The 57,671-nt window shown below is 66.5% G+C and carries 45 protein-coding genes and 1 pseudogene (2 of these 46 running past the window's edge); 20 read left to right on the top strand and 26 right to left on the bottom strand.

Features of this window, described 5'->3' with window-relative positions; genetic code table 11:
• A protein-coding gene (locus ADADO0_RS05180; RefSeq protein ID WP_511304035.1) for an FTR1 family iron permease crosses the window boundary here: on the bottom strand, window positions 1–557 show its 5' portion. 292 nt of this gene lie to the left of the window's left edge; only the first 557 of its 849 coding nucleotides appear in the window; its start codon is at window positions 555–557; its stop codon lies off the left edge, out of view.
• Window positions 558–1,150: 593 nt separating this feature from the next.
• On the opposite strand from ADADO0_RS05180, the gene ADADO0_RS05175 reads away from it, so the two are divergent.
• The 11 genes from ADADO0_RS05175 to ADADO0_RS05125 all read left to right on the top strand — a co-directional run bounded on the left by ADADO0_RS05175 (window position 1,151) and on the right by ADADO0_RS05125 (window position 13,891).
• Window positions 1,151–2,476, top strand: a complete 1,326-nt coding sequence (locus tag ADADO0_RS05175) for an imelysin family protein (protein WP_511304034.1) — start codon at window positions 1,151–1,153, stop codon at window positions 2,474–2,476.
• A 159-nt stretch (window positions 2,477–2,635) separates the two neighbouring features.
• Window positions 2,636–4,087 (top strand): multicopper oxidase family protein, encoded by a 1,452-nt coding sequence (locus tag ADADO0_RS05170; RefSeq protein WP_511304033.1) that lies wholly within the window; start codon window positions 2,636–2,638, stop codon window positions 4,085–4,087.
• On the top strand, window positions 4,084–5,301 hold the full coding sequence (locus tag ADADO0_RS05165) for a di-heme oxidoredictase family protein (protein WP_511304032.1): 1,218 nt from the start codon (window positions 4,084–4,086) through the stop codon (window positions 5,299–5,301). Before ADADO0_RS05170 ends, ADADO0_RS05165 begins: the two co-directional genes overlap by 4 nt.
• 21 nt (window positions 5,302–5,322) lie before the next feature.
• Complete coding sequence (locus ADADO0_RS05160; protein ID WP_511304031.1) at window positions 5,323–6,387, top strand: imelysin family protein; 1,065 nt, start codon at window positions 5,323–5,325, stop codon at window positions 6,385–6,387.
• 12 nt (window positions 6,388–6,399) lie between these two features.
• Complete coding sequence (locus ADADO0_RS05155; protein ID WP_511304030.1) at window positions 6,400–7,533, top strand: DUF1513 domain-containing protein; 1,134 nt, start codon at window positions 6,400–6,402, stop codon at window positions 7,531–7,533.
• A gap of 254 nt (window positions 7,534–7,787) precedes the next feature.
• Window positions 7,788–8,954, top strand: coding sequence for a branched-chain amino acid ABC transporter substrate-binding protein (locus tag ADADO0_RS05150; protein ID WP_511304029.1), 1,167 nt, complete (start codon window positions 7,788–7,790; stop codon window positions 8,952–8,954).
• Window positions 8,955–9,193: 239 nt separating this feature from the next.
• Window positions 9,194–10,117, top strand: coding sequence for a branched-chain amino acid ABC transporter permease (locus ADADO0_RS05145; protein WP_511304028.1), 924 nt, complete (start codon window positions 9,194–9,196; stop codon window positions 10,115–10,117).
• Between the two features lie 7 nt (window positions 10,118–10,124).
• Entirely contained in the window at window positions 10,125–11,315 is a 1,191-nt protein-coding gene (locus ADADO0_RS05140; protein ID WP_511304027.1) for a branched-chain amino acid ABC transporter permease, read from the top strand.
• A complete protein-coding gene (locus ADADO0_RS05135; RefSeq protein WP_511304026.1) occupies window positions 11,312–12,088 on the top strand; it encodes an ABC transporter ATP-binding protein in 777 nt (258 codons plus the stop codon). Before ADADO0_RS05140 ends, ADADO0_RS05135 begins: the two co-directional genes overlap by 4 nt.
• Window positions 12,085–12,813 carry an ABC transporter ATP-binding protein gene (locus tag ADADO0_RS05130; RefSeq protein ID WP_511304025.1) on the top strand — a complete coding sequence of 243 codons (729 nt, stop codon included), beginning with the start codon at window positions 12,085–12,087 and terminating at the stop codon, window positions 12,811–12,813. Before ADADO0_RS05135 ends, ADADO0_RS05130 begins: the two co-directional genes overlap by 4 nt.
• Window positions 12,814–12,835: 22 nt before the next feature.
• Window positions 12,836–13,891, top strand: a complete 1,056-nt coding sequence (locus ADADO0_RS05125) for a phenylacetaldoxime dehydratase family protein (RefSeq protein ID WP_511304024.1) — start codon at window positions 12,836–12,838, stop codon at window positions 13,889–13,891.
• 88 nt (window positions 13,892–13,979) lie between these two features.
• Here the strand turns inward: ADADO0_RS05125 and ADADO0_RS05120 are convergent, their stop codons facing one another.
• The 5 genes from ADADO0_RS05120 to moaA form a co-directional block, all read right to left on the bottom strand.
• Window positions 13,980–14,207 carry a cysteine rich repeat-containing protein gene (locus ADADO0_RS05120; RefSeq protein ID WP_511304023.1) on the bottom strand — a complete coding sequence of 76 codons (228 nt, stop codon included), beginning with the start codon at window positions 14,205–14,207 and terminating at the stop codon, window positions 13,980–13,982.
• 914 nt (window positions 14,208–15,121) lie between these two features.
• Window positions 15,122–16,192, bottom strand: a complete 1,071-nt coding sequence (locus ADADO0_RS05115) for a carbon-nitrogen hydrolase family protein (protein ID WP_511304022.1) — start codon at window positions 16,190–16,192, stop codon at window positions 15,122–15,124.
• 107 nt (window positions 16,193–16,299) lie between these two features.
• A complete protein-coding gene (locus ADADO0_RS05110; RefSeq protein WP_511304021.1) occupies window positions 16,300–17,193 on the bottom strand; it encodes a LysR family transcriptional regulator in 894 nt (297 codons plus the stop codon).
• 65 nt (window positions 17,194–17,258) lie between these two features.
• Window positions 17,259–17,615 (bottom strand): tRNA-binding protein, encoded by a 357-nt coding sequence (locus ADADO0_RS05105; RefSeq protein WP_511304020.1) that lies wholly within the window; start codon window positions 17,613–17,615, stop codon window positions 17,259–17,261.
• Window positions 17,612–18,664 carry a GTP 3',8-cyclase MoaA gene (moaA, locus tag ADADO0_RS05100; protein WP_511304019.1) on the bottom strand — a complete coding sequence of 351 codons (1,053 nt, stop codon included), beginning with the start codon at window positions 18,662–18,664 and terminating at the stop codon, window positions 17,612–17,614. The genes ADADO0_RS05105 and moaA overlap by 4 nt, the downstream gene beginning before the upstream one ends.
• Window positions 18,665–18,832: 168 nt before the next feature.
• Here moaA and ADADO0_RS05095 point away from each other — a divergent pair, with 168 nt between their 5' ends.
• A complete protein-coding gene (locus ADADO0_RS05095; protein WP_511304018.1) occupies window positions 18,833–19,201 on the top strand; it encodes a gamma-butyrobetaine hydroxylase family protein in 369 nt (122 codons plus the stop codon).
• On the opposite strand, the gene ADADO0_RS05090 is transcribed toward ADADO0_RS05095, so the two are convergent.
• The 9 genes from ADADO0_RS05090 to ADADO0_RS05050 form a co-directional block, all read right to left on the bottom strand.
• Entirely contained in the window at window positions 19,188–20,264 is a 1,077-nt protein-coding gene (locus ADADO0_RS05090) for an NAD(P)H-dependent flavin oxidoreductase (RefSeq protein WP_511304017.1), read from the bottom strand. The two genes, ADADO0_RS05095 and ADADO0_RS05090, sit on opposite strands and share 14 nt — an antisense overlap.
• Before the next feature lie 137 nt (window positions 20,265–20,401).
• Entirely contained in the window at window positions 20,402–23,080 is a 2,679-nt protein-coding gene (locus ADADO0_RS05085; RefSeq protein ID WP_511304016.1) for a nitrate reductase, read from the bottom strand.
• A gap of 210 nt (window positions 23,081–23,290) precedes the next feature.
• On the bottom strand, window positions 23,291–24,886 hold the full coding sequence (locus ADADO0_RS05080) for a sulfite reductase subunit alpha (RefSeq protein WP_511304015.1): 1,596 nt from the start codon (window positions 24,884–24,886) through the stop codon (window positions 23,291–23,293).
• Window positions 24,883–26,664, bottom strand: coding sequence for a NirA family protein (locus tag ADADO0_RS05075; protein ID WP_511304014.1), 1,782 nt, complete (start codon window positions 26,662–26,664; stop codon window positions 24,883–24,885). Before ADADO0_RS05075 ends, ADADO0_RS05080 begins: the two co-directional genes overlap by 4 nt.
• A 13-nt stretch (window positions 26,665–26,677) precedes the next feature.
• Complete coding sequence (locus ADADO0_RS05070; RefSeq protein WP_511304013.1) at window positions 26,678–27,883, bottom strand: NAD(P)/FAD-dependent oxidoreductase; 1,206 nt, start codon at window positions 27,881–27,883, stop codon at window positions 26,678–26,680.
• Window positions 27,884–28,102: 219 nt separating this feature from the next.
• Complete coding sequence (locus ADADO0_RS05065) at window positions 28,103–28,537, bottom strand: globin family protein (protein WP_511304012.1); 435 nt, start codon at window positions 28,535–28,537, stop codon at window positions 28,103–28,105.
• A 28-nt stretch (window positions 28,538–28,565) separates the two neighbouring features.
• Window positions 28,566–29,357 (bottom strand): ABC transporter ATP-binding protein, encoded by a 792-nt coding sequence (locus ADADO0_RS05060; RefSeq protein ID WP_511304011.1) that lies wholly within the window; start codon window positions 29,355–29,357, stop codon window positions 28,566–28,568.
• 10 nt (window positions 29,358–29,367) lie between these two features.
• Window positions 29,368–30,255, bottom strand: coding sequence for a nitrate ABC transporter permease (gene ntrB / locus ADADO0_RS05055; protein ID WP_511304010.1), 888 nt, complete (start codon window positions 30,253–30,255; stop codon window positions 29,368–29,370).
• A gap of 25 nt (window positions 30,256–30,280) precedes the next feature.
• A complete protein-coding gene (locus tag ADADO0_RS05050) occupies window positions 30,281–31,615 on the bottom strand; it encodes a CmpA/NrtA family ABC transporter substrate-binding protein (protein ID WP_511304009.1) in 1,335 nt (444 codons plus the stop codon).
• A 396-nt stretch (window positions 31,616–32,011) separates the two neighbouring features.
• Here ADADO0_RS05050 and ADADO0_RS05045 point away from each other — a divergent pair, with 396 nt between their 5' ends.
• Window positions 32,012–33,826, top strand: a complete 1,815-nt coding sequence (locus ADADO0_RS05045) for an amidohydrolase (RefSeq protein ID WP_511304008.1) — start codon at window positions 32,012–32,014, stop codon at window positions 33,824–33,826.
• 298 nt (window positions 33,827–34,124) lie between these two features.
• Here the strand turns inward: ADADO0_RS05045 and ADADO0_RS05040 are convergent, their stop codons facing one another.
• Window positions 34,125–36,527: a thiamine pyrophosphate-binding protein gene (locus ADADO0_RS05040; protein ID WP_511304007.1), complete on the bottom strand. Its 2,403-nt coding sequence runs from the start codon at window positions 36,525–36,527 to the stop codon at window positions 34,125–34,127.
• A 139-nt stretch (window positions 36,528–36,666) separates the two neighbouring features.
• On the opposite strand from ADADO0_RS05040, the gene ADADO0_RS05035 reads away from it, so the two are divergent.
• A complete protein-coding gene (locus ADADO0_RS05035) occupies window positions 36,667–37,128 on the top strand; it encodes an Lrp/AsnC family transcriptional regulator (protein ID WP_511304006.1) in 462 nt (153 codons plus the stop codon).
• A gap of 59 nt (window positions 37,129–37,187) precedes the next feature.
• Window positions 37,188–37,982 carry a DUF72 domain-containing protein gene (locus ADADO0_RS05030; RefSeq protein WP_511304005.1) on the top strand — a complete coding sequence of 265 codons (795 nt, stop codon included), beginning with the start codon at window positions 37,188–37,190 and terminating at the stop codon, window positions 37,980–37,982.
• Between the two features lie 3 nt (window positions 37,983–37,985).
• On the opposite strand, the gene ADADO0_RS05025 is transcribed toward ADADO0_RS05030, so the two are convergent.
• Window positions 37,986–38,501, bottom strand: coding sequence for an ion channel (locus ADADO0_RS05025; RefSeq protein ID WP_511304004.1), 516 nt, complete (start codon window positions 38,499–38,501; stop codon window positions 37,986–37,988).
• A gap of 135 nt (window positions 38,502–38,636) precedes the next feature.
• On the opposite strand from ADADO0_RS05025, the gene ADADO0_RS05020 reads away from it, so the two are divergent.
• Both ADADO0_RS05020 and typA read left to right on the top strand, forming a co-directional pair.
• On the top strand, window positions 38,637–38,885 hold the full coding sequence (locus ADADO0_RS05020) for a hypothetical protein (protein WP_511304003.1): 249 nt from the start codon (window positions 38,637–38,639) through the stop codon (window positions 38,883–38,885).
• A 120-nt stretch (window positions 38,886–39,005) separates the two neighbouring features.
• On the top strand, window positions 39,006–40,832 hold the full coding sequence (typA, locus tag ADADO0_RS05015; RefSeq protein WP_511304002.1) for a translational GTPase TypA: 1,827 nt from the start codon (window positions 39,006–39,008) through the stop codon (window positions 40,830–40,832).
• Window positions 40,833–41,119: 287 nt separating this feature from the next.
• Here typA and paaK read toward each other — a convergent pair whose 3' ends face one another.
• From paaK to ADADO0_RS04995, 4 genes are all read right to left on the bottom strand, one after another.
• Complete coding sequence (gene paaK, locus ADADO0_RS05010; RefSeq protein WP_511304001.1) at window positions 41,120–42,448, bottom strand: phenylacetate--CoA ligase PaaK; 1,329 nt, start codon at window positions 42,446–42,448, stop codon at window positions 41,120–41,122.
• A gap of 18 nt (window positions 42,449–42,466) precedes the next feature.
• Window positions 42,467–42,928, bottom strand: a complete 462-nt coding sequence (paaI, locus tag ADADO0_RS05005; RefSeq protein ID WP_511304000.1) for a hydroxyphenylacetyl-CoA thioesterase PaaI — start codon at window positions 42,926–42,928, stop codon at window positions 42,467–42,469.
• Window positions 42,925–43,713: a 2-(1,2-epoxy-1,2-dihydrophenyl)acetyl-CoA isomerase PaaG gene (gene paaG / locus ADADO0_RS05000; RefSeq protein WP_511303999.1), complete on the bottom strand. Its 789-nt coding sequence runs from the start codon at window positions 43,711–43,713 to the stop codon at window positions 42,925–42,927. The genes paaI and paaG overlap by 4 nt, the downstream gene beginning before the upstream one ends.
• An 82-nt stretch (window positions 43,714–43,795) precedes the next feature.
• Window positions 43,796–44,002 carry a hypothetical protein gene (locus ADADO0_RS04995; protein WP_511303998.1) on the bottom strand — a complete coding sequence of 69 codons (207 nt, stop codon included), beginning with the start codon at window positions 44,000–44,002 and terminating at the stop codon, window positions 43,796–43,798.
• Between ADADO0_RS04995 and pcaF the strand changes: the two genes are divergently transcribed.
• The 3 genes and pseudogenes from pcaF to paaZ all read left to right on the top strand — a co-directional run bounded on the left by pcaF (window position 44,001) and on the right by paaZ (window position 49,432).
• Window positions 44,001–45,209, top strand: a complete 1,209-nt coding sequence (gene pcaF / locus ADADO0_RS04990; protein WP_511303996.1) for a 3-oxoadipyl-CoA thiolase — start codon at window positions 44,001–44,003, stop codon at window positions 45,207–45,209. The genes ADADO0_RS04995 and pcaF overlap by 2 nt on opposite strands.
• Window position 45,210: 1 nt before the next feature.
• Window positions 45,211–47,304, top strand: coding sequence for an FAD-dependent oxidoreductase (locus ADADO0_RS04985; RefSeq protein WP_511303995.1), 2,094 nt, complete (start codon window positions 45,211–45,213; stop codon window positions 47,302–47,304).
• A gap of 84 nt (window positions 47,305–47,388) precedes the next feature.
• Window positions 47,389–49,432: pseudogene (gene paaZ, locus ADADO0_RS04980) on the top strand (phenylacetic acid degradation bifunctional protein PaaZ).
• 38 nt (window positions 49,433–49,470) lie between these two features.
• Here paaZ and ADADO0_RS04975 read toward each other — a convergent pair.
• From ADADO0_RS04975 to glgB, 5 genes are all read right to left on the bottom strand, one after another.
• A complete protein-coding gene (locus ADADO0_RS04975; RefSeq protein WP_511303994.1) occupies window positions 49,471–49,746 on the bottom strand; it encodes a hypothetical protein in 276 nt (91 codons plus the stop codon).
• A gap of 75 nt (window positions 49,747–49,821) precedes the next feature.
• The gene (treY, locus tag ADADO0_RS04970) at window positions 49,822–52,614 is read right to left on the bottom strand and encodes a malto-oligosyltrehalose synthase (protein ID WP_511303993.1); all 2,793 of its coding nucleotides are present in this window, start codon (window positions 52,612–52,614) and stop codon (window positions 49,822–49,824) included.
• A complete protein-coding gene (malQ, locus tag ADADO0_RS04965; protein ID WP_511303992.1) occupies window positions 52,611–54,686 on the bottom strand; it encodes a 4-alpha-glucanotransferase in 2,076 nt (691 codons plus the stop codon). The genes treY and malQ overlap by 4 nt, the downstream gene beginning before the upstream one ends.
• A gap of 39 nt (window positions 54,687–54,725) precedes the next feature.
• The gene (glgX, locus tag ADADO0_RS04960) at window positions 54,726–56,852 is read right to left on the bottom strand and encodes a glycogen debranching protein GlgX (protein WP_511303991.1); all 2,127 of its coding nucleotides are present in this window, start codon (window positions 56,850–56,852) and stop codon (window positions 54,726–54,728) included.
• Window positions 56,849–57,671: the end of a 1,4-alpha-glucan branching protein GlgB gene (gene glgB / locus ADADO0_RS04955; RefSeq protein WP_511303990.1), read on the bottom strand. 1,391 nt of this gene lie beyond the right edge of the window; the window shows 823 of its 2,214 coding nt (coding positions 1,392–2,214); the start codon falls outside the window, past its right edge — the gene reads right to left on this strand; its stop codon occupies window positions 56,849–56,851. The genes glgX and glgB overlap by 4 nt, the downstream gene beginning before the upstream one ends.

Raw genomic sequence — 57,671 nt, 5'->3', positions numbered from 1 at the left:
ATGAGAATGGTGGTGGTCTTGAACAGGTGCTTCACCGGGATCGCGACCAGGCCGCGATAGAGCACGAAGGAAACCGCGGCGCCGGCGAGGATGCCGAGGGCGAAACCGATCGCGACGTTCATGGGCGATTCGCCGCTCACCGTGATGCCGTACATGAACAGCACGATTTCCACGCCCTCGCGCAGCACGGCCATGCCGACGACGATGCCGAGGGCGGCGAGAGGCTTGCGGCCTTCCCGCACCTCCTTGCCCACGCTTTTCATCTCCATGACCATTTCCTTGCCATGGCTCGCCATCCACACCACGGTCCACACCAGCATCACCACCGCCACGGCAAGGATCGCCGCGTTGAGGAGTTCCTGGCCGGAGCCGTCGAAAAGGTTGGAGATCTGCTCGGCGAACAGCGCGATGAGGGCGGAGCCGAGCACGCCACCGGCGATGCCCAGGGAAATCACTTTGCCGCGCCCAATGACGCCTTCGGAGGCGGCCAGCATGACGCCGACAATCAGCCCTGCTTCCAGGACTTCACGGAACACGATGATCATGGCGGCGAGCATTGCGGGCCCCCTCGCTGCGGCGCTGACGCGAGAGACGCTTAGAGCGATCCCCAGGGGTGGCGTCTTTTCGCCTCGGAAACGCACAATGTCCCCGTCCCCTCGGAGGCATTCTGCATGACGTTGCTCGTACTATAGTGGGTGGTACACCTGCGGCAGGTGGCTGTCATTAGGCCGGGAGCGGATTGGAATTGTTCAAATCTTATCTTCCGCTAGGGGATCAAACCGCATTCGATTCGAGATTTAACGACGCCAAGCATCTGTCCTCAAGTATTCACCGGATGGTTAGGCAGACGAGGCCGAAAGGGCGCGGCGTTCGGACGCGCTTCTGTTCCATAGGGTTACAGGCGGTAAAGCAGGCAAGGTCTACAGGGAAACGAGGCGCGATCGGGGCTCCGCCGCTAATACCTCAGGGTGGAGCGTTTAAAGTAAATATAGAATAATTCCATTGTTCTTCCGTGTGCTTGTCCCCCAATACCGCCAGCGTTTAGGGTGCCTACCGGCGCGCAGATCGGGGGATGCCAGCCGCCCGCTCGCACGCCCAACAGGTGCCTGCCAGCCCGTGCGCCGGCACGTCCATCACCAGGAGTAGACCCATGCGCGCGCAGATTGCCGCCGCCGCCATCGCCTTCGCCGCCGGCTTTGCCGGCCCGGCGCTGGCCCAGGCGCCCAGTACGCCGCCCGCCGCCGCTAGCGCCCCCGCTCCCAAGGCGGCAGCGCCCAAGCAGCGCGACGTCGTCGTCTTCTACGCCGATCTGGCGCAGGCGATGTACACGAACTCCTATCTGGCGGCGAAGGAGATGCAGGTGGCGATCAACGCCTTCATCGCCAACCCAAGCGCGGACACCCAGCTTGCGGCGCGCAACGCGTGGAAGAAGGCGCGCGATCCCTACCAGATCACGGAAGGCTTCCGGTTCGGCAATTCGATTGTCGACGACTGGGAGGGCAACGTGAACGCATGGCCCCTGGACGAGGGCCTGATCGATTACGTGGACACCAAGAGCTACGGCACCTCGTCGGACGAGAACCCGCTCTATACCGCCAACATCATCGCCTCCAAGTCGCTGCGCATCGGCAAGAAGACGATCGATCTCACCAAGATCACGCCGCAGTTGCTGCACCAGCTCAATTCCGCGGCCGGTGTCGAGGCGAACGTGGCGAGCGGCTGGCATGCGGTTGAATTCCTGCTGTGGGGCAAGGATCTGCACGGCACCGCGCGCGGCGCCGGCGAGCGCCCGTGGACCGACTACGACCTCAAGAACTGCACCAACAAGAATTGCGACCGCCGTGCCGAATATCTGCGCGTCGCCACCGACACCCTGGTCAGCGACCTGAAGGAAATGTCGGACGACTGGGGTGCCAAGGGCAAGGCCCGCGTCGCGCTGCTGAAGAAGAAGGACAAGGCTGGCCTTGCCGTGATCTTCACCGGGCTGGGCTCGCTGACCTACGGCGAACTGGCCGGCGAGCGCATGAAGCTCGGCCTGCTGCTGCACGATCCCGAGGAAGAGCAGGACTGCTTCTCCGACAACACCCACAACTCGCACTACTATGACGAAATCGGCATCCAGGACATCTATTACGGCCGCTTCACCAAGATCGACGGCACGACCATGAGCGGCCCCTCGGTGGCTGACCTCGTGCGCGCCGCCGACCCGAAGATCGCCGACGAGATCGATGCCAAGATGAAGGAGGCTCTCGCCAAGCTGAAGGTCATCAAGGACACCGCCGACAGCGGCGAGATGTTCTACGACATGATGCTCGCCGAGGGGAACGACAAGGGCAACAAGATGATCCAGGACGGCGTCGACGCCCTCGTGGCTCAGGCCCATGCCATCGAGCGCGGCGTCGCGGCGCTGAAGATCCAGATCAAGGTCGAAGGGTCCGACAGCCTGGACAACCCCTCGAAGGCCACGAAGAAGTAAGGGTTCGCCCTCCACTCATCTGTCATTCTCGGGGCATGACCCCGGGGATGATCTCCTTTGTGCGGAGCGGCCCGGACTGAAGTCCGGGCGTTGCGGCTTCAGGGCCGCGAGCGATTTCGCCGGTAGTCGGGGACCAAAATGATTTCAAGACGCGGACTGATGCTCGGGAGTGCCGCTGCCGGCCTCGTCTCCCTCGCGCCCTCCGCCATCGGCCAGGTTCCCGCCTCCATCGACACCTTGCCCCCTTCGGCCCCGGTGAAGCGCATCTCGCTGGTCGCCAAGGAGATGGATTGGAAGCTGCTCGGCCCGGACAAGCCCGCCACCCGGAATTTCTGCGCCTTTGACGGGGAGCCCTTCAAGATCTTCCGCTTCGATCGGGGCACGCGCCTCGCGGTGGATTTCGAAAACGGCCTGCCCGATCCCACCACGGTACATTGGCACGGCATCCGCGTGCCCTACCTCTCCGACGGCGTCGCCCCGCTGACGCAGGACGTGATCCAGCCCGGCGGCACGTTCAGCTACAACGTGCCGCTGCCCGACGCCGGCTTCTATTTCTTCCATCCCCATTGCGACGAGACCGGCCAGATCGGCCGGGGCCTGTTCGCACTGCTGGTGGTGGACGACCCCGCCGAGAAGAAGGTTCCCTTCGACGCCGAGTGCTTCATCGTCGTGAAGGACTGGCGCCTCGGCGAGGACGGTCAGTGGATCGCCATGAGCACCGACGAGGGCGCGGCCACCGCCGGCACCTTCGGCACCGTGCGCGCCACCAACGGCAGCGTCATCCCGCCTCGCGTCGAAGTCCCCGCCTATGGCGATGTGCGGGTGCGCGCCATCGTCGCCGATGCAACCCGCGTGATCGATCTCGGCACCGACAGCGACAACGACATGCTGATCGCCACGGACGGTCAGGCGCTCCTGCCGCCTGTGCCGCTCGAAAAGCTCCCGGACGGGGTGTGGCGGATGGGGCCGGCCATGCGCGCCGACCTCCAGGTGCGGATGCCGGGTCCGGGCAAGGACGTGAAGATTTTCGATTACCGCTCCGGCGAGCCCTATCTGCTGACAACCTTAGTGGCGGTGGACAAGGGCAAGCGCCAACGGCCCTTCAAGCCGCTGTCTTTGCCTGCCTCCACCGCGCCCATGCCGGACGTCTCCAAGGCCAAGCGGATGGAGTATCTGCTCCAGGTTTCCGCCGGCCCCACCATCGTCAGCCCCGCATTGCCGGCCGATGATCCGCTGTCCAAGGCGCTGATCGATTCGTTCTGCGTCGGCGACAAGACCCATTGGGCCATCAGCCGGGATTCCTGGTCCACCAAGGATGCGCTGCGCCTCGTGCCGCCGCTGGAGACCCTCTCGGCCGGCACCACCTACATCATCACCTGTACCAATGTGACGAAGCATGTGCATCCCATGCATCTGCATGGGCATGTGTTCCGCGTGCTGTCCTCCACCAAGAAGAAGAACATGCCGCAATATCTGGCGGATACGGTGATCGTGGAGCCGAACGAAAGCGTGCAATTCGCCTTCAAGGCGGCGAGCGGCAACTGGACGTTCCACTGCCATATCCTCGAGCACATGGACACCGGCCTCATGGGCTGGTTCCGCATTACATGAGGGCGTGGGCCATCGCATGCGTGAGCCTCGCCGCCGGCCTTCTGGCGGCGGGGGCGGCGGCGGGCGGGCTCGATGGCTTGGATCTCAAGATCGGCAAGGCGCTGTTCGAGCGCGCCTGGATTCCGGCGCCCGCGTCCACGCGCGGCGACGACGGGCTCGGGCCGCTGTTCGATGCCCGCTCCTGCGCCTCCTGCCACCCGCGCGACGGGCGCGCATCGCTGGTCTTCGGCATCGATGGGGCAATCGAGGGGCGTGGGGCGGTTCTCGTTCTGGCGCGGCCCGATGGGTCGGGCGATCCGGTCTATGGCCGACGGCTTCAGCTCGATGCGGTGCCGGGCCTGACGCCGGAGGGCATCCTCGCCGTTACGGATACCAAGCTTCCCGACGGCCGGGTGAAGCGCACACCCGCGCCGACCCATCTTGCCTATGGCGCGCTCGATCCCTCAACCGGCCTGTCCTTGCGCGCGGCACCTGATCTGCGCGGGCGCGGGCTGATCGACAAGGTGCCGCCGGAGGCCATTCACGCGGTCGCGCAGAGCCAGCCGGAGCAGGTGCGTGGCCGGGTGCGTCACGTCACGCTGCCGGACGGGACGTCGGGCATCGGCCGCTACGGCTGGAAGGCCGGCCAACCGAGCCTTGCGAGCCAGTCGTCGGAGGCTTTCTTCCTCGATATCGGCATGTCCACGCCGCTCCATCCCGAGCCGTGGGGCGACTGCACCCCGGCGCAGGTCGATTGTCGGAATGCGCCGCAGGGCCGCAGCGGGGAGGGGGACTTCGAGATCACCGGACCCTTGCTCTCCCGCGTCGTCGCCTATGTGGCATCGCTCCCGGTGCCACAGACGCTCGCCAACCGCACCGGTGCCCGGCTGTTCGCCGCCGCCGGCTGCGCCGCGTGTCACCGCCCCGCATTGCCGGTGGCCGGCGGCGGCGAGGCCCGGCTGTTTAGCGACCTGCTGCTGCATGATCTTGGTCCGAGCCTCGCGGACACGATGCCGGAGCCCGGCGCCTCTGCCTCCGAATGGCGTACCGCGCCGCTCGCGGGAATTTCAGATGCCATCGCGCGCAACACTGGCCTGTTGCACGACGGACGTGCGCGTTCGGTCGAAGAGGCCGTGCGGTGGCACGGTGGGCAGGCCGATGGTGCCGTGCGTAAGTTTAACGCCTTGCCGCAGCGTGAGCGTGCGGCTCTGATCGCCTATGTGTCGAAACTTTAGGAAGATGGCTGGAGCCCTGAAATGAAGACGCTGTTCGGTCCCCTCGCCATCGCCTTCACCGCTTTCGCGGGCCTTGCGGCGCCCGCCCAAGCGGCGCCGGCCCTCGATCCCACCCCGATCATCCAGGCCTGGCTCCTGCCGCGCTACGATGCCCTGGTGGCCGTGACGTCCGCCCAGAAGGAGGCCTGGACCAGCTTCTGCGCCAAGCCGGCGGCCGCTGGCGTGCCGGCGCTCAAGGATGCCTTCGGCAAGACGGCGGATGCTTGGAGCGCGGTTGAGTTCGTCACCATGGGCCCGATCAGCCTGTCGCTGCGCGCCGACCGGTTCAATTTCTTTCCCGATCGGCGCAACGCGATCCAGCGCGGCATGGCGGAAGTGCTCGGCGATCCCGACAACGCCCGTTTCGAGCCCGAGCGTTTCGCCAAATCCAACGCGGCGGCGCAGGGCCTGCCGGCGCTTGAGCGTCTCCTCTATGACGAGGGCGCGGCGGATGCGCTGGCGAGCGGGGCGGAGAGCGCCCATCGCTGCGCCTTCGGCACTGCCATTTCAGTGAACCTCGCCAATATCGCCAAGGAGGTGCGCGACGCCTGGGGCGATAAGACCAGCGGGGCGCTGGGCGCCATCGTTTCCGGCAAGGGTGACCCGGCACTGTTCCCGGATGTCGCGGCCGTCCCCGGTATGATCCTCACCGATCTGTCCGGCGCCTACCAGCGCGTGACCGACACACGCATCCTGCCGGTGATCGGCGGCGGCGATCCCAAGCCTCTGCTCGCCGAGGGGTGGCGCGCCGGCCGATCCGGGCAGGTGGTGAAAGTGATGATCACCTCCGGCGACGTGCTGCTGAAGGAAGTGGCCAAGCAGCTTCCCAGCCGTCCGCAATGGGTCGTGGGCAAGGCGGCCGATGCCGCCGACAAGGCCGCCGCCGATTTCCCCGCCGATCTCGGTGCAGCCGTTCAGACACCGGACGGGCTGGCGAAGGTCCAGGCGGCGGTGAAGGTGTTCAAGGGCGCTCAGCTCACGGTCTATCGCCCCATCGCCTCCTACTTCGCCATTTCGCTCGGCTTCAACGCGCTCGATGGCGACTGAGGGGCGGGTCTCATGATGCTTTCACGTCGCGGTCTTCTCGCGGGCGCCGGCGCGGCCCTTCTGCTGCCGCGCGGTGGCTTGGCGCAGGTCAATGACCGGCTTCACGCCACGGCCCACGCACTGGACGAGGGTTGGCTCACTACGGCCGGCGAAGGCGACGGCTTCGGCGCCTTCGCGGTTGCGGACGACATGGGCGCGGCCGCCCGCGTTCCCTCTCCCGCGCGCCTCCACGGCATCGAGGCGAGCCCACGGGGCCCGCTTGCGGTCGCGGTGGGCCGCCGGCCGGGGAGGATCGCTCTGGTGTTCAACCGTGAGAAGGGCGGCAAGGTCGGGGAGTTCGGTCCCGGTCCAGGGCGGGTGTTCTCCGGGCATGGGCGCTTTTCGGCCGATGGCGCGCTCTTCCTGACCAATGAGATCGAGCGCCCCCAGGACGGGCCGGTGCGCACCATGGGGCGCGGCATGGTCGCGGCGCGCTCCGTGGCCGGCGGGTTCGAGATTATCGCGGAATGGCCGACCGGGGGCGATGGCCCGCACGACCTGATGCGGTCCGGCGACGTTCTGGTGGTCGCCAACGGTGGCATCGAACCGAACACGCCGGAAGCGCGCGATGCCGAGGTGACGGGCAGCACCATCTCCTTGCTTGATCCTGTGACCGGCGCCGCGCGCGGGCAGGGCGTGCTCTCCGGCGATCTCACCAGCCTGTCGCTGCGCCATCTGGCGCGGGACGGCCGTGGCGCGACTGTGGTGGCGGCACAGGACCTGCTGAAGGATGGGGTCTCGCGACCGTTGCTGTTCTCCATCGGCGGCGATGGCGCCCTGTCGGCGTTCGATGCCCCCGAGGGCGAACTGATGGCGATGCGCGGTTATGTCGGCTCGGTGGCGTTCGATCGCTCCGGCGCCTTCGTGGCGTGTGCCACCCCGCGCGGCAATCGCGTCGCGGTCTGGCGGAGTGACGGGCGCTATGTCGGTGCGGTTCCGCTGATGGACGGCTGCGGCCTTGCCGGCACGTCCGAGCCGGGGCGGTTCATTGCCACCAGCGGCTATGGCGAAGTCATCGTCGTGGCCGTGGAGGACGACAAGGTCGGTGTCGTCGCCCGGCATATCGGCGGGCCGAAGTTCGACAACCATATGGTCGAGGTCGGGTAGGGCGACCGCCGTCTTTTCGTGAGCGAGCTCACGATCTCCGTCCCCGGTTCAAGTGGCCCCGCCCGATGCCACTTAGCTCACTAAAGCAAAAGTTGCTTTTGTAAAATATTCCCGTTTTTGCATTTTATGCGCAGGTCGGCATCGACGCGCTGTTTCGCACACACCGCTTTGCAGAAATCTGCAATCCCGCATCGCGGCATGACTGGATTAGGCTCTCTCAAAATAACAAAGCCAACCATCCAGAGAGCGACACAATGACATTCACTCGAACATTCCTCGGTTCCGGCTGCGCGGCGCTCACGGCGCTCAGCCTTCTTGTCACCCCGGCGGCCGCCAAGGACACGGTGAAGCTCGCCTTCATCGGCCCGCTGACGGGCGGCAACTCCGCCCCCGGTCTCGGTGGGCGCAATTCGGCGACGCTGGCGGTGGACCTGCGCAATGCAGACCCGGCGGCCAAATACACCTACGAACTCGCCGTGTTCGACGACGAGTGCAAGCCGAACGTCGGCGTCCAGGTCGCCACCAAGGCGGCGTCCGATAAGTCGATCATCGCCGGCATCACCCATTATTGCTCGGCGGTGGGCATCGCCACGGTGGACACCTACAATCGCTTCGGCCTGCCGGTGGTGGTGTGGGGCGCGGTGCTCCCGGAAATCACCTATGGCAATGATTATCCCGAGATCCATCGCGTCAACGGCACGATGATCAACGAAGGCCGGATGGCCTCGGAATTTCTCACCAAGCAGGGCTACAAGACCTTCGTGGTGATCCATGACACCACCGACTACGGCAAGGGCCAGAATAAGTATTTCTCCGAGAACCTGAAGCCCAAGGGCGGCGAGATCCTCGCCACCTTCCCGGTCTCGCCCGACCAGCAGGACTTCACCGCCGAGCTCACCAAGATCAAGGAACTGAAGCCGGACGTGGTGTTCATCGGCGGCCTGACCCCGCTCGGCGTGCGGGTGCGCTCGCAGATGGACCGGCTCGGCATCACCGCCCAGCTGGCGGGGGTCTCGGGCATCATGACCACCGGCTTCATCGAGGGCGCAGGCGGCATAGCCGAGGGCACCATCTCGTTCCACAATGGCGCGCCGATCTCCAAATATGCCGACGGCAAGGCGTTCCTGGATGCCTATGCCAAGGCCGGTTTCCGCGAGGACCCGGACGCCTACGGACCGTTCGCTTTCTCCGCCGCCAACCTGATCATGGACGCGATCGAGAAGGTCGGGCCGGACCGCAAGAAGGTGCGCGACCTGCTCAACACCACCAAGGGTTACAAGGCGCTGGTGGGTGAGATCAACTTCGACGACCACCGCCAGAACATCGTCTCCGCCAATGTCTACGTGGCGCAGGACGGCAAGTGGGTCTACTGGCCCGACAGCGCCTATGCGGCCGGGACCAAGAAGCTGGCCGGGAAATGATCTGCGGGTAGGTCCCTCTTGAACGGGACGAGCGCAAGCCCATCGCTGTTCACCCTCCCCCCTTGAGGGGGAGGGCAGGGTGGGGGGTATCTCTCGGCTTGGTTCGGTGGTGGTGGTTCTGGCGGCGCCATACCCCCCACCCCGACCCTCCCCCTCAAGGGGGGAGGGAGTTCCCAAATTCCCGCCCGGCGCCCTTCTTGCAAGGGGCCGGGCACCTTTCCCGCTTACCGGAGACGGCCATGGACCTCGGCCTTCTGGCGCAATATCTGTTCAACGGGCTGATGCTCGGCACCATCTACGCGATGGTCGCGGTCGGCTTCTCCCTGTTCTTCGGCGTGCTCGACGTCATCAAGTTCTCCCATGGCGACGTGGTGACGGTCGGCGCCTTCTCAAGCCTTGGCGCGGCGGCATTGGCGGCGAGCTTTCTCGCCTTTCTGCCGGGACCCGTGGCGCTCGCCCTCGGCCTACTCGCGGCGCTGGGCGCCGGGGCGCTCTCGGGGGTCATCATCGGTCGGGTTCTGGTGCTGCCGCTGAAGAACGCGCCCGCCGTCAATGTGCTGCTGGCGACCCTCATGGCCGGCACCGTGCTGCGGGAGGCGATCCGCCTCGGCGTCCCGAACGGGGGCAATCCCAAGCCGTTTCCGGCGCTGCTGCCCTCGGGCTCAGTGACCGCCGGATCGTTCAGCGTCGGCATCGACAGCGTGATGATACTATTCGCCGGGCTGGCCGTGGTGTTCGCCACCCATCTCGTCATCACCCGCACCCGCCTCGGCCTCTCGATCCGCGCGGTGGCGCAGGACGAGGAGGTGGCGCGGCTGTCGGGCATCGACTTCCAGAAGGTGGTGCTGGGCACCTTCGCGCTGGGCTCCATGCTGGCCGCGTTCGCCGGGCTGATGCTCGGGCTCTATTACCGGGAGATCAATTTCAACATGGGCGTCATGCTGGGCATCATCGGCTTTGCCTGCGCCGTGGTGGGCGGCCTCGGCAGCCTGCTCGGGCCGATCCTCGGCGGCTTCCTGTTCGCCGGGGTGCAGACCCTGGTCACGGTCGCCCTGCCGTTCACCAGCGCCTACAAGGATGTGGTGGCGTTCGCGGTGATCATCGCGCTGATCGGCCTGTTCCCCACCGGCCTGATCGCGGAAAAATCGAGCGAGCGGGTGTGAGATGAGCATGGCCGAACTCTCAACTCCCTTCGCCTCCCAAGGTGCCCTCGCGCGGTTTCCGCGCGTCGTTGCGGCGCTCACCGTGGCGCTGCTGTTCGCCGGTGGCGGGCTGCTGCTGCATGCCGAGAACCAGGCGCAGGTGCTCGCGCTGCTCGGCGCCTTCGTGCTGGTGTTCGCGCTGGCCGACCGCATCGCGCTCGGTCGCACCATCATCGCCATCTGCCGAGCGCAGTCCGGCACCGTGAACGCCACGGCGGCGCTCTCCACGCTCTGCGTCATCGCGGTGTTCCGAGAGGAGCATTACACGCTGCTGATGATGGCGACGGTCGCGCTGTTCGCCACCGCCTGCGCCGGGCTGAACCTTCAGATGGCGTTCGCCGGGGTGCCCAACTTCGCCGGTGCCGCATTCTTCGCCGTGGGCGCCTACACCGCCGCCGTGCTCGCCAAGTTCGGCGTGCCGCATCTCCTGATCCTCGCGGCGAGCGGGCTGGTCGCGGGCGTGCTGGGCCTTCTCATGCTGCTGCCGGTGCTGCGCACGCGCGGGCATTATGCGGCGCTCGTCACCATCGCGTTCGGCCTGTTGCTGCGCACCTTCATGGAGGTGAACGACACGTTCGGCGGGCCGCAGGGAATGAAGGTGCCGGGGTTCAACCTGTTCGGCCTCTCGTTCAATCGCGTTACCGAAATCGGCCCCTATGAGGTCTCCTTCTACCTGCCCTATGCGGTGGCCGGAGCGGTGCTGTTCGCGCTCGCCTTCTGGCTGGTGCGGCGGCTGGAGATGTCGTGGATCGGCATCGCGCTCGATGCGGTGCGGTCCGATGAGGTGGCCGCCTCGCTGTTCGGCCTCTCCATCGCCCGCTGGAAGGCCGTGGCCTTCCTGATCGGCAATGCGATCATCGGCGTCGCCGGCGCGATGTACGGCATGATGAACGGCTTCGTGAATCCCAACAGCGCCAATTTCGGGGATTCCCTGCTGATGCTTTCCATCATCGTCCTCGGCGGTCTGGGCAATCTCTGGGGCGCGGTGGGGGCGGCGATGGTGATCCTCGTCATCCCGGAGAAGCTTCAGGCGATCCAGGAATTTCGCCTCGTCATCTTCGCCCTGCTGGTCATCGCCATCCTGCGCTTCCGACCCTCCGGCATGATGCCACGCGCGGCGCGCGATCTGTCCTCTGTCGCGAATGGAGGCGGATCATGAGCACGCTTCTCGCCTGCTCCGGCCTCACCATGCGCTTCGGCGGCCTGGTGGCGCTGGATGGTCTCGATATCTCCCTCAAGCGTGGCGAGACGGTGGGCCTCGTGGGCCCGAACGGCTCGGGCAAAACCACCTTCTTCAACGTGCTGACCGGCCTCTACAAGCCCTCCTCCGGCGCGGTGACGTTCGAGGACAGCGACCTGTTCGCCAAGTCGCCGCAAGTGGTGGGCCGCGCCGGCATCGCCCGCACCTTCCAGCGCTCGCGGCTGATGCTGGACCAGAGCGTGTTCGACAATATTGCGCTTGGTGCATTGGGGCGCCTCGATCTCGGGCTGTTCTCCACCCTTGTGCGGCGGGCCAAGTTCAAGGCCGAGCTGGATGCCCTGGTGGCGCGGGCGCGGGGTCTGACCCAGCGTTTCAACCCCGCCATCGCGGCCAATCTGTTCCAGCCCGCCGGCGCCTTCACCATGATCGACCGGCGCCGCATCGAAATCTGCCGCGCGCTCATCGGCGCCCCGCGCCTGCTGCTGCTGGACGAGCCGTCCGCCGGGATGACCCATGAGGAAACCCGGCGCCTGATGGACGACCTGCTGGCGTTTCGAGCGGAGATGCCGGATCTCGCGGTGGTGTTGGTGGAGCATGAGATGGACGTGATCCGCCGCGTCTCCGACCGCTGCGTGGTGCTGAACTTCGGCAAGAAGATCTTCGAGGGGTCGTTCGATGCCCTGATCTCCAACCCGCAGGTGCAGACCGCCTATCTCGGGAGCGCGCAATGACGATCACCGCCACCCGCAAGCTCTCGGTCATGGGCATCGCCGCCGGCTATGACCGCGCGGATGTGCTGCGCGATGTCTCCATCGAGGTGAAGCCGGGCCGCGTCACCTGCATCCTCGGCGCCAACGGCGCCGGGAAATCCACGCTCATCCGCGCCATCCTCGGCCTCAACAAGGTGCGGCGGGGCGAGGTGGCGTTCGGCGGCGAGACCATCACCAATCTGCCCACCCACAAGATCGCCGCGCTTGGCATCGCGACCGTGCCGGAGGGCAATCGCGTGCTGCCGCGCATGACAGTCCTTGAGAACCTGAAGGTCGGCGGCTTGCTGGAGCGGGACGGCCGAAAGCTCGCTGCGCGCATGGACGGGCTGTTCGAGACCTTCCCGCGCCTGAAGGAGCGCCGCGCCCAGCTTGCCGGCACGCTGTCCGGCGGCGAGCGGTCCATGCTCTCCATCGCGCGCGGGCTGATGACCGATCCCGAACTGGTGGTGTTCGACGAGCCCTCGCTCGGGCTCTCGCCGCTGTTCGTGTCCGAGGTGTTCGGCATCATCCGGCGGCTGAAGGAGCAAGGGCTCTCGATCCTGCTGGTGGAGCAGAACGTGCGGCAGACGCTCGATGTTGCGGATGACGGCTATGTGCTGGTCCAGGGCCAGGTCGTCGCCTCGGGCACGACCGATGCGCTGAAGCAGGATGGCGAACTGCACAAGGCTTATTTCGGGGTCCACTGAGACATCCCGCAAGGAGGAAACAATGGGTTTGCCCGTCTATGACCGTGTCCATCCCCTGCGCAAGCCGAATGGCTTCGAGCCGGTGGTGCAGCGTTGGTGCGTCGGTTTCCCGAACAATGTCAAAGACTTGTGTGTGACGTTCCATGGCGTCCAGGGGAGCGATGCGCAAACCGTCTATGCCGCGTCCTTCTTTCCCTGGATCGAGGCTGCTGTGGCGCTGCCGGGCGGTCCCACCGTCCACGATCACGCCTGGCTGGTGGATGAGAACGGGCTCTACACCCACATCGTCGCCACCTATTGGCTGGACGCGGCGGCGCGCGATGCCTTCCTGGCAGCGCCCCATATGCGGGACTGGTGGGAGGACCCGGCGCGGCTGAGCGAAGAGACCGGATATTTCCGCGAGAGCATGACGGTGCCGGTGGAGCGCCTGGAGACGCTCTATTGGCAGGACTATCCCGCCGCTTTGTCCCGCGCGTCCGAGGTCGCGGTCTACCCCACGCCCTATTGCGGCTATTACGGCGCGATGCGCGACCGCATCCCGCTGGCGGCGGTGGACCGGCTGGAAACGCCTTTGCCGACGCAGTTGCAGGATCCTGTGGTGCGCGAGACCCGGGGCGCGCACTGGCGCATCGCGGCGCCGGCCAATCTCGCGGTGATCCGCTCGGCCGCCTATTGGGGCCGCTGCGATCCCGGCCAGACGGAAGATTACATGCGCGACCTGCGCGAGCCGCTGCTGCGCGGCATGGCCTATCTCAAGGAGAATGCGGGCGCCACCGGCTGCTGCTCGCTGCGGTTCCAGCAGACCTGCGACGCAGCGGGGACGCCGGAGCTGGAGACCCACGCGCTGGGTTATTTCCTGTCTTTGGGCCACATGGAGGAATGGGCGGAGCGCCATCCCTCCCACGAAGCCATCTTCTCGGCCGCCATCGCGCGCTACCGCAGGTATGGCAAGGCCAATCAGCTGCGCACCTGGCACGAGGTCTATGTGCTGCCGGAGGGCGGGCAGGCATTTGAATACATCAACTGCGCCCCCGGCACCGGGCTGTCGGGCTATTTCGAGGGCGAGCGGCTGGCCTGACCCGCGCTCACCTGGTCCACGGCGCCTTGGTCCCCGGGCGGTTCAATCCCGGGGACGATTTGATGAAAGCGGCGGTTCTTCCGCCAGCTCACATGCTCTTCTTCATCTTCTGAAGCGCCTGGGCGCAGCCCACGCTCATCTGCTTGGAGTGCGCCTGGAGGCAGGCCATAAGCCGTCCATCGCCCGGCGAGACGCCCTTGCAGAGGCGCTGGATATCCGCCTTGCAATAGGTCGCGATATCGCTCTGCTGGGCGGACGCGGCGCCCCCGAACAGGGTGGCGAATGCAAGGGCGAGGGCGGCGATCTGGATGCGCATTTTCAATTCCCTTGGATGGCTCAACGCGCCACTTTTAGATCGCGCGTCGCGCCGCAAGCCAAGGGGCGAAGGCGCGAGAATGCGTTCCGGGCCAATAATCGCCAGGGATACATCGTCCCCGGCCCAGGTCCCACGGTCCGGTGGAGACGGCCGCGCGAAGTTTGGGCTGGCGCAATTAAAGAAAATATTCTTAGAGGATTATATTCCCTTTTCCTTCCGTCTGTGCTAGCTTGCCTTCACCTTGCACCAAGGAGGGGCGCGTCCGGAGCGACCTGATGTGTGGTGCGGGGGGCGGTTGTCCGACGGGACCGGGATTAACGTCCCCGGGAACGTTAGCTAGAGGAGGCCCAAGGGCGTGACGCATGGATCCGGGACTGGTTCGTCCGGTGCTAATGGGAGAACTGATTACCCACTCGGCGTCAGCGAGAAGCCATAAATCACCGCGCGGGAGTGGAGGGGCGAAGGCCCTGATATCAACTTTCACCTCGGCGCGCGTCTGCCGACGCGCCATCCACTCCCCATCCCTCCCCCCTCGCCGGAAACGGCGGGGATGTTGGTGTTGAGGGCCCTACCCCCTCCGTTGGAGCCCCTCCCCCCTTGAGGGGGAGGGCAGGGTGGGGGGTATCTCTCCACTTGGTCCGGCGGGTGTATTCCAGGCGGTACCATACCCCCCACCCCAGCCCTCCCCCGCAAGGGGGGAGGGAGCTAAAGAAAGGGGGAAACGGCGGGGATGTTGGTGTTGGTGGCTGGGGTTCCCCTCCCCCCTTGAGGGGGAGGGCAGGGTGGGGGGTATCTCTCTACTTGGTCCGGCGGGGGTGTTCCTGGCGGCGCCATACCCCCCACCCCAGCCCTCCCCCTCAAGGGGGGAGGGGGCAAAAAAAGGCCGGGGAAAGAACGCCAGGTAAAGGCCCCGCTCAGATCGCCCCTGTCACTTTCGCAAACAGGGAATCTTCCGCCGGGCTCAAATCGGCCTTCGGCAGCGGGAAGATGTCGGCTGCGGCGGTATCGGCGGAGAAATGGGCCGGCTCGCGGGGCGAGCGGTCCACTTGCAGGTGGAACACGTCGAAGCGGTTGTAATAGCCCACCACGTCGTGAAACTGCTTGGGTTCCACGCAGCGGCCAGTGTCGATCTCGGCGTAGAGAATGCCTTCGTGGTCGGAGAGAACTTCGCTCACCACGTTCGAGGTCGGGTCGAGCACCAGGGAAATGCCGCGCGGGGAATTGTCGATGATCTCCAGGCTCGCCTTGTTCACGCTGCCGATGGCCTCGCGCATGGCGGCATCCACGAAGCCGGAGGCGACGATGTTGAACACCTTGGCCTCGAAAGCATGGGCGCCGGCGCGGATTTCGATGGCGCGCTTGAGGTCATAGGCGCCTTCTTCGCTCGGCGGGCGGGTCGGCCAGATCGGCGGATAGGATGAGACATGCACCTGCTCGCCCTGCGCCATCAAAGCATAGCGCGCCAGCGGATTGGTGTTCTCCCCGCAGATCAGCATGCCGATCCGGCCGATCTCGGTCGGCGTCACCCGCAGGCCGCGCGCGTCGCCGTTCGCCCACACCAGCTTCTCATAGAAGGTGGGAACGAGCTTCCGGTGATGGTTCAGGATCGCGCCGTCCGGCCCGATCAGGATGTTCGAGTTCCAGATGCAGCCGACGCTGGCGTCTGTGCCCTCGGTGAAGCCGAGCGAGACGTGCACGCCGTGGCGCCGCGCTGCCAGGCGGACGGTGCGGATGGCGCTGTCGGAGAGCTTCTGCGCTTCGGCCACCAAAGCCCGGAAGAAGGCATGATTGTAGATCGGCGCCTGAAGCGCGGCCCACACCGGGAAGCCGGGCAGGAAGGACTCAGGGAAAGCGACCAGGGACGCGCCCCCGCGCGCCGCCTCGGCGATCAGATCGCAGGCTTTCTCCGCGGTCTTCTCTGAATCCAGGAACACTGAGGAGGTGTGGCAGGCGGCGGCCTTGAAGCGGGGATAGGAGACGGTCATCGGGATCTTGCGCCATGCGAACGGCGCGGGGATGCGCCTTCCTGCATGATCACCAGAGTGCCGCCGCGCGGAACCGTGGAAATTTGCAGAGCGCATTGCGCGCCTTCTCAAAGCTCCAGCAAGAACGCCTTGTCGCGCTTGAAGATCTCCGTGAGGTGCCGCATCACGGCCTTCACGCGGCCCATGAACTCAAGGTCCTCGTGGACGCTCACATACACGTCGCGCATCACCACCACGTCATCGGCGAGAACCGGGATCAGGCGCGGATTGGCCTTCGCGGAAAACAGCGGCAGCAGCCCGATGCCGGCCCCGCCCGCGATGGCGTTCTGCTGCGCATGCATGGAGGTGGAGCGGAAGGTGACGCTGGGCGGCTCCAGAACATCCAGCAGCCAATGCACCGGCTGGATCGCCACAAGGTCTTCCACATAGTCCACGAAGGCGTGCGCCGGCAGGTCCGTGATGGTCGCCGGCAGGCCGCGCCGGCGGATGTAGTCGGGCGCGGCATAGAGGGCGAGGCGGAACTGACCCATCTTGCGCACCACCAGCCGCTGGCCGGTGGGCGGGACGAACGAGATGGAAATGTCCGCCTCGCGCTTGGTGAGATTGATGAGGTGGCGCTCCGTCACCAGCTCCACGACGATGCCGGGCTCCTTCTCCGCCAGTTCCGCGAACCGCTCCGCCAGGAAGAAGGCGCCGATGCCCTCCATGGAAGCGACCCGCACCCGCCCCGTGGGCGCGCTCGGCGCGGCGCGGATGGATTCGTGGATTTCTCCCGCCTCCTGCTCGATGCGCTCGGCGATGGCGAACAGGCGGTGGCCCTGCTCGGTCAGCACGAAGCCATCGGGCTTGCGGTCGAACAGCTTGACGAAGAGATCCTTCTCCAACTCCGCGATGCGCCGCGAGACCGTGGTGTGGTCCACCTTCAGCCGCCGCGCGGCCGGCATCAGCCGGCTCTGGCGCGCCAATTCAAGGAAGTAGATCAGGTCGTTCCAGTTGAACACGGCGCCGCCCCATCGAAACATCGATGGTTAGAGCATGCGGGATCAAAATTGAAGGCGTGTGGCCCTCAGAACAGGCGCCCGCCATTGGGCACCGCGACGCTCGGGCTGATCAGCACGACGGCCCCGTCCGGGTCCGGGAAGCCCAGGGTGAGGACTTCCGACATGAACGGACCGATCTGGCGCGGCGGAAAATTCACCACCGCCGCCACCTGCCGGCCCACGAGCGTCTCCGGCGTGTAATGCACGGTGATCTGGGCGGACGACTTCTTCACGCCGATCTCCGGCCCGAAGTCGATGCGCAGCTTGAACGCCGGCTTGCGCGCCTCCGGAAAGGGCTCGGCAGACAGGATGGTGCCGACGCGCACGTCAACTTTAAGGAAATCATCGAAGCCGATCGGGCTTGCCGCGCGCTGCTCGCTCATCCGCCGGTCATGCTCATGTGGCGGGAGACGGCGGGAACCTTGGTCTGCCGGTCGATGACGAAATCATGGCCCTTGGGCTTGCGGTAGATCGCGGCATCGATGGCCGATTGCAGCAGCGTGTCGTCGCTCGAAGCCCGCAGCGGTGAGCGCAGGTCCGCGGCGTCTTCCTGGCCGAGGCACATGTAAAGCGTGCCGGTGCAGGTGACGCGGACGCGGTTGCAGCCTTCGCAGAAATTGTGGGTCAGCGGCGTGATGAAGCCGAGGCGGCCGCCGGTCTCCTTCACCTCGACATAGCGGGCCGGCCCGCCGGTGCGATAGGCGATATCGGACAGCGTATAGCGTTGCGCGAGAGTCTCGCGCACCTCGGACAGCGGCAAGTACTGGTCGACGCGCTCGCTACCGACTTCGCCCAGCGGCATCACCTCGATCAGAGAGAGGTCATGCCCCTCGCCGTGCGCCCATTCCATGATGGAGGCGATTTCGTGCTCGTTCACATCGCGCAAGGCAACGGCGTTGAGCTTCACCTGGATGCCGGCCGCCTTGGCGGCGCGGATCCCCTCCATCACCTTGCCGAGATCGCCCCAGCGGGTGACTTCGCGAAACTTGTCCGGGTTCAGCGTGTCCACCGAGACATTGATGCGCTTCACGCCGCAGGCCGCGAGATCCGCCGCATATTTGGCGAGCTGGGAGCCGTTGGTGGTGAGGGTGAGTTCCTCCAGGCGCCCGGTCTCCAGATGCCGGGAGAGGGCGCGGAACAGCGTCATCACATCCCGGCGCACCAGGGGCTCGCCACCGGTCAGGCGCAGCTTCTTGACCCCGCGCGCCACGAAGGCGGAGCACAGGCGGTCCAGTTCCTCAAGGGTGAGCAGGTCCTGCTTGGGCAGGAAGGTCATGTGCTCGGACATGCAATAGACGCAGCGGAAGTCGCAGCGGTCCGTTACCGAAACACGCAAGTATGAGACGTGCCGGCCGAAATTATCCACCAGCGGGCCGAGCGCGGAGGACGCGCCGATGCTGCGATCGCTGAGGTCTCGGAGTACCGGACGCAAGGTGAGCGCTCCCATCTGTGTTGTTCGCGGCGGTCTTAGGCCGCTTCTGCGTGTAGTCTATATATCGTAGGCCCGGGCGCAATTGGTAGGCCTGACGTCTTGAGCCGCCCTCGACATCGCGGCTAAGTGACGTGAACGCGTTCGGCGCGTCGTCCGAGGAAGCACATCATGCCCGCCCCCGCCTCCGAGCCCTGGCCCACGGAACTGCGCCTCGTCCAGGACCGGCACGCGCTGGTCGTCACTTTCGAGGACGGGCCGAGCTTCACGCTGCCAGCGGAATATCTGCGGGTGGAAAGCCCATCCGCCGAGGTTCAGGGACACGCCCCGCATGAAAAACAGACCGTGCCCGGCAAGCGCACGGTGCGCATCGTCGAGGTGGACCCGGTCGGCACCTATGCGGTGCGTTTGGTGTTCGACGATGGGCACCAGACCGGCCTCTATGCCTGGCCATACCTGCGCACCCTCGGCGAGGAGCAGGAGGCGCGATTCGGCCGGTACCTCGAAGCCCTGAAGGCATTGGGGCTCACGCGGGGCTGAGCCGTTTCATCGCGCGCAACGCGTCGGCCGCGAGGCTCTGCGTCAGTTCCCCCGCCCCGATCTCGCGTGCCAGCCGTCCCGCCTGTCCCGACCACAGCGCCGTGAAATCCCCTTTGCCCTGCGCTTCCGCCGCCGCCTTGAGCGGGCCGAGCGGAGGCGCGGCAGTGGGGAAGGGCGGAATGTCGGCTTTCAGCGGGCCGTGCTCGCGCATCAGGCGGTTGGCGATGCCGCGTGCGGGGCGGCCGGTGAACAGGTTCGTGAGGGCTGTCCCATCATCGGGTGCGGCCTTCAGCGCGGCGCGATAGGTCGGGGAGAGTCCGGCTTCAGGGGTGAGCAGATAGGCCGTGCCGATCTGCACCGCATCCGCGCCGAGCGCGAAGGCAGCGGCAATGCCGCGCCCGTCCGCCACCGCGCCCGCCGCGATCACCGGGACGGACACCGCGTCCGCTACCTGCGGCAAGAGCGCGAAGGTGCCCACCTGGAAGGACGGATCGAGGTTCAGGAACATGCCGCGATGGCCGCCCGCCTCGGCGCCCTGCGCGATCACCGCATCCGCGCCGTTTTCTTCCAGCCACCGCGCCTCCGCCACGGAAGTGGCAGAAGCCAGCACAATGGCGCCTGCCGCCTTCACGCGTGCCAGCAGGTCCGGCGCGGGGAGGCCGAAGTGGAAGCTCACCACCTCGGGGCGAACCTCCTCCACCACCGCGCACATGGCGTCATCGAACGGTGCCCGGTTCGCGACCGGGATGGGCGCCAAGGGGTCGAGGCCCAACTCGCGATAATAGGGGGCGAGAGTTTCCGCCCACGCCGCCGCGCGTTCCGCGTCCGGCGGCGAAGGACGATGGGCAAAGAAGTTGAGATTGATGGGCTTGTCCGTGAAGGCACGGAACGCCTCGACCTCGACGCGGACCTGCGCGCCGGTCATGGAGGCGCAGCCGAGCGAGCCGAGGCCGCCCGCCGCGCTGACATGGCGCGCCAGTTCGGGCTTCGGGCCGATCATGGGGGCCTGGATGATGGGAAGACCAATCCCGACAAGGTCGAGAAAACGGGAGGACGGCCACATGGTGTGATTCCGTGAATGCGTTTCCGGGTGTTCGCCCCGGCGCTTGCCGCGCCGGTTGATGCTGCACCCTAAAGCCGCGCGCGCTCGCGTGTCCCGTGTGAATTCGGCAAGCCCAGGTGCCGAAAGTCTCCGTAGCCTCAGGCGGGGGCCAGCGTTTCGCTGAGGATCTGCCGAAGTTCAGGCAGGCAGGACCCGCAATTTGTGCCCGCCTTCAGCTTCGCGCCAATGGCGGCAGCATCGCACGCCCCGGCGCGGATCGTGCCTTCGATCGCCCCGCGCGCCACGCCGAAACAGGCGCACACCAGGGGGCCCGTCGCGGCGTCCAGGCCCGCCCTGCGGCCGGAAAGCACCAGCCTGCGGTCGGCGGCGGAGACGGCCCCCGCAGCCAGAAGGCTTTTCAATGCATCCCAGGAGGGCGCCGTGCCGGCGGGGCCGACGATGAGGGCGAAGGCGAGGCGCCCCTCGGCATCAAAGGCGGCAGCGCGGTAGTGGCCGCCGCTCATGTCGATGAGATCGGCCACATCGTCCGTGCCCATCTGGGCCGTGGCCCAGTCCCGCCAAGTCTGCGGCCCCTGCCGGGCGGCAAGGCGCCAGGCGAAGCCGCCCTCCAGGGGAAGACGTGCCCACCACGCGCCGGGCGGCGGGCTCAGGTGTTTGCGCGCGAGGACGAAGCCGTGGAACGGCGCGTCGACCGCGGCTATGGCCACCGGTGTCGCCTTGGAATCCGGCTGGCCGGAGAAGGGGTCGGTGCGATCGTGCACCAGTAGGCCGACGCGGCCGTGGGAGGAGTTGGCGTCGCTCCAATGGATCGGCGCGAACACCGTGCCGCGCGCCTGCCCCTCATCCAGACGGGTCTCCAGAACGGCGCTGCCGTGGGGGCTGGAGACCTGCGCCAGGGCGCCCTCTGTCAGTCCGAGCCCGGAGGCATCCTGCGGGTGGATCGCCAGATAAGGCGCGGGAAGATGCGCGGAGAGGCGAGCGGAAAGCCCGGTGCGAGTCATGGTGTGCCACTGGTCGCGGATGCGGCCGGTGTTGAGCAGAAACGGGTGCGCCTCGGTCGCGGCGGATGCGGCGACAATCGCGGGGGCGATGAAGCGGGCGCGCCGGTCGGGCGTGAAGAAGCCGCCCTCGGCGAAGAAGCGGGCTTGCCCGTCCTCGCCCTTCCGCACCGGCCATTGCACCGGCTCCAGCGCCTGATAGCGCGCATCCGAGAGATCGGCGAGCCCGGAAATGTCGAAGTCGCGGGTGCCGCCATTCTCGAAGCCGGAGAGTGCGGCGTGCTCGCGAAAAATTTCGGCGGGCGAGGAATAGGCGAAGGCATCGCCATGGCCGAGCCGTTGTGCGACGCCGCTCAGCGCCCACCAATCGGGCTGCACATCGCCCGGCAGGGTCAGGAATGCGCGCTGACGCGAGATGCGGCGCTCCGAATTGGTGACAGTGCCGTCCTTCTCGCCCCAGGCGGCAGCGGGCAGAAGCACATGAGGCGCGGCGGCGGCTGTGTCGTTGCTCCGAACGTTTTCCGAGACCACGAACAGGTCGAGCTTCTGAAGCGCGGCGCGAACCGCATCGGCGCGCGGCAGGCTCACCGCCGGGTTCGTGCCCATCACCCAGAGCGCCTTGATCTCGCCCCGCGCGATGGCATCGAACATATCCACCGCCTTGCGGCCTTCCTTCTCGGCCATGGCGGGCGCGTTCCAGAAGCGGCGTACGCGGTCCACCTCTTGCGGCGTGAAGCCCATGTGGGCGGCAAGCTGGTTGGCAAGGCCGCCCACCTCGCGCCCGCCCATGGCGTTGGGCTGGCCGGTGAGTGAGAACGGCCCCATGCCCTCGCGCCCGATCCGGCCGGTGGCGAGGTGGCAGTTGAGGATGGCATTGACCTTGTCGGTTCCCTGGGCCGATTGGTTCACACCCTGCGAGTAGCAGGTGACCGTGCGCTCGGTGTCGCGAAACAGCGCGAAGAAACAGGCAACATCCGCTTCCGCCAAACCCGTGGCGCGTGCGGTGGCAGCGATGTCGGGCGCGATATCGCGGGCGCGGGCGAGCGCCGCCGGCAGGCCGCTGGTGTGTGCCTGGATAAAGGCGTCGTCACAGGCGCCACGATCCGCCAGATGCACCAGAAGCCCGGAGAACAGCGCAGTATCGGTGCCGTGCGCGATGGGCAGGAACAGGTCCACATCTTCGGCGGTGGCCGTGCGGCGCGGATCGATCACAACGATCTTGGTGCCCCGCGCGGCGCGGGCTGCTTCCATGCGCCGGAACAGCACCGGATGGCACCAGGCGGTATTGGAGCCGGTGAGGATGATCAGGTCTGCCGTATCAAGGTCTTCATAGTTGCCGGGCACCGTGTCCGAACCGAAGGCCCGCTTGTGGCCGGCGACCGAGGACGCCATGCACAGGCGCGAATTGGTGTCGACGTTTGCGGTGCCGAGGAAGCCCTTCGCCAGCTTGTTGGCGACGTAATAATCCTCGGTGAGCAACTGGCCGGAGAGATAGAAGGCCACCGCCTGCGGGCCATGGCGTTCGATGGTCTCGCGAATACCGTCCGCCACGCGATCCAGAGCCGCCGCCCATGTCACGGCCTTCAAGGGGCCGGCGCCGTCGCGCATCATGGGCTCAAGCAGCCGGGTTTCGAGGCCGATGGTCTCGCCCAGCGCGGCGCCCTTGGAGCACAGCCGTCCGAGACTGGCGGGGTGCGCCTCGTCGCCCGCGATCAGCGCCCCGCCGACAGCATCCGGCGTCGCCTTCACGCCGCAGCCGACGCCGCAATAAGGGCAGGTGGTCTTGATGGCGGGTGCGCTGCCAAGAGGAGCGTTCATCGGCCGGCCCCGGCGGCAATTAGGCGGCCCCCTCTCCCGCTTGCGGGGGAGGGTTGGGGAGGGGGCAGGAGCCTCAGGATAAGCTCCGCACCCGGCCGTGTCTCACTGCTTTCCCCCTCCCTAACCCGCCCCTGCAAGCGGGAGAGGGAATGACTCTTTGCCCGGCCGCTGAGCGGGTACGTGGCGTGTGCGATCCGCATCACATCCCCCTCAGTAAACGTCGGCCTGGAAGCGGCCCGCCTTCTTGAGTTCAGCGAGGAAGGCCGCCGCCGTCTCTCCCGTCAGGCCGCCATGGGCGGTCGCGACGTCGATGAGGGCGGTTTCCACGTCCTTGGCCATGCGCTTGGCATCGCCGCAGATGTAGAAATGCGCGCCTTCCGAAAGCCACGCCCAAAGTTCCTGCCCGGCCTCCCGGATGCGGTCCTGGACATAGACTTTTGAAGCGCCGTCCCGCGACCATGCGGTGTCGAGCCGCGTCAGGTATCCGGCCGCCTGCATGCCGGACAATTCTTCCTCATAGAAGAAATCCGTTTCGCGTTTCTGGTGGCCGAAGAACAGCCAGTTCTTGCCTGGCGCCTTCGCCGCCATGCGCTCGTGGAGGAAGGCGCGAAACGGCGCGATGCCGGTGCCCGGACCCACCATGATGACGCCTTTGGAGGCGTCTTGCGGCAGAGCGAAACCATGGGCCTTCTGGATATAGGCCTTCAGCCGCGTGCCCGCCGGGATCCGACCGCCGAGGAACGTGGAGCAGACGCCCAGGCGCCCCCGCCCGGCGATTTCGTAACGCACGGCATCCACGGTGAGGGAGAGGCGGCCGGGGGTCGCGAGCGGGCTGGAGGAGATGGAATAAAGCCGGGGCTGGAGCGGCTCCAGGCACTCGATCACCGCCTCGGGATCGGGCCGCGCGCCCGCGAATTTTTCCAGTACGCCGAGCACATCCAGGGTCGCGGCATCGCCATCCGGGTCCTCGCCGTTGGCGAGCGCCCGCGCCTTCGCCCGGCGCGCGCCGCCGGTGAGGTATGAGAACAGCGTGAATAGCGCGTCCGGCGCGGATTTCAGGCAGACCTCGTGGGTCAGCACATCGCCCAGCGCCTTGTCGCCGACCGGATACTGCGCGTCCGCGCCAAGCGCATCGAGCGCGGCCGCCACGAGGCCCGGATCATTCACCCCGAACAGGCCGAAGCTGTCGCCCGCGACATAGTCGAGCTCCGAGCCTTCAAGGTCGAAATCGATATGCCAGGTCTCCTTTTCGGAGCCGTCCTTGTTCAGGCGTGTCCGACCGAGGAACGTCACCTCGCCGGGATTTTCCCGCGTGCCGAGCGGCGCTGTCGAGGGAGCCGGGCTAGCCTGCGCCGGGGCGGCCGCGGGCGCACTGCTGTCGCGCTCGGCGGCGAGGGCCTTCAGCATGCGCAAAGTTTCCTTGCCGCCCGGCGCGCACAGGTTCAGGGCGGTCTCCGTGCCATCCGCGATGGCCTTGGAATAGCTCTCACAGAGATATCCGCACTGGCCGCAATCCTGCTGCGCCATCGCCGCCATCATGCGACGGGGCAGGGGCTTGCCCTCGGCGAGCGTCATGCGCTCATCGAGCGGCATGGAGGCATCGTGCCAGGGGGCGCCATCGTCCTCCATCGCACCGCCGCCGGGCATCAGCGCGGCGGACGCTTCCGCCGAAAGCGCGGTCGCGGGGGCGGCATCGCTGGAGAAGATGCCGGCGAAAAAGCCGTTCAGCCACGCCCGCTGCTCCACCGTGAACGGCGCGCTTTCGGGCAGGTAGGGCACAACGGGAGGGATGCTCTGGAGGGTCATTCCCCTGCCTCCGCAGCAACGAGGGACTTGAGGGTCTCCGCCGGCATGCGGCGGGTGAATTTCGCGAACGGCTCCTCGGCCTCGCGATGGGCGAGCCATGCCTTGAGCAGGTGCTCCACCAGCACCGGCGCGTCCTCCGCCTTAACGTCGCGGTAAAGCTCATCGGCGATGGCCGCATCGGTGCCGAAGCCGCCGCCGACCAGGAGATTGTAGCCATCCACCGTGTCGCCCTCGTCGTTCACCGCAATGCGCGCGCCGATCAGGCCGATATCTCCGATGTAATGCTGGGCGCAGGAATTGTGGCAGCCGGTGACGTGGATGTTCACCGGCTGGTCGAGCGCGACGCGCGGTCCGCAATGGGCGGCGATGGCGCGTGCCGTGCCCTTGGTGTCGGCATTGCCGAACTTGCAGCCCTTGGCCCCGGTACAGGCGACGAGCCCGGCCTGGAGCACGTCCGTCTCGGCGGTGAGGCCGAGGGCGGCGACCACTTCCTTCACCGCCTCGACATGCACATCGGGCACGCCGGAGAGGATCACATTCTGCCAGACGGTGAGCCGCAGGTCGCCGTCGCCCATGCCGGCGGCAAGGTCTGCGAGTCCGTGCATCTGGGCGACCGTCATGCGCCCGACCGGCAATCCGATGCCGACCCAGTTCAGGCCCGCCTGCTTTTGCGGATGCACGCCGAGATGCGCGAGGCGATCCGGCTCGGGACGCGGCAGCACAGCATCAGTGGGCGCGCGCAGCAGCGGCGCCCCGAGCTTGGCCTCCACGGCGGCGAGGAATTTCTCGAAGCCCCAGGCGTCGAGCACATATTTCAGCCGCGCCTTCTTGCGGTCGGTGCGGTCGCCGCTGTCGATGAACACCCGCACGATCGCCGCCGCGACCTTGGTGGCCTCCTGCGGCCGCAGGATCACCCCCGTGTCGCGAGCAAAATCCCGGTGGCCGGTGATGCCGCCGAGCGCGAGGCGGAACCAGACGCCGGGCTGGATGCCGAAGCCGTCCTTCACCTCAACTGCCTGGAAGCCGATGTCGTTGGTGTCCTCCAGCGCGCCGATCCGTCCGCCGCCGTCGAACGCCACGTTGAACTTGCGCGGCAGGCCGTACATCTCGCGCGTGTTAAGGATGTAGTGGTGCCAATCCTTGGCGTAGGGGCGTGTGTCCAGAAGCTCCTGCGGATCGATGCCGGCCGTCGGCGTGCCGGTGACGTTTCTAATGTTGTCGGCGCCCGATCCCTTAGCGGTCAGCCCAAGGTCGACCAGCTTTTCCAGCAGCGTCACGCCGTCGGTGGCGGGAATGTCGCGAACCTGGAGATTGGCGCGGGTGGTGACGTCGGTGAAGCCGCCGCCATGGGCCTGCGCGATGTCGGCGATGCCGCGAAACTGCCAGTGGGTCAGGATGCCGTTGGGCATGCGCAGGCGGCACATGAAGCTGTCCTGCGCCGGGGCCACGTAGAACAGCCCGTGGTATTTCCAGCGCAAGATGTCCTGGCCCTTGGGGAACACCCCCTCCTCGGCCGAGACCTTCATGCGGGGGTAGGCATCCAGCCCGAATTCCTCGCGCTTGGCCTTCTCCTCCGGCGTGAGCTTGCGCCCTTCCGCCTCGGTGCGGGCCATCGCCTTGTGGCTGGCGGCGTCCGGCCCGTTCAGCTCGGCTGCGGGGGCGCTGCCCAAGCCGGCGCCCAATTCCCCGCCCAGTCCACGCCCGGCCCGCGCGACCTGGGCGCCGGAGACGAAGCCCTCCAGATAACGCTTCTGGTCGATGGTGAAATCGCCGCTCATCTCAATTGCCTTCTCAAGCCGCGATGGGCAGCGCGGCCCGGCCGAAGGCCAGGTCCGCGCGCATGGCGGCGATGGGGGTGCGGTTCGTGATCAGGTCGAGGTAGAACGGGCCGTCCGAGGTGTCGCCGTAGAGGACCGCGCCGGCGAGGCGGCCGTCCCTCACGATCAGGCGGCGGTAAAGCCCGAGGCCCTTGTCGGCGAGAATGATCTCCTCGCCCTCAGCGCCGATGTCTCCTGCGGAGAACACGAACACGCCTGAGACTTTCAGGTTGGTGGAAATGGTGCTGCCTTCGTAGCGTGCCTCGCGCCCGGCAAGGCGATGCGCCAGAACGGCCGCCTGCTCATACGCCGGTGCCACGAGGCCGTAGCAGGCGCCGCGATGCTCCGCGCATTCGCCGATGGCGAACACGGCGCCATCATCGGTGGCGAGCCCGTCGTCCACCAGGACCCCGCGATTGCAGGCAAGTCCGGCGGCGCGGGCAAGGTCGGCGTTCGGCTTCACGCCGCAGGCCATGACGATGATGTCGGCCGGCAGCACGCGCCCGTCCTTCAGGCGCAGCCCGGTGGCGCGTTCGGTGCCTTCGATGGCGTCGCTGGAGGCGTTGAGTTCCACCACGACGCCCTGCGCCTCCACGGCCTGCCGCAGCAGGCCGGCGGCGCGCGCATCAAGCTGGCGCTCCATCAGCCGGTCCATCAAATGGATCAGGGTGGTGTGGGCTCCGGCGCGGGCGAGGCCGCTCGCGGCCTCCAGCCCCAGCAGGCCGCCGCCGATCACCACCGCGCGTGTGCCGGGCTTGCCGGCCGCGATCAGCGCGGAGACATCGGTGAGATCACGGAAGGTGGTGACACCCGGCAGGTCCGCACCCGGCAAGGGAAGACGGATGGGATGGGAGCCGGTGGCGAGCACAAGCCGTGCGAACGGGAGTCGCCGCCCATCCGCGAGGACCAGTTGGCGCGCGCTCCTGTCGACGGCGGCCGCCGGCGTGCCATAAACCAGGGTCACGCCCTGGGCGCGCCACCAGTCGGCCGCGCGCAACTGTGTGTCGGCCGCCGTGGTCTTGCCGGCGAGCACATCGGAGAGCAGCACGCGATTATAGGCGAGGTGCGGCTCCGCCCCCACGACGGCGATGGAATAGCGCCCGAGCGCCTTGCGGCCCAATTCCTCGCATAGCTTTGCGGCGGCCATGCCATTGCCGACGATGACGAGGGGCTCAGCCATCGGAGACCCCAAAAGCCTGACGCGCTCCCTCTCCCGCTTGCGGGGGAGGGCTGGGGAGGGGGCCGAGCGCAGCGAGTGTGCGCGACCTCTCCTTGTTCCCGGCGTTTTTCGGCCTGCGGCCCGCCCCCTCCCTGGCCCTCCCCCGCAAGCGGGAGAGGGAATCAGGGGGCACGCTCGGTAAGCGTCCCGCGAAACCGAGGACAGGCATCGCCATCACGATCACTCCGCAGCCGTAACCGCCGGCACCGCTTCGGCGGCGGCAGTGATCATCACGGAGGAGAGGATGCCATAGGCCTCCACCCAGGCCCCCTTAACTTCGGGTGTGAAGTCTGGGCCCAGCCCCTGCTCCAGGGTCCACAGCAGCGCCGCGCCCACCGGGGCGTAGTGCGCGTCCTTCACCCCGTATGCGACGTGCCGCTTCGCCAGGACCTGTGCCACCGGTACCACAGCATCAAGGTTGGAGAGCCCCTTCACGACCACGGCGAGGGTGCTCATGAGCTTGCGGCCCTGTTCCTTGATGTCGCCCTTGAACATGGGTTTCACCTCCGGCGCGATCTCGAACAGGCGGCCGTAGAACAAAGCGGCCGCCTGTTCTGAAATCGGGGCGACCTTCGCGAACGAAGACTGGATAAGGTCCACTTGGCTGGGAAGCATGGAAATACTCCGTGGCTGGGCGGCAAGGTCAGGCGGCTTCCACGAAGCGGTGGCGCTCGTGGAGGAATTTCAGCACCGCCTCGCGGGCCTTGAGGTAAGTGGTATTCGCCACCAGCTCGAGCCGGCGGCGGGGCCGGGCCAAATTGACCTCCAGAAGTTCGCCGATGCGGGCGGAGGGGCCGTTGGTCATCATCACGATGCGGTCAGAGAGCAGCACGGCCTCGTCCACATCGTGGGTGATCATGAGGATGGTGTTGCCCAGCGAAGCGTGGATCTGCATCACGCTGTCCTGGAGATGGGCGCGGGTGAGCGCGTCGAGCGCGCCGAACGGCTCGTCGAGCAGCAGCACCTTCGGCTCCATGGCGAGCGCGCGGGCGATGCCGACGCGCTGCTTCATGCCGCCGGAGACTTCGCCGGGACGCTTGTCCTTGGCATGGCCCATCTGCACCAGTTCGAGATTATGCAGCGTCCAGGCGTGCCGCTCGGAACGCGAGCGGGTGCCGGAGAACACCTTGTCCACGGCAAGGCGAACATTGTCGTAGACCGAGAGCCAGGGCAGGAGCGAATGGTTCTGGAACACGACCGCCCGGTCGGGGCCAGGCGAATTCACCTCCCGCCCGTCCAGGATCACGCCGCCGATGGTGGCGTCGGTCAGCCCGGCGACGATGTTGAGCAGGGTGGACTTGCCGCAGCCGGAGTGGCCGATGATGGAGATGTATTCGCCCTTGGCGATGTCGAGCGAGACATCCGTCAGCACCTCGGTAGAGGCGGCGCCGCGCGAGAAGGTTTTGCCGACATGGCTGATCTGAAGATAGGTCATGGGAGCCTCCTCAATTGGCCGATGTGCCGCGCGTGACGATGGCTGAGACACCAGCCACGAGGCGGTCGAGGACGAAGCCCACGACGCCGATGTAGACCAGGGCAACGATGATGTCGGGCAGGCGTGAGGAGTTCCACGCGTCCCAGATGAAGAAGCCGATGCCGACCCCGCCGGTGAGCATTTCCGCCGCGACGATGGCCAGCCAGGACAGGCCGACGCCGATGCGCAGGCCGGTGAAGATGTAGGGTGCCGCCGAGGGCAGCATGATCTTCCAGAAGAACTCAATGGGGTTGAGCCGCAGCACCAGAGCTACGTTCCGGTAATCCTGCGGGATGTTCCGGATGCCGACCGCGGTGTTGATGATGATCGGCCAGATCGCCGTGATGAAGATCACGAAGATCGCGGAGGGGTAGCTGTCGCGGAACGCGGCGAGCGCCAGCGGCAGCCAGGCGAGCGGGGGCACGGTGCGCAGCATCTGGAACAGCGGATCGAGGCCACGCATCGCCCAGACCGATTGCCCGACGATGGCGCCCAGGAGAACGCCGACCACTGCGGCGAGGCCGAAGCCCACCACCACGCGCTGGAGTGACACCAGCACCCGCAGGCCGAGGCCGATATCCTGAGGCCCCGCCACGAAGAACGGGTCGAGGATCAGGTCCTTCGAGTCGATCCAGATCCGGCTCGGCGGCGGCAGTGTCGCCTTCGGGCCGGAACAGAGAAGTTCCCAGAGCACGAGGAGCACAATCGTCATCACCAGCGGCGGGATGACGTTGGCGGCAAACCACAGCGCAACCGATTTGAGGCGTGCGGTGGCCGGCGGCCGCGCCGGGGCGAGGCGGACCACCTCGGCGGTGCGCCGTTGCGCCGGTGGGGTGTCTTTTAAGGCTGTGACGGACATGCATGGTGCTCCCGTGCTTGGGAAATCAGACTTCGACGCGCTTGATGGTGAGGCTCTTCAGATAGGCGGTGGGATCAGAGGGATCGAACACCTTGCCGTCGAAGAACGTCTCCTTGCCGCGTGATGTGGAGGCGGGAATGTCGGTGGCCGCGACTGAGAGGGACTTTGCCGCCTCGCGCCACAGGTCTTCGCGGTTGACCTTTGAGACCAGCGCCTTGATGTCCGTGGAGGGCTCGTACTTGCCCCAGCGGATGTCCTCGGTGATGAACCAAGTGTCGTGGCTCTGGAATGGGTAGGAGGCGTGATCCTTCCAGAACTTCATGTACTGGTCGGAGTTCTTCACCACCCGGCCGTTGCCGTAATTGATGTCGCCCTTGAGGCGGCCGATGATGTCGGCGACGGGGACATTGAACCACTGGCGCTTGCCGACGATCTCGGCCAGCTCCTGCTTGTTCTCCATCTTGTCGCACCATTGCTGGGCTTCCAGCACGGCCATCAGGATGGCCTTGGTGGTGTTGGGGTTCTTGTCGACGAAGTCGGCGCGCATGCCGAGCGCCTTCTCCGGATGCTCCTTCCAAATCTCGCCGGTGGTGCAGGCGGTGAAGCCGATGCCCTGGTTGACGAGTTGTTCGTTCCACGGCTCGCCGACGCAGAAGGCATCCATGTTGCCCACCTTCATGTTCGCCACCATCTGGGGCGGCGGCACGACGATGGTGGAGACGTCCTTGTCGGGGTCGATCCCGGCGGAGGCGAGCCAGTAGCGGAGCCACAGGTCATGTGTGCCGCCCGGGAACGTCATCGCGACCTTCACCTCCTTGCCTTCGGCCTTTTTCTTGGCGAATGCGGCCTTCAGGGCCGAGGCGTCAGCCGTGACCTTCAAATCCTTGTATTCGTTGGAAACCGAGATCGCCTGCGCGTCGAGGTTGAGGCGCGCCAGGATGTACATGGGGGTCGGCGTATTGTTCTGCGTGACCTTCCCGCTCGAGATGAGGTAGGGCATGGGTGAGAGAATGTGCGCGCCGTCGATGCCGTTGGCCGCGCCGCCGAGCACGAGATTGTCGCGCGTCGCGCCCCAGGAGGCCTGCTTCACCACCTCAACGTCAGGCACGCCATACTTTGCGAACAGGCCCTTTTCCTTGGCGATCACCAGGGGCGAGGCATCCATCAAGGCGATATAGCCGAGGATGGCCTTGGTGGTTTCCGGTGCCGCCGCATAGGCGGAGGGAACGCCGCCGGGGAAGGCCATGCGTATCCCATCGAACAGGGCTGCGGTGCCGAGCGCCGCAACACCGCCCTTCAGCAGAGAGCGGCGCGAGAGGGACGCGGTTGGGGCCGGCTTGGTATCGGAAGCGTCGGTCATTGAGTTCCCCTGTGGTCGCCATTGGCGACGGGCCCGAAAACGAAAAAAGCCGCAGACTCCACGACGGCTCCTTGGCCATCGGGTGTCAGCGGCTCTGCTGCGGGTCCCGTCTTTGGGACGATTGGTTGGCACGATCCTCGTCGACCGCGCTTGGCCCTCTATATTCAAGAGGCGTGCCAAGTGGTGGCTCGCCCATCAATGCTTTGGAATCATTATGAGATACTTCCCTGCTTAGGGATTAAGCAGATGCAATAAGCGCCCTTCGCATGCGCAAAAAGTCGGCAGGTGGCGGAAGATGGGGCACGCCAGCCGGTGTGCGACACGCGCGGTCTTGCAGCGCCACCGCCGCCCGTCCACCATGCCGCCGGCCTTGGAAGCCGCTTGCGGGAGCAGACCATGTGTATCAATTGCAGCCTGAATGAAGCTCTGGGCGGCTTCGCGGTGGGTGCCCCCGCCGCCGTGCCCCAGCCTTTCAGGATGAGCCGCCGCAGTTTCGTGGGCGGCACCATCGCCTGCACAGCAGCCGCTTCCACCGCGCCCATCTCCGCGTTGGCGCAGAGCGTGCCGGGTGCGGACATCATTCTGCGGGGCGGGAAGGTCTACACCCAGAACCCAGCGCAGCCATGGGCCGAGGCATTGGCGGTCAGCGGTAATACAATCGCGGCCGTGGGCACCAATGCCGACATCGACAAGCTCAAGGGCTCCAGCACCAAAGTGGTGGAGCTGAACGGCCGGCTGGTGATGCCGGGCTTCGTGGAAGGGCACATCCACCCCTTCCTTGGCGCCTTCCTCACGTCCGGCATCGATCTTCAGGTGCCGACCTTGGATGAGGCGCTGGCAGTCATCGCGCGTCATGCGAAGGAGCATCCCACCGGCAATATTCGCGGCTTCGGCTGGCGCGTGGACATGTTTCCGCCGGAGGGGCCTTCGCGGCATTATCTGGACAAGATCATTCCCGACCGCCCGGCCTTCTTCTTCTCCATCGACGGCCACAGCCTGTGGGCAAACAGCAAGGCGCTGGAACTGGCGAAGGTCGACAAGGACACGCCGGACCCGATCCCGCGCTTCAGCTATTACGTGCGCGACGAGAAGGGCTTTCCCAACGGCTATGTGCTGGAAGTGAATGCGGTGCTCGCCCTGGTCAATGCGGTCGAGCCGATTTCGCCCGCGGCCATGAGCAAGCTGATGGAGGGCTGGCTGCCCAAGGCCTCCGCCGCCGGCATCACCTCGATCTTCGATGCCGGCGTGCCCCCGGTCGGCGGTAGCCAGGCGGACATCCTCGGTTTCTACACCGCCCTCGACAAGCAGGGCGTTCTCCCGTTCCGGGTCGTCGGCTCGTATCTGGTGAAGTCGCCGCCATTTGAGGATGTCGTCCAGGAGCTTCAAGCTCTCAGAAAGCAGGTTTCATCCGAACTGGTTGAGATCTCGATGGTGAAGATCATCGGCGACGGCACCCAGGAGGGTTACACCGCATGGCTCGTGGAGGCTTATTCCGACAAGCCGGGCTTCTTCGGCGCCTCGCCCTTCTCGGAGGAGCAGTGGACCAAGCTCGTGAGCATGGTGGATGCTGCCGGTTTCGATGTGCATATCCACGCTTGCGGTGACGGCACCGCGCGTGCGGCGCTCAACGCCATCGAGAAGGCGATTGCAGCAAACCCCGCTCGTGACCGCCGGCACACCATCGCGCATCTGGTCTATGTGACAGACCAGGACATCCCGCGCTTCGCCAAGCTGGGCGTAAATTCGCAATTCTCGGCCAACTGGTTCTCCGCCGATCCGGACACCTCCGAAATCCTTAGGGATCGTTACGGCGAGCGGCAGAAGAATCTGTACCGCGTGCGCTCAACCCTTGAGAGCGCCGGGCGCGTGTCCTTCGGCACGGACTGGCCGGCGGCGGGCTATTTCTCCACCTACAAGCCGCTGGATTCCATCCAGATCGCGGTGACCCGCCAGCTTATCGGCAAGGCCACCAACCCGGTGTTGGCACCCGCCGAGGAGCGCCTGACGCTCGCCCAAGCGGTGCACGCCAATACCATGGGCGGGGCGCATCAGATCCGCATGGAAAACAAGATCGGCTCGCTCGAAATCGGTAAGTTCGCCGACCTCGTGGTGCTGGAGAAGAACATCTTCGAGGGGGATGTTCACGACATCGCCCACACCAAGATCGACCTGACGCTGATGAACGGCAAGGCCACGCACGGAACAGTGTGAGCGCCTCTGTTTGCTCCCTCTCCCGCAAGCGGGACCTCTGCGAAAGGAGCCGGCACGGAGTCGGTGGTATCTCTTGAGTGACTGCGCTATGCCCCCTCTCCCCGACGGGGAGAGGGTTGGGGTGAGGGGGCAACCCTCTCCAGTTTTGAAATGTCGGAGCCCCCTCACCCGGCTGCTTCGCAGCCGACCTCTCCCCCTCGGGGCGAGGTAAAAACAGCCCGGCCTCTGCATCTAACGAACCGCGGAAGTTTGTGAGATCTCTTTCGCAGAACTCTCGCAAGCGGGGGAGGGAACGTGCTCACCCCAGCGCCCGCAGATGCCGCATCGGGCGGCCCGGAGCCACGGACTGGGCGGCAGAGACGATGCCGGCCGCGTCGATGCCGTTATGCCGGTAAAGGTCCGCGATGGTTCCGGTCTGCCCGAAATGCTCCACTCCGAGCGCGCGCACCCGGTGCCCGTGCACCGAGCCGAGCCATCCCAGCGTTGCCGGGTGGCCGTCGATGACGGTGACGAGACCGCAATGGCGCGGGAGCGGCTCGAGCAGCCGCTCGACATGGCTCTTGGCGTGGAAAAGTCCCTTCTCGCGGGCGCGGGCGGCGGCGTTCCATCCGGCGCTCAGGCGATCCGCAGAGGTGACGGCCAGGAGGCCGATGTCTCGCCTGTCCCCCGCCATCAGGCCGACAGCCTCGATCGCCTCCGGCGTCACCGCTCCCTGCACCGCCACCACCACCTCGGCGTTGGGGCCGGGTTCGCGCAGCCAATAGGCGCCGTCCACCATGTGCTGCTTCTGGAGGTTGGTCAGGACCCGCTTGGGCTGTTCAAGGGCGCGCGTGGACAGGCGGAAATAGACTGAGCCGCCGGTGTCGTCTCCCAGCCAGTTGGCGTCGTCGTCCTGCTCCGCATTTTCGCGTTGCACATAGTCGAAGGCGAACCCCATCAGGGTCGCCAACTCGTCCACGAAGCAGGGCTCGAACGAGGCAAGGCCGTCCTGTGCCATGCCGATGAGCGGCGTCGAGATCGACTGGTGCGCGCCGCCCTCCGGCGCCAGCGTCACGCCCGAGGGCGTCGCCACAAGAATGAAGCGGGCGTCCTGGTAGCAGGCATAATTCAGCGCATCGAGGCCCCGGCAGATGAATGGGTCATACAGCGTGCCCACGGGAATCAGCCGCGCGCCGAACAGCGAATGCGAGAGGCCGAACGCCGAGAGCATCAGGAACAGGTTCATCTCCGCGATGCCCAGTTCCATGTGCTGGCCCTTGGGCGAGAAGTCCCAATTGAAGGTCGAGGGGATACGTTCGCGCTTGAACACGTCCGCCAACTCGCGCTCGGCAAACAGGCCGCGCCGGTTCACCCACGGGCCGAGATTGGTGGAGACGGTCACATCCGGGGAGGTGGTGACGATGCGGTTCGCCAGCGCGCTGTCGCCGCGTGCCAGATCCTGAAGGATCAGGCCGAAGCCGGCCTGGGTGGAGAGGGTGGCGTTCGGCGGCGTGGCGATGCTCGGCACCGGCAAGGCAGGGGAGACGAGGCGGCGCGTGCCCTCGGCCTTGAAGGGCACCTTGTCGAGAAACGCCGCCAGGGTCCGCGACGGCGTCTTCAGTCCTTCGAACGGCTCCCATTCGTGGCCGGTGCGGACGTTCATGGCGCTCCGCAGGATTTCCACCTGCGCGGCGGTCATGAGGCCGGCATGGTTGTCCTTGTGGCCGGCCAGCGGAAGGCCCATGCCCTTGACGGTGTAGCAGAGAAAGCAGACCGGCTTGTCGTGGTCGATGCCGTCGAACGCCTCGATAATGGTCGGCAGGTCATGGCCGCCCAGGTTGGTCATGAGCGCCGACAATTCGTCGTCCGACCTGCGTTCGATCAGCGCCGTGACGTCGCCCTGGTCGCCGAGGTCATCCAGCAGGCGCTTGCGCCATGCCGCGCCACCCTGGAAGGTGAGGGCGGAATATTCGACGTTCGGGCAGGCGTCGATCCAGGCCTTGAGCTTGGCACCGCCCTTTTCCGTGAAGGCCGCCTGCTGGAGCGAGCCGTATTTCAGGATGACGACCTGCCAGCCCATGGCCTCGAAGATGCCGACGAACCGCTCATACAGGCCCTCGCGGACCACCGCGTCGAGGCTCTGGCGATTGTAGTCGACGATCCACCAGGTGTTGCGCAGATCGTGCTTCCAGCCCTCCAGCAGGGCCTCGAAGACATTGCCTTCGTCCAGCTCCGCATCGCCCACGAGCGCGATCATCCGCCCCTCGGGCCGGTCGGAGAAGCCGTGGGCGCGGACGTAATCCTGTGCGAGGCTGGCGAACAGGGTCTGCGCCACGCCCAGGCCCACGGAGCCGGTGGAGAAATCCACGTCGTCCGTGTCCTTGGTGCGCGAGGGATAGGATTGCGCGCCCTTGTAGGCACGGAACGCCTCCAGCTTTTCGCGGGTCTGGTTGCCCAGCAGATATTGGATGGCGTGGAAGATCGGGCTGGCATGGGGCTTCACCGCCACCCGGTCCTGCGGCCGCAGAGTGTGGAAATACAGCGCCGTCATGATGGTGGCGAGCGAGGCCGAGGATGCCTGGTGTCCGCCCACCTTCAGCCCGTCCGCGCTCTCACGCAGGTGGTTGGCATTGTGGATGGTCCAGCTCGCCAGCCACAGAACCTTGCGTTCCAGTTCGGCGAGAATTTCGATTTCCGTCCCGGCCATGGTCTTGGCGGCCATCTTCGGCGCTCCCTGCGGCGCAAATCGCCGTGCGAAGCCATGATAGATGCGTGAAAGAGGCGTTTTCCGTCGAAATCGGGCTGCCGGAAATCCAAGTGCGCACTATTATGCCGAGAAGAGGCAGAGATAAGATCGAAACATGCAGATCGACGCCATAGACCGAAAGATCCTCGCCCTGTTGCAGGTGGACGGGCGCATGAGTGTCGCCGATCTTGCGGCGAAAGTCGGTCTCTCGCCATCCCCCTGCCTGCGGCGGGTGCGGGCGCTGGAAGTATCGGGCCTGATCTCGCGCTATGTCGCGGTGCTGGACCAGCGCGCCGCCGGCCTGCCGGTGAGCGTGTTCGTTTCCATCAAGCTGGAGCGCCAGCGGGAAGATGCGCTCGACGCCTTCTCCGCTGCCATCCGCCGGTGGCCCGAGGTGCTGGAATGCTACCTCATGACCGGACAGCGCGATTATCTCCTGCGCGTCGTGGTGGCGGACCTGGAGAGCTATGAGCGGTTTCTCAAATCCAAGCTGACGCGCCTGGACGGCATCGCCTCCATCGAAAGCTCGTTCGCGCTCGAGCAGGTGAAATATTCCAACGTCCTGCCGCTCGGCTAAGATCGAACCAAGAGACATCGGCTGGGTTGCATCAGCGGCTACGGGTAAGGAACACGCACATGACCATACGTGTCGGCATCGGCGGCTGGACCTACGAGCCCTGGCGCGGGAGCTTTTTTCCCGGAGATCTAAAGAAGGCCCGCGAACTGGAATTCGCCAGCCGCGCCGTCACCTCCATCGAGGTGAACGGCACCTTCTACCGGACCCAGACCCCCAAAACGTTCAAAAGCTGGGCCGACCAAGTGCCAGATGGCTTCGTGTTCGCGCTGAAGGCGGTGCGCTACGTCACCAATCGGCGAGTCCTTGCCGAAGCCGGCGAAAGTATCCAGGCGTTCGTCAACAGCGGGCTGGTGGAGCTTGGCGACAAACTCGGGCCGATCAACTGGCAGTTCGCCGGCACGAAGAAATTCGATCCCGAAGATTTCGGTGCGTTTCTCGCGCTGCTGCCCGAGAAGGTCGACGGCGTGGCGCTGCGCCACGCGGTCGAGGTGAGGCACGAGAGCTTCTGCTGCCCGCAGTTCATCGCACTCGCCCGCAAGCACAAGGTGGCGGTGGTGATCGCGGACAGCCTCGATTACCCCACCATTGGCGATCTCACAGCCGATTTCGTCTATGCCCGGCTTCAGGATGCCAAAGCGGAGATTGAGACCGGCTATGACGCCAAGGCGCTTGGAACCTGGCGCAAGCGCGCCACAGAATGGGCCAAGGGCGAGGCGGCGGACGGCCTGCCGACCTATGGCGATGCCCCCGCCAAGTCAGGCAAGCACGACGTCTTCATCTACATGATCAACGGCGCCAAGGAACGCGCGCCCGCCGCCGCCATGGCGTTGTTGGAGAAGCTCGGCAAGGAGTGAAGCTCAGTCCTCCCGCAAGATGTCGATGGTGTCCGGCGGCGCGGTGGCTTTGGCGCGGTGGTGCGTGACTTTCTTGCGCGGCACAGGCGCGTCGTAGACATGCAGCACAAGCGCGGCGCGGGTCAGCACGGCGAAGATGAGCGCGGTGGACCAGCCGAACAGAAGCATCCCGTTGGCGGCGGTGATCGGCCCGAGCAGCCGCCAGCGCCGCGCGGGCAGGATGTCCCCGTATCCCAGGGTCGTGAAGTTCACGAAGGCGAGATAATAGCCATCCCCCGTCTTTGCCGCGCCCACCAGGTCATAGGACATTGCCCAGACCGCGACGTGGAGCATATGGGAGAAAGACAGCACGCTGCCGGTTAGCATCATGGTCAGGGCGAAGGCCTCGATGCGCCGCCGCTCGACGGTGCGCCGCCGCATGCCGCGCATGAACCGCATCAGAAACACGCTGATGACCGAGTGGATGGCGATGTTCACCATGCTCACCAGGATCCCGAACAGCAATTCTATCGGTACCATTGCGACCTCCGCCTTTCGGGCGCTCGCCTAAAGCCAATGACGTGCCTCAGGAACCGGCGCAAGGCCCGGGGAACCCTGCGCGCCGGGCTTCGTTGATTTTAAGGCGAGAGGGAGGAACAAGCCGGGAGAACCACAATGCACCGCCATGTGGAAGCCGAATCGGCCAAGAACAAGGTGACGCTGCAATACTGGTCATCGTTCCAGTCCGTGACGATACCGGAGACGTGGCCTGAGCCCTATGCATTCGCCAATCTGGAGGAGGCGATGACCTTCGCCATGACCCAATCCCCGGCCGGCCGGGAACTCGCCTGGCTGCGCACCGCCGAGGGGCGCGTACTGACCGCCGAGCAGATTCGCAGGGCCATCGAGCAGTGTCCGAGCTGACCTTCCGGGGGCGGCAACCCGCCACGCATTGATTTGCCGCCGCTCTTGTGTATTTTGCGCCGCAAAATGAAGCCAGCGGGTTCGAGACGTATCGAGCCCGCCTTTTGGTGTTTGGAACTCATGGAACTGCGCAATATCGCCATTATCGCCCACGTCGACCACGGCAAGACGACGCTGGTCGACAAGCTGCTCCAGCAGTCCGGCTCCTTCCGCGACAACCAGCGTGTCGCCGAGCGGGTCATGGATTCCAACGACCTGGAAAAAGAACGCGGCATCACCATCCTGGCCAAGGCCACCTCGGTGGTGTGGAAAGGTGTGCGCATCAACATCGTCGACACCCCGGGCCATGCCGATTTCGGCGGCGAGGTGGAGCGCATCCTCTCCATGGTGGACGGCGCGATCGTTCTCGTGGACGCCGCTGAAGGCCCCATGCCGCAGACCAAGTTCGTGGTCGGCAAGGCGCTGAAGATCGGCCTCAAGCCCATCGTCGCCATCAACAAGGTGGATCGGCCGGACGGTCGCCCGCAGGAAGTCATCAACGAGGTGTTCGACTTGTTCGCGGCGCTCGACGCCACCGACGAGCAGCTCGACTTCCCGATTCTCTACGGTTCCGGCCGCGATGGCTGGATGGCCGATGAGCCCGAGGGCCCGAAGGATCAGGCGCTCGGCCCGCTGTTCGATCTGGTGCTGAAGCATGTGCCGCCGGCCCATGTGGACGAGATGCCGTTCCGCATGCTCGGCACGCTGCTTGAGGCGAACCCGTTCCTCGGCCGCATCATCACGGGCCGCATCTCCTCGGGCTCTGTGCGCCCGAATCAGAGCGTCAAGGTGCTCGACCGCGAGGGCAACCTCGTTGAGACCGGCCGCGTCTCGAAGATTCTCGCGTTCCGCGGCATCGAGCGTCAGCCCATCGAAATCGGCGAAGCGGGCGACATCGTATCGATCGCCGGCCTCGTGAAGGGCTCCGTGGCCGACACCTTCTGCGATCCCTCGGTCGACACCGCGATCCAGGCACAGCCGATCGATCCGCCGACCGTCACAATGTCCTTCATCGTCAACGATTCGCCGCTGGCCGGCACCGAGGGCGACAAGGTCACGAGCCGCATGATCCGCGACCGCCTGTTCAAGGAGGGCGAGGGCAACGTCACGCTGAAGATCGAGGAATCCGACGACAAGGATTCGTTCTTCGTCTCCGGGCGCGGCGAACTCCAGCTCGCGATCCTGATCGAAACCATGCGCCGCGAGGGCTTCGAGCTGGCGGTGTCGCGGCCCCGCGTCGTGTATTCCCAGGGGCCGAACGGCGAGACCCTTGAGCCCGTCGAGGAAGTCGTCATCGACGTGGACGAGGAATATTCCGGCACCGTGGTGCAGAAGATGTCCGAGCGCCGCGCCGAAATGGTGGAAATGCGCCCCTCTGGCGGCAATCGCCAGCGCCTCGTGTTCTACGCTCCCACCCGTGGCCTCATCGGCTATCAGTCGGAACTGCTCACCGACACCCGTGGCACCGCCATCATGAACCGCCTATTCAAGGCTTATGAGCCGCACAAGGGCGAGATTCCGAGCCGCACCAACGGCGTCCTGATCTCGAATGAGTCCGGCGAAGCCGTGGCCTACGCGCTGTGGAACCTGGAAGATCGCGGCCCGATGATCATCGAGCCGGGCTGGAAAGTGTACCAGGGCATGCTGGTCGGCATCCACAACCGGGACAACGACCTGGAAGTGAACGTGCTCAAGGGCAAGAAGCTCACTAACATCCGCACCACGTCGAAGGATGAGGCCGTGCGCCTGACCCCGCCGATCCGCATGACGCTGGAGCGGTCGCTGGCCTGGATTCAGGACGACGAACTGGTGGAAGTGACACCCAAGTCCATCCGCCTGCGCAAGCGCTGGCTCGACCCGAACGAGCGCAAGCGCAACGAGCGCAAGAGCGTCAGCGAACTCGCCTGAGGCGTGCCTCAGCGTTTGCTCTGAAAAACGAAAGGCCGGGCTCAGCCCGGCCTTTTTCATTTGGATTGGGCAGGTTTTGTCCCGGACAAGCGACGGCGCAGCCGGAGCGCCGATCCGGGACCCAGCGAAAAGGCCGGCGAAGCCGGCCGTCAGCGACCAGCGTGAAGCATCTCCGCCGCGTGGCGGCGGAGATGGGTTGAAGCGCCTGCGGCGTTCCCTTGCGCTGGATCCCGGATCTGCGCTCAAGCTTCGCTTTCGCTTGTCCGGACAACATCAGCGCAGCCACCTTACCCCTTCGGGCGCTTGTCCACCACGCGGCGGGCCTTGCCTGCGGAACGCTCGATGGAGCCGGGTGCCTGGATGGTCACGCGGGTGGTGATGCCGATAGTGTCCTTGATGCGCGTCACCAGCCGCTCAGCGTGAACCTTAAGGCCGGCGCCGTCCCAATGCTCCTCGCGGGCCTCGGTGAGGACGCTCATCTCGTCCATGCGCCCTTCGCGGGTCAGTTCGATGAAGAAGTGGCCGGCGCACCAGTCGGTGGCGAGCAGGGCTTCCTCGATCTGGGTCGGGAACACATTGACCCCGCGCAGGATCATCATGTCGTCGGAGCGGCCCGTCACCTTCTCCATGCGCCGCATGCCGGGGCGCGCCGTGCCGGGAAGCAGGCGCGTGAGGTCGCGGGTGCGATAGCGGATGATCGGAAAGGCTTCCTTGGTCAGCGAGGTGAAGACCAGTTCGCCCATCTCGCCGTCCGGCACCACCTCGCCCGTCACGGGATCGATGATCTCGGGATAGAAATGGTCTTCCCAGACGTGCAGGCCGTCCTTGGTCTCCACGCACTCCTGCGCGACACCGGGGCCGATCACTTCCGAGAGGCCATAGATGTCGGTGGCGTCCATGGCAAAGGCGTGCTCGATCTCCCCGCGCATGGCATTCGTCCATGGCTCTGCGCCGAAAATGCCGAACTTGAGCGAGCTTTCGCGCGGGTCGAGCCCGGCTTTGGCGAAGCCGTCGAGGATGGCCAGCATGTAGCTGGGCGTCACCATGATGACCTCGGGCTTGAAGTCGGTGATGAGCTGGACCTGCCGGTCTGTCATGCCGCCGGACATCGGCACGACGGTACAGCCGAGGCGCTCGGCACCGTAATGCGCGCCGAGGCCGCCGGTGAACAGGCCGTAGCCGTAGGCCACATGCACCATCATGCCGGGGCGTGCGCCGGCGGCGCGGATCGAGCGGGCCATCACGTCCGCCCACATGTCGATGTCGGCCTGCGTGTAGCCCACGACGATCGGCTTGCCGGTGGTGCCCGAGGAGCCGTGGATGCGCGCCAGCTTCTCGCGCGGCACGGCGAACAGGCCGAAGGGATAGTTGTCCCGCAGGTCCTTCTTCACCGTGAACGGGAATTTGGCGAGGTCGGACAGGTCTTTGAAGTCCGAGGGGTGCACGCCCGCCGCGTCGAACTGCGCGCGGTAGAACGGCACGTTGTCGTAGGCATGCTTCAGCGACCAGGCGAGGCGCCGGCGCTGGAGAGACATGACCTCGTCACGGGACGCGCGCTCGACGGCGTCGAGGCCGTCCTTGATGCTGCGGTCGAAGCTGGTGGCCGGCTGCGCCATGTTCATTATCTCCTCCGCTCAGGACTTTGTTTGCGCGTCTGGCGCGATGATCGGGCCGCCTATGGTGCGGGAATGGCCGCGAAATTCCGCGATCAACTCGCCGTCCTGCGTGACGCTCACGTCGTAGATGCCGGAGCGCCCGGCGCGGGTGATTTCTCGCGCGGTTGCCACCAATGTGTGGCCCCGGGTGCCCGGCCGAAGGAAGCTGATGGAGCAGTGCCCCGCGACGCTGCGCTCGTCATAAGTGTTGCAGGCGAAGGCGAAGGCACTGTCGGCCAGCGTGAAGATAAAGCCGCCGTGTGCCGTGCCGTGCCCGTTCGCCATATAGGGCGCCAGCACCATGGAGAGGGTGGCAGAGCCGGGGGCCACCGCCAGCAATTCCATGCCGAGGCCGCGCGTCGCGGGATCGTTTTCCCACATGGTGTCGGCGCACAGCCGCGCGGTCTCCTCGGGGGAGCGGACGTTAGTCAGCGTGCTCATGAGGAGCGGCCCGTGAAGCGGGGCGCGCGCTTTTCCATGAAGGCTTTGGTGCCTTCGGCATAGTCAGGGCTACGCCCCGCCTCGCGCTGAAGATCGCGTTCCAGGTCGAGCTGGGTGTCGAGATCGTTACCGGCGGAAGCGTTGAGCGCCTGCTTGGTCAGCGCCAGGCCGTGGGTCGGCTGGGTCGCGAGATGGGCGACGAGCTTTTCCGCCTCCGGGCGCAGGTCGGTGTCTTCCACCGCCCGCCAGATCATACCCCAGCTTTCCGCTTCATCGGCGGTGACGGGTTCCGCCAGCATCATGAGCGCGCGGGCGCGGGCATCGCCCACCAGGCGTGGCAGGAAGAAGGTGCCGCCGGAATCCGGCACGAGGCCGATCTTCGAGAACGCCTGGATGAATTTCGCGGACTTCGCCGCAAGCACGATGTCGCAGGCGAAGGCGATGTTTGCTCCGGCACCGGCTGCGACGCCGTTGACCGCGCAGACCACAGGCTTCTTCAGCGCCCGGATGCGGCGGATCAGGGGATTATAGAAGGTCTCGATGGTGGCGCCGAGGTCCGGGGCCTCCTTGAGGCCGACCCGCGCACCCAGATCCTGGCCGGCGCAGAAGCCGCGACCGGCGCCGGTGAGGAGAACCGCGCGGCAGGTCTCGTCGGCGGCGATCTCATCGAGGGCGCCGCGCAATGCGAGGTGCAGCTCCTCGGTGAAGGCGTTCAACCGGTCCGGCCGGTTCAGGGTCAAAGCGGTCCAGCCGTCATGGCGGTCCACGAGAAGCACGTTCTCCACCCGATCCTCCCACTGGGCTCCTCAGAGAGCCTCTTGAATTAACCGATCGATCGGTTAATCTTTAGCTCAAGGAGCAAGCTTGTCAATCAGGCCGACAATGCTCCACCGGCACGGAGGATGCCATGTCGAAGCGATTTCCCAAGTGCCGAACCCCGCCCCCTTCGGGAATAAGTGCCTGTTCGGCGATCTGTTTGTCCGAAATTTCCGCAGATTCGGCTTTCCCGAAGCAGCGTGTTCGGGTTTTCTGCGCGCTCCAAATCGCCTGACCCGGATCATCGGAGATCATCATGACGCACGCCTATATCTGCGACTTCGCGCGCACCCCCATCGGCCGCTATGCCGGCGCCCTGAAGGATGTGCGCGCCGATGATCTGGCGGCTCATCCGATCCGCGTCCTGAAGGACCGCAATCCCAATATCGATTGGGAGGCAGTGGACGACGTGATTCTCGGCTGCGCCAACCAGGGCGGCGAGGACAATCGCGACGTGGCCCGCATGGCGGCGCTGCTGGCGGGCCTGCCGGTGAGCGCGCCCGGCACCACTGTCAACCGGCTGTGCGGCTCCGGCCTCGACGCGGTGGGCATCGGCGCCCGCGCCATTCTCACGGGCGATGCCGACCTCATCATCTCCGGCGGCGTCGAGAGCATGACCCGCGCGCCCTTCGTCATGGGCAAGGCGACCGACGCCTTCTCCCGCCAGGCGGAAATCTTCGACACCACCATCGGCTGGCGTTTCATCAACCCGCTGATGAAGGCGCAGTACGGCGTCGACTCCATGCCGGAGACCGGCGAGAACGTCGCGGCGGACTTCCAGGTGTCCCGTGCCGACCAAGACCTGTTCGCCTACAATTCCCAGCAGCGCGCCAAGGCCGCGCAGGACGCCGGCTTCTTCGAGCGCGAGATCGCCCCCATCGAACTGAAGGGCAAGAAGGGCGCGGTGACCGTCTTCTCCAAGGACGAGCATCCGCGTGCCGAGACCACCCTTGAGCAGCTTGCCGCTCTGAAGACCCCGTTCCGAAAGGAAGGCGGCTCGGTCACGGCCGGCAACGCCTCCGGCGTCAACGACGGCGCTGGCGCGCTCATCATCGCTTCCGAGGCGGCGGTGAAGAAGTATGGCCTCACCCCGCGCGCCCGCGTCGTCTCGGTGGTCCAGGCCGGCGTGCCGCCGCGCATCATGGGCATCGGCCCGGCCCCGGCGACCCGCAAGCTGCTGGAGAAGAACAAGCTCTCCCTCAGTGACATCGACCTGATCGAACTGAACGAGGCGTTCGCCTCGCAGGCGCTCGCCGTTCTGCGCCAGCTTGGCCTGCCGGATAACGCCGAGCATGTGAACCCGCACGGCGGCGCCATCGCGCTCGGCCATCCGCTCGGCATGTCCGGCGCGCGCCTCGCCATGACGGCGGTGAACGCGCTGGAAACCCGTGGCGGCAAGCGCGCCGTCTGCACCATGTGCATCGGCGTCGGCCAGGGCATCGCCGCCCTCATCGAGCTGGTGTGACGTGACTGCGATCCCCACCCCCGTCACCATCTGCCGCCACGGCCCTGTTGCCGTGGTGGAGATTTCAAATCCCCCGGTCAACGCGCTCTCCCGTGCGGTCCGCCTGGGTCTCATCGAGGCCATGGCGACACTGGGGGCGGATGCGTCCGTGAAGGGGGTGGTGATCAGCGGCGGCGCCGGGCGGTTCATTGCTGGCGCCGATATTCGCGAGATGAACCTGCCGCCCGAAGACCCGTCCCTGCCGGACGTGGTGTCCGCCATCGACGCTGTCGAGAAGCCGGTCGTCGCCGTCATTGACGGCGCGGCCCTGGGCGGCGGGCTGGAAATCGCTCTGGCCTGCGATGCCCGCCTGGGCTCCCCCAAGGCGCTGCTCGGGCTTCCCGAAACGCGCCTCGGCATCATTCCCGGCGCCGGCGGGACGCAGCGCCTGCCGCGTCTGGTGGGCATCGCCAAGGCGATCCCGCTGATCTGCGAAGGGCGGGTCTTGAAGGCAAAGGAAGCGTTGGAGCTTGGGCTGCTGGACGAGATCGTCGCGGACGACGTGCTCGCCGATTCCTTCCTCACCGTCCTGAGCCTGGCGAAACACGGCACCAAGCGCCGCGTCTCCGCTTTGCCGGTGCCGGAGGGCGCCGCCGCCGAGGAGGATGCCGCCGCCGCGCTGGCGCTGAAGGGTGCCAAGGGGGTTCCCGCCATAGCCGAGGCGATCCGTGTGATCCGCGCGGTGCGCGATGGTGATTTCGAGCAAGGGGTGGCCCGCGAGCGCGCGGCCTTCCTGACGCTTCGTGAGAGCGCGGAGGCCGCCGCGCTGCGCCATCTGTTCTTCGCCGAGCGCGAGGCCGGCAAGGTGCCCGGCCTTGAGGGCGCCACCCCGCGTGCGTTCGCGCGCACCGCCGTCATCGGCGCTGGCACCATGGGCGCCGGCATTGCTGTGGCGCTGGCAGATGCCGGCCTTTCCGTGGTCCTGGTCGATCGCGACGCCGAGGCGGCGGCTGCCGGCTTCGCGAAGGTGCAGGGGCTTTACGAGCGGCCGGTCAAGAGCGGCCGGCTGACACGGGCGCAGGCAGACGAGCGCATCGCGCGCGTCACGCCCACCGCCGACTGGCAGTTGCTCGCGGATGTCGACCTCATCATCGAGGCTGCGTTCGAAGCGATGGATGTGAAAGCCGATATCTTCCGGCGCCTCGATGCCATCGCCCGCCGCGGCGCGGTGCTTGCGAGCAACACCTCCTATCTCGACCTCGACGCCATTGCCGCCGTGACCGCGCGCCCGCAGGACGTGGTGGGCCTGCACTTCTTCGCGCCGGCCAATCTGATGCGCCTGCTGGAAGTGGTGAAGGCGGAGAAGACTGGGCCCGACGTCCTCGCCACCGCGCTGGCCTTCGCCAAGAAGATCGGCAAGCAGGCGATCGTCGCCGGCAATTGCGACGGCTTCATCGGCAATCGCATCTATGCCGTCTATCGCCGCCACGCGGAATATCTGGTGGAAGACGGCGCGGCGTCGCAGGACGTGGACGCGGCCCTGGAAGCCTACGGTTTCGCCATGGGCATCTTCGCGGTCTCCGATATGTCGGGCCTCGACATCGCTTTCGCCATGCGTAAGCGCCGGGCCGCGACCCGCGACCCCAACGAGCGATATGTCGCCATTCCGGATCGCCTGTGCGAGGCCGGCCGGCTCGGCCGCAAGACCGGGGCGGGATGGTATGCCTATGACGCGGCGGGCAAGGCCGCGCTCGATCCCGCGACCGGGGAAATCGTCGCCGCCGCCCGCGCGGAAAAGGGCATCACGCCGCGCACCTTCACGCCGGAAGAGATCCAGCGCCGCCTCATCGCCGTGATGGCGAACGAGGGGGCGAAGGAACTGGAGGAAGGCATCGCGCTGCGCGCCTCCGACATCGATCTCACCTTCGTCAACGGCTACGGCTTCCCGCGCCTGAAGGGCGGACCGATGTTCGCGGCCGACCAGATGGGACTTGTCGAGGTGCTGCGCGAGGTCGAGGCCGCCCACGCGGCGGGCGGCGCCGGGTCGGAACCATCCGCGCTGCTCCAGCACCTTGCCCGCACCGGCGGTAGCTTCGCGCAGTGGCGCAAGGGCTGAGCTCTGGCGTCTTACACGTTCATCGCAAATTCCTCAGGCGGGCGGATGCCGCTTCGCCTGAGGATGTCCTGAGGGATTAAGACCATGACACGCCTCATCGAAAGCTACGCCCTCGATCGCTGGGTGGCTCCCACAGTCGGCCTGGTGGACATTCCGAGCGCCATCGACGGTCACGTCGTCGCGCAGGCATCCACCAAGGGGCTCGATTTTGCGGCGATGGTGCGTCATGCGCGGGAGGTGGGCGGACCGGCGCTGCGGGCGCTGACCTTCCACCAGCGCGCCGACATGCTGCGTGGCCTGGCCAAGATCCTGGGTGAGCAGAAGGAGCCGCTCTACGCGCTCTCTGCCGATACGGGCGCCACTAAGCGTGACAATTTCTTCGACATCGACGGCGGTCTCGGCACCCTGTTCGCCTATGCCTCGCGCGGCCGCAGGGAATTGCCGAGCGAACGATTCGTGGTGGAGGGTGCGCCGGAAGCGCTGTCCAAAAACGGAACCTTCGTCGGCATGCATATCCTGACTCCGCTCAACGGCGTCGCGGTGCATATCAACGCCTTTAACTTCCCCTGTTGGGGCATGCTGGAAAAGCTGGCGCCGGCTATCCTCGCGGGCGTGCCGGTCATCACCAAGCCCGCCACCTCAACGGCTTATGTGGCTGAAGCGGTGGTGCGGCAGATCATCGATGCCGGCATCCTGCCGCCCGGCGCGCTGCAATTCGTGTGCGGTTCGGCCGGCGATCTGCTGGATCATCTGACGGGACAGGACGTGCTGTCCTTCACCGGCTCGGCGGCGACCTCCCAGGCCCTGCGCGATCATCCCGTGGTGTCGCGCAACGCGGTGCGCTTCATAGCCGAGCGGCGACTCCCTCAACGCCGCCGTGCTCGGCACCGATGCGGTTGCCGGCACACCGGAGTTTGACCTGTTTATCAAGGAAGTGGCGCGCGAGATGACAGTGAAGGCGGGCCAGAAGTGCACCGCCATCCGCCGCATCTTCGTGCCGCGCGAACAGGCGGCGGCCGCCGAAGCGGCGCTGGCCGCCCAGCTTTCCGCCATCACCGTGGGTGATCCGCGCCGGGACGATGTGCGCATGGGCCCGCTCGCCAGCCTTGCCCAGCGCGAAGCGGTGCGCGAAGCGGTGGCGGAGATCGCCCAGGAAGCGGACATCGTCTTCGGCAGCGTGGATACGGCGCAGCCTTTGGGCGGGAGCCTCGCTGATGGCGCCTTCATGGCGCCCGTCCTTCTGTGCTGCGCACAGCCGCGCACGGCCTCCGCGCCGCACCATGTGGAGGCGTTCGGCCCGGTCGCGACCCTGATGCCCTACGATGGGCTGGACGATGCGGTGGCATTGGTGGCCATGGGCGAGGGCAGCCTAGTCGCGTCCGTCTACACCTATGACGAAGACGTGGCGGAAAAGCTGGTATTCGGCATCGCCGCCCACCACGGGCGTGTGCTGGTGCTCGACCGCGACTGTGCAAAGGAGTCCACCGGCCATGGCTCGCCTATGCCTGGCCTGGTGCATGGCGGTCCGGGCCGTGCCGGTGGCGGCGAGGAGATGGGCGGGCTGCGTGGTGTGTTCCACTATATGCAGCGCACGGCGCTTCAGGGCTCGCCGCGCAGGATATCCGCGCTGACCCGCAACTGGATCAAGGGCGCGCCTGCGCCCGCGCCGTTCCAGCATCCGTTCAAGACCGATTTCGACGGTCTGGCGGTGGGCGATACGGTGGAGACCGCCGCGCGGACCATAACGCTCGACGATATCGAGCATTTCGCCCATTTCACCGGCGATACCTTCTACGCCCACATGGACGAGGAAGCGGCCAAGGCCAACCCGTTCTTCCCGGGCCGGGTGGCGCATGGCTATCTGATTCTGTCGTTCGCCGCCGGGCTGTTCGTGGACCCCGCGCCGGGCCCGCTGCTGGCGAATTACGGCCTCGACAATCTGCGCTTCCTGAAGCCGGTTTCGCCCGGCGACGACATCCGCGTGCGCCTTACGGTCAAGCAGAAGCAGGCGGCGCGTAAGCCGGAATACGGCGAGGTGCGGTGGGACGCGGAAGTGTTCAACCAGGACGGCGACACGGTCGCGCGCTACGAACTCCTGACCATGAGCGCGCGCAAGGCGGCGGCGTAAAGAAAAACGCGGCCGGGGTGGAGACCCGGCCGCGTGCGTCACGCGTCGTCGCTGCTGTGCTTGCGCATCACCGAGGGCGGATCGCTGGCGGGGAAGCTGTCGTCAAGTTCCTTGTCGAGTGCTTCCGAGGCTGCCTGATGCTCGGGGGATTTGGCCTTCGCATCCTTGTCACGGGCAACTTCCGCACCGGTGAAGCTTGAGGGGTTGGTCGCGGCCGGCGGGTCGCTGGCGGGAAAGCTGTTCTCCAGCGCCTTGTCCAATTCGGCTTCCTGGCGGTGTCTGTCGGCCTTTGTCTGCTGCGCGTCGTTGGTCATGTCAGCCTCTCCTCCGGGGGCGGATGGCGCTGGGTATCCGCGCGATCCTCGTCCCCAAAGCAACGCTCTAGAGCCTCATTTGGTTGCGGCCGGCACCGCCAGCAGGGCCACGACCGGAAAGTCACGCAGCAGGTCGGCCACCTGAAGCTTGCGGCCCTCCGCTGCGACGTCGCCGTCCCCCAGCACATCCGTGAACTGCGTCGCAGCGCCCTCGGGCAGGAGAACGGCGGTGTCGCGCCATGTGGACGGCGGCGGCAAAGGGATCTCCGCATTGGCGCCGAGAATGCCGGCGCAATGCCGTGGTACCACCACGAGCAGCGACACGTCCTCATGCCGGCGTAGGAAGGCCACCGCCCGGTTTGCCGCAGGTCCGGCCAGCGCGAGCGGTTCATAGGTGCCGGCGGCGAATAGCGCGGGATGGGCTTCCCGAAGGTGGAGCAACCGCGCAATGAGCGCCTGCTTGACTCGACCGTCCTGCCAATGCGCAAGCAGGTCGGCGGGGGCGGTGCCGGCGCGTAGCGCCCGTTCGCGCACCACATAATCCACCGGTCGACGGTTGTCTGGATCGACCAGGCTGAAGTCCCAGAACTCCGTGCCCTGATACAGGTCCGGCATTCCGGGAACGGTGTATTTGAGCGCGGTCTGCGCCAGACTGTTGAGCGCACCTGCCGGCGCCAGGCGCCGTGCGAAGTTCGCGATCCGCGCGCGCAGTTCAGCTCCCGCCGGCTGCTGGAGGATGGCGCCGAGGAACCACCGGCACGCCTCCTCATAGGCGGTGTCGGGGAAGATCCAATTGGTGCGCCGCTTGGCCTCCCGCAGGGCCTTGACCTGCCAGCCGGCGACCCGCTCGCAATAGGCGGCGACGCCCGCGTCATCGTCCGGCGAGAGGTCGAGCGGCCAGGCGCCGATCAGCGTCTGGTAGAGCATCACCTCGTCGCTCGGCTCCGGGGCGATGCCGCCCTCCAGCGTGGCGCGCAGCGGTTCCGCCAGCGCCATCAGGCGCTCCAGTTCGTTCTGCCATTCCCTCGGGATTTCGCTCAGCACCGCAAGCCGCAGGCGGGCATCCTCGCCCCGCTTGTGGTCGTGGGTGGCGGTGGCGAGCATGGCGCCGGGGAGGCGCGCCGCTCTCGCTGCATTCGCGGCGTGGAAGTCGGTGGGTGAAAGTCCCATCTGCTGCGGGTCCGAGCCCACCTCGTTGCGCGAGAGCAGTCGGCCGTAACGATAGAACAGCGTATCTTCCACCGACTTCGCAGCGATGGGGGAGGTGAGTTGCTGGAACTTGGCGATGGCATGCGCCCGCGTGCCCGCTTCCAATATGTCACCGAGCCCGTTCGGGGCCGCGCCGCCGAGCCATCCGTCGATCAGGTCGAGCACCGGATGGTCGATGGGCGGCAAGCGTTTGCGGGCCTGGGCGAGGGCCTGGGAAACATAGGTCCAATCCTGCTCTGAGCGGCCCGAGGCGTCGGCATAGGTGCGGTAGACCGGGAAGGCGACCACCAGTTCGTTCAACGCCCGACGAATGGCGGCGAGGGTGATGTCGCGGGTGTCGAGATCGCCGCGGGCGACGCGGTGCAGGGCGCGGGTCGCGGTCTGCATCTCGGCGCCAAAGCCGCCCCTCAGAACCTGCCGGCGCGCGGCTTCGACCTGCGCGGCATAATGCTCGGCATCGCCGGTCGCCTGTCCCCACACCTGGTCGAGCGCCTCGTCGGCGTCGCCGTCATGGAGCAGGGCGGAGACTTCGTCCATGAAGTCGTAGCCGGTGGTGCCGTCGACCTGCCATCCGTCCGGCATCCGCTCGCCGCGATGCAGGATCTTTTCCAGAACGACATAGCCGCCGGCGGGCGCATCGTCGGGCCGGCGGGCATCGAGTTGCTCCAGCCGCTTGCGCAGGCGGCGACAATAGGTGGCGGGGTCGGAGATGCCGTCCACATGGTCGATGCGGAACCCATCCACCAGTGCGTCGGCATAGAGGCGGAACACCAGCGCATGGGACTGCTCGAACACCTCCTGCCGCTCCACCTGCACCCCGGCGAGGTCGGTGATGTCGAAGAAGCGGCGCCAGTTGAGATCATCGTTCGCGGTGCGCCACCATGCGAGGCGGAAGTTTTGCCGCTCCAGCAGCGCGTGCAGCCGGCGGCATCCTTCCTTGTCGGAGGCATCATGGGCCGCGAGCACGTCGGCGAGCAGATCGGTGCCGGCATCGGCGAGAATGGAAAGCTGATCCTTCAGCCGCATAGCTTCCGACTTGCCGGTGCGATCCGGCGTCACCGCAGCGAAAGCGGTGCGCAGGTCGGCGAGCGCGGGGATGTTCGCCGCCGCAAGGATATCGCCGTAATGAAACGGACAGATGGGAAAGACATGGTCGTAATGGCGCGCCTGGAATTCGCCGCGCGCGGTGTCATAGCCGAGCGTGATGGTGCCTTCGCGCAGGGCTTCGCCATAGGGCGTGCCGAGGAACGGCGCGAGCACCTTGCCTTCCAGCGCGCTGTCGGCCGGCGTCCAGTTGATGTCGAAGACATCTGCATAGGCGCTGTCGCGCCCCCATTCGAGCACGTCGAGCCAAACCCGGTTGTCGCTGCCGCCGACCCCCATATGGTTCGGCACGATATCGAGGATCAGTCCCATGCCCCGCGCCCGCAGCGCGCTCACCAGCCGCCCCAGCGCCGCCTCGCCGCCAAGTTCCGGGTCCAGCGTGCCATGGTCCACCGTATCGTAGCCATGGCGCGAACCGCGCCGTGAGGTGAGCAGCGGCGAGGCGTAGATATGGCTGATCCCGAGGTCGGCGAAATAGCCGACCAGGGGAACCGCCGCATCCAGCGTGAAGTCCTCGTGGAACTGCAGACGGACGGTGGCGCGGGGGATTCTCATGTGCTCTTTCTTGCGAGGTCGAGGATCGCGAGGCGCGCGAGAACGTCGGGATCGTCGAGCACATGCGCCGCCTGCGCGGTGAGTCGGCGGCGCCAGTTGGGGTGCTCGTCTATGGTGCCCGGCAGGTTGGGCTGCTCCGGCAGGGCGAGGGCGTCCTCGACCGGGATCACCACCAGCGGGGCCGGGGTGCGGCCGATGAAGTTCAGCGCGGCATCCACCACGGCTTCGGGGGCTTCCGGTGGGGCGTTGGGGTCGGTGTCCTCGGGAGCGATCGCCTGCCAGATGTTGTAGCGGTCGCGGGTGCGGCCCTCGCGTTCGCTGCGCTCGTCCTGGCCTTCGCCGACGATGCCGAGCGGCACGCGCCAGTCGATGTCGCGTCCCTTCCACCAGCCGGCCACGGTGGGCAGGTCGTGGGTGCCGGTGACGGCGATGGCATTGGGGGAATAGTGGTCGGCGCGGGTGAACCAGTCGTCGTGCCGCTCGAACCACAGCACCTTCATGCCGAGGATGCCGCGACCCGAGAGCTTCTCGCGGAAGCCCTCTGGCACGGTGCCGAGATCCTCGCCGATGACGATGGTGTTGCGGCGGTGAGATTCTAGCGCCACCAGCCGCGCCAGATCGTCGAACGGATAGGCGAGATAGGCGCCTTCTGTCGCGGAGAAGCCCTCCGGCACCAGCCACAGGCGCATCAGTCCCATGATGTGGTCGATGCGCACCCCACCGGCATGGGCCATCACCGCGCCCAGCATGTCGCGGAAGCCGGCGAAGCCGGAATTCACCAGTGCACGGGGCGAGAAGGCGGAGAGGCCCCAACTCTGGCCGAGGCCGTTCAGCAGGTCCGGCGGCGCGCCCACGGAAAGGCCGATCAGCATGTCCGACTGACGGCTCCACGCCTGGCTCCCGCCGCCATCTGTGCCGACCGCGAGGTCGCTGATGAGGCCGATGGGCATGCCTGCGGAAACCGCTGCATCCTGAGCCTGGGCCAGACTCGCATCGGCGACCCATTGCAGGAAGGCGTGGAAGCTCACTTCCGCGCCGTGCTGGCGCGCGAAGGCGGCCACCGCATCGCTGGTCGGGTCGGCAAGGCCGCCGCCCCAGGTGCGCCAGTTCCATTTGGAGGGATCTGCGCCGAACTGCGCGGCGTGGATCGCCTCGAACCGGGCATGGTCTTCAAGCGGCTGGCCGGCGGCGGTGCGGAAGGCGGCGAAGGCCGCCATCTGCTCGGGGCTGCGGGCCAGGGCGTTCTCGTAGATATGCCGCATGATGGCGAGCTTGATCGGGCCGGCGGTGGGCCAGTCCACCATGTGCGCCCGCTCCAGGCTGGCAATGGTGGTGCCGCAGCCGAGCGCGGCGATTGCTTCCTCCACCGCATGACCGCCCAGCACGACGCCAGGGTCGGCATGAAGCGGGCTCAGGAATTGCCGGCTGGAGGGCGCATAGGGGCTGAAATGGTGCGGATCCGCCGAGAAGCCGGCGTGCACCGGGCTCAGCACGAGGCCGGAGGCGCCGGCGTTTGCAGCCTTCACCGCGAACTGCGAGAGGCCGGAGAAGTCGCCGATGCCGCAGTCCCCGTCGCGCCGAAGCGAATAGATCTGCACCGCCAGCGCCCACAGGCGCGCCTGCGGGCTCTCCGCCGCGTCGGCGATGCTGAAGCAGCTTGTGGGCGCCACCGCCAACACGGTGCGGATGCCGCCGGCCTCCAGCATGTGGTAGCCCGGCGTGTCGAACGCGGGCAGCGTCAGCGCGCCGTCCTCGATCTCCGCCTCGCCTTCCACCACGCCACCGCCGTCGAGAGCGACGTGGTAGCGCACAGTCCCGGCGGAGCCGGGAAGCGAAAGACGGACCGGCGTGCCAGCGTCCGCCGTCACCAGCGGCGGCACCTGGGCGATGCGCTCGACCTGGGTTCGGGCGATGCTCTCGGTGATCTGCGCCGGGCTGTCGGCGGGCAGCTCAAGCGCGGCGAGGATGGCGCGCAGGGAAGGCGCCGGCACGCTCTGCGGGCGGCCGAAGGCGTCGTGCCAATGGGGTGAAATGCCGGCGAGGCGGGCGAGGGTCAGCAGCGCGTCATCCATGCGCGGGTCTCTTCATGCCGGGAAGGGAAATGCTTGGGGTCATATGCGCGGGTCCACGGACTTCTGGTCCGCATAGGCGGCCAGCAGACGTACGCTGGAGGCCGCGAGGTGGGTTTCGCCGGTGATGGCGCGTTCCTCCGAAACCAGCCCGGCGGCACTGTCCAGCAGTAGTCGCCAGGTCAGGGAGGGGGCGGGAAGGCGGAAGGTCACAGCGTGGTCGGAGGCGTTCAGCAGCAGCAGCAGCACCTCGATGCCGCCGGTGGGCGTGCGCCCGGCGCGGCGCAGCGCCAGCGTGAAGCCACCGTCCGCGTCCCAGCCCTCCGGGGTGATTTCCGCGCCATTCTCGTCGAACCAGCCAATGTCGCGCAGGCCGGGCAGGAACTCCTCGAGGGCATGAAGGAAGCGCGGTGCGCGCAGGATGGCATAGCGTTTGCGGATTTCCGCGAGGCGCGCGACGAAGGCCGTCAGCGTCCGCCCCTCAGGCGAGCGGGCCTGCTCCCAGTCGATCCAGGAGAGTTCGTTGTCCTGGCAATAGGCGTTGTTGTTGCCGTTCTGGGTGCGGCCGAATTCATCGCCCGCCAGCAGCATGGGCGTACCCTGCGCGAACATCACACTCGCCAGCATTGCGCGGGAGATCCGGCCGCGGGTGGCGTTGATCTTATAGTCGTCGGTCGGGCCCTCGACGCCCCAATTGTAGCTGTGGTTGCCGTCGTGCCCGTCGCGGCCGTCCTCGCCGTTCGCGGCATTGTGCTTTTCGTTGTAGGCGGTGACGTCGGCGAGGGTGAAGCCGTCGTGGGAGGCGGCATAGTTCACCGAGGCCCAGGGCTTGCGGAAGCGGTGGTCGAACAGGAACGACGAGCCCGAGAGACGCCCCGCAATGTCCCCCCGCATGCCGGGATCGCGCTTCCAGAACCGCCGCACATCATCTCTAAACCGGTCGTTCCACTCCGCGAAGGAGGGCGGCATGCGGCCGAGCTGATAGCCATCCGGGCCGATGTCCCATGGCTCGGCGATCAGCTTGCAGCGGGCCAGCACGGGGTCCTGCCTGATCGCGTCGAAGAAGCCGGAGCCGGGGTCGTAACCGTTCCCCTCCCGCCCTAGCGTCACGCCCAGATCGAAGCGGAAGCCGTCGATATGGAACGCCTCGACCCAGTAGCGCAGCGAATCCATCACCATCTGCAACACGCGCGGATGTGAGAGGTTCACGGTGTTTCCGCACCCGGTGTCGTTGATGTATTGGCGCTCGTTGCCCGGCACGAGGCGGTAATAGCTGGCGTTGTCCAGGCCCTTGAACGAGAAGGTCGGACCCCTCTCGTCGCCCTCGCAGGTGTGGTTGTACACCACGTCGAGGATCACCTCGATGCCGGCCGCATGCAGCCGGCGGATGGCCGCGCGCATTTCCTGGAGCGAGCCGGTGGAGAGATAGCTGGGCTCGGGCGCGAAGAAGGAGAGGGTGGAATAGCCCCAGTAATTGCGTAGTCCCCGTTCCACCAGGAAATGATCCTGAAGAAATGCATGCACCGGCAGCAGTTCCACGGCGGTGACGCCGATGCGGTGGAGATGGTCGATGAAGCGGGGATGCGCCAGCGCCGCGAACGTGCCCCTCTCGTGCGGTCGCACATCCTGGCGTCGCATGGAGAGGCCGCGCAGGTGCGCCTCGTAGATCACGGTGTCGGCCCAGGGCAGGTCGGGCGAGCGGTCATCGCCCCAATCCGCCCAAGGGGAGACCACCACGCCCTTGGGCATGGCGGCGGCGCTGTCGCGGCGGTCGATGGAAAGATCGCCGCGCCCGCCGCCCATGCGATAGGAGAACAGCGTGTCCGACCAGCGTGGCGCGCCGGTGATCTGGCGCGCATAGGGATCGATCAGCAGCTTCGCCGGGTTGAAGCGATGGCCGCGCGCCGGGTCATAGGGACCATGCGCGCGATAGCCATAGATCAGGCCGTCGAAGGCGCCGGGGAGATAGCCGTGCCAGACCTCGTCGGTGCAATCTGGAAGGGCGAGGCGCGCCACCTCTCGGCGCCCGCGCGGGTCAAAAAGGCACAGCTCGATTTTCTCGGCATTGGCCGAAAACACCGCGAAGTTTGTACCCAATCCGTCCGGGGTTGCACCGAGGGGGTAGGGACGCCCCCTTTCCAGCCGATCCGGCAGCGGCGGCAGCGTCATATAGCAAATCTCGGTCGGAGGAACAGGGTCGCCAGCGGAGGCAGCGTCAGCACGAGGGAGTGTTCCATCCCGTGGCTCGCCTGCGCAAGTGCCTCGACGCCCTCGCCGTTTCCAATCCCGCTGCCGCCATAGACGGCGGCATCCGTGTTGACCATTTCGTCCCAGAACCCCGCACTGGGAACGCCGATGGAATAGTCATGCCTCGGCACCGGCGTCATGTTGCAGATCACCAGCACCGGCGCGCGCGCCCCCAACCGCAGGAAGGCCAGCACCGAGTTCGCCTTGTCGTCGCCGATCACCCAGCGAAACCCGTCCGGGCTTGAATCGCGGCTGTAGAGGCCCGGTTCGCCTGTGTAGAGCGCGTTCAGATCGCCCACGAGTGTCTGCACCCCGCGATGCGCGGGGTCATCCAGCAGGCTCCAGGGAAGTTGGCCGTCGTGGTTCCACTCGGTCGGCTGGGCCAGTTCGCACCCCTGGAACAGGAGCTTCTTGCCGGGATGCCCCCACATGAAGCCGAGATAGGCGCGCAGGTTCGCCAGGCGCTGCCAGGGATCGCCCGGCATGCGCCCATAAAGCGAGCCTTTTCCGTGCACCACCTCGTCATGGGAGATCGGCAGCACGAATTTTTCCGAGAAGGCATAGACCAGCCCGAAGGTCATTTTGTCGTGCTGGTAGCGGCGGTTGATGGGGTCGGTGCCGATATAGGTCAGGGTGTCGTGCATCCACCCCATGTTCCACTTGAAGGAGAAGCCCAGCCCCCCGTCCGCGACCGGCGCAGTCACGCCGGGCCAGGCGGTGGATTCCTCGGCGATCACGATG

The sequence above is a fragment of the Aquabacter sp. genome (genome assembly GCF_965279295.1).
In the GTDB taxonomy this organism is placed as follows: domain Bacteria; phylum Pseudomonadota; class Alphaproteobacteria; order Rhizobiales; family Xanthobacteraceae; genus Aquabacter.
The sequence above is the reverse complement of the archived record's forward strand: the minus strand, read 5'-3'. Positions and strand labels throughout refer to the sequence as shown.

Coding starts and splice junctions, on each gene's coding strand:
- ADADO0_RS05045 (WP_511304008.1), top strand. CDS start 32,012: ATGTGTATCAATTGCAGCCTGAATGAAGCTCTGGGCGGCTTCGCGGTG.
- paaK (WP_511304001.1), bottom strand. CDS start 42,448: ATGGCGCAGCCGGCCACCAGCTTCGACCGCAGCATCAAGGACGGCCTC.
- malQ (WP_511303992.1), bottom strand. CDS start 54,686: ATGGATGACGCGCTGCTGACCCTCGCCCGCCTCGCCGGCATTTCACCC.
- ADADO0_RS05170 (WP_511304033.1), top strand. CDS start 2,636: ATGCTCGGGAGTGCCGCTGCCGGCCTCGTCTCCCTCGCGCCCTCCGCC.
- pcaF (WP_511303996.1), top strand. CDS start 44,001: ATGACGCACGCCTATATCTGCGACTTCGCGCGCACCCCCATCGGCCGC.
- ADADO0_RS05030 (WP_511304005.1), top strand. CDS start 37,188: ATGACCATACGTGTCGGCATCGGCGGCTGGACCTACGAGCCCTGGCGC.
- ADADO0_RS05115 (WP_511304022.1), bottom strand. CDS start 16,192: ATGACCGTCTCCTATCCCCGCTTCAAGGCCGCCGCCTGCCACACCTCC.
- ADADO0_RS05145 (WP_511304028.1), top strand. CDS start 9,194: ATGGACCTCGGCCTTCTGGCGCAATATCTGTTCAACGGGCTGATGCTC.
- typA (WP_511304002.1), top strand. CDS start 39,006: ATGGAACTGCGCAATATCGCCATTATCGCCCACGTCGACCACGGCAAG.
- treY (WP_511303993.1), bottom strand. CDS start 52,614: ATGAGAATCCCCCGCGCCACCGTCCGTCTGCAGTTCCACGAGGACTTC.
- paaI (WP_511304000.1), bottom strand. CDS start 42,928: ATGAGCACGCTGACTAACGTCCGCTCCCCCGAGGAGACCGCGCGGCTG.
- ADADO0_RS05135 (WP_511304026.1), top strand. CDS start 11,312: ATGAGCACGCTTCTCGCCTGCTCCGGCCTCACCATGCGCTTCGGCGGC.
- ADADO0_RS05150 (WP_511304029.1), top strand. CDS start 7,788: ATGACATTCACTCGAACATTCCTCGGTTCCGGCTGCGCGGCGCTCACG.
- ADADO0_RS05130 (WP_511304025.1), top strand. CDS start 12,085: ATGACGATCACCGCCACCCGCAAGCTCTCGGTCATGGGCATCGCCGCC.
- ADADO0_RS05120 (WP_511304023.1), bottom strand. CDS start 14,207: ATGCGCATCCAGATCGCCGCCCTCGCCCTTGCATTCGCCACCCTGTTC.
- ADADO0_RS05175 (WP_511304034.1), top strand. CDS start 1,151: ATGCGCGCGCAGATTGCCGCCGCCGCCATCGCCTTCGCCGCCGGCTTT.
- ADADO0_RS05060 (WP_511304011.1), bottom strand. CDS start 29,357: ATGACCTATCTTCAGATCAGCCATGTCGGCAAAACCTTCTCGCGCGGC.
- ADADO0_RS05040 (WP_511304007.1), bottom strand. CDS start 36,527: ATGGCCGCCAAGACCATGGCCGGGACGGAAATCGAAATTCTCGCCGAA.
- ADADO0_RS05025 (WP_511304004.1), bottom strand. CDS start 38,501: ATGGTACCGATAGAATTGCTGTTCGGGATCCTGGTGAGCATGGTGAAC.
- ntrB (WP_511304010.1), bottom strand. CDS start 30,255: ATGTCCGTCACAGCCTTAAAAGACACCCCACCGGCGCAACGGCGCACC.
- ADADO0_RS05020 (WP_511304003.1), top strand. CDS start 38,637: ATGCACCGCCATGTGGAAGCCGAATCGGCCAAGAACAAGGTGACGCTG.
- ADADO0_RS05090 (WP_511304017.1), bottom strand. CDS start 20,264: ATGTGGCCGTCCTCCCGTTTTCTCGACCTTGTCGGGATTGGTCTTCCC.
- ADADO0_RS05125 (WP_511304024.1), top strand. CDS start 12,836: ATGGGTTTGCCCGTCTATGACCGTGTCCATCCCCTGCGCAAGCCGAAT.
- ADADO0_RS05070 (WP_511304013.1), bottom strand. CDS start 27,883: ATGGCTGAGCCCCTCGTCATCGTCGGCAATGGCATGGCCGCCGCAAAG.
- ADADO0_RS05075 (WP_511304014.1), bottom strand. CDS start 26,664: ATGAGCGGCGATTTCACCATCGACCAGAAGCGTTATCTGGAGGGCTTC.
- ADADO0_RS05155 (WP_511304030.1), top strand. CDS start 6,400: ATGATGCTTTCACGTCGCGGTCTTCTCGCGGGCGCCGGCGCGGCCCTT.
- ADADO0_RS05080 (WP_511304015.1), bottom strand. CDS start 24,886: ATGACCCTCCAGAGCATCCCTCCCGTTGTGCCCTACCTGCCCGAAAGC.
- ADADO0_RS05140 (WP_511304027.1), top strand. CDS start 10,125: ATGGCCGAACTCTCAACTCCCTTCGCCTCCCAAGGTGCCCTCGCGCGG.
- ADADO0_RS05105 (WP_511304020.1), bottom strand. CDS start 17,615: ATGAGCGAGCAGCGCGCGGCAAGCCCGATCGGCTTCGATGATTTCCTT.
- ADADO0_RS05160 (WP_511304031.1), top strand. CDS start 5,323: ATGAAGACGCTGTTCGGTCCCCTCGCCATCGCCTTCACCGCTTTCGCG.
- ADADO0_RS05085 (WP_511304016.1), bottom strand. CDS start 23,080: ATGAACGCTCCTCTTGGCAGCGCACCCGCCATCAAGACCACCTGCCCT.
- ADADO0_RS05095 (WP_511304018.1), top strand. CDS start 18,833: ATGCCCGCCCCCGCCTCCGAGCCCTGGCCCACGGAACTGCGCCTCGTC.
- ADADO0_RS05035 (WP_511304006.1), top strand. CDS start 36,667: ATGCAGATCGACGCCATAGACCGAAAGATCCTCGCCCTGTTGCAGGTG.
- ADADO0_RS04995 (WP_511303998.1), bottom strand. CDS start 44,002: ATGATGATCTCCGATGATCCGGGTCAGGCGATTTGGAGCGCGCAGAAA.
- glgX (WP_511303991.1), bottom strand. CDS start 56,852: ATGACGCTGCCGCCGCTGCCGGATCGGCTGGAAAGGGGGCGTCCCTAC.
- ADADO0_RS05065 (WP_511304012.1), bottom strand. CDS start 28,537: ATGCTTCCCAGCCAAGTGGACCTTATCCAGTCTTCGTTCGCGAAGGTC.
- ADADO0_RS04975 (WP_511303994.1), bottom strand. CDS start 49,746: ATGACCAACGACGCGCAGCAGACAAAGGCCGACAGACACCGCCAGGAA.
- ADADO0_RS05165 (WP_511304032.1), top strand. CDS start 4,084: ATGAGGGCGTGGGCCATCGCATGCGTGAGCCTCGCCGCCGGCCTTCTG.
- ADADO0_RS05050 (WP_511304009.1), bottom strand. CDS start 31,615: ATGACCGACGCTTCCGATACCAAGCCGGCCCCAACCGCGTCCCTCTCG.